The organism is Pantoea sp. BL1 (genome assembly GCF_000963985.1).
Lineage (GTDB): Bacteria > Pseudomonadota > Gammaproteobacteria > Enterobacterales > Enterobacteriaceae > Pantoea > Pantoea rwandensis_B.
Genome location: NZ_JZRH01000036.1, coordinates 57,672 through 115,342 on the forward strand (window position 1 = coordinate 57,672; position 57,671 = coordinate 115,342).

At 52.2% G+C, this 57,671-nt stretch carries 54 protein-coding genes (2 of these 54 cut by a window edge); 36 read left to right on the plus strand and 18 right to left on the minus strand.

Annotation, left to right across the window (positions count from 1 at the left end; translation table 11 throughout):
* The 11 genes from rfaF to coaD all read left to right on the plus strand — a co-directional run.
* Window positions 1–571, plus strand: partial view of an ADP-heptose--LPS heptosyltransferase RfaF gene (gene rfaF / locus VH86_RS17320; RefSeq protein ID WP_038644061.1) — the 3' portion only. It extends 473 nt beyond the left edge of the window; only the last 571 of its 1,044 coding nucleotides appear in the window; its start codon lies off the left edge, out of view; its stop codon occupies window positions 569–571.
* Window positions 572–573: 2 nt separating this feature from the next.
* Complete coding sequence (gene rfaC, locus VH86_RS17325) at window positions 574–1,551, plus strand: lipopolysaccharide heptosyltransferase RfaC (RefSeq protein ID WP_045833636.1); 978 nt, start codon at window positions 574–576, stop codon at window positions 1,549–1,551.
* Window positions 1,548–2,630: a glycosyltransferase family 9 protein gene (locus VH86_RS17330; RefSeq protein ID WP_045833637.1), complete on the plus strand. Its 1,083-nt coding sequence runs from the start codon at window positions 1,548–1,550 to the stop codon at window positions 2,628–2,630. Before rfaC ends, VH86_RS17330 begins: the two co-directional genes overlap by 4 nt.
* Window position 2,631: 1 nt before the next feature.
* The gene (locus VH86_RS17335) at window positions 2,632–3,624 is read left to right on the plus strand and encodes a glycosyltransferase family 8 protein (RefSeq protein ID WP_045833638.1); all 993 of its coding nucleotides are present in this window, start codon (window positions 2,632–2,634) and stop codon (window positions 3,622–3,624) included.
* A 7-nt stretch (window positions 3,625–3,631) separates the two neighbouring features.
* The gene (locus VH86_RS17340; RefSeq protein ID WP_045833639.1) at window positions 3,632–4,921 is read left to right on the plus strand and encodes an O-antigen ligase; all 1,290 of its coding nucleotides are present in this window, start codon (window positions 3,632–3,634) and stop codon (window positions 4,919–4,921) included.
* Window positions 4,922–4,924: 3 nt separating this feature from the next.
* On the plus strand, window positions 4,925–5,917 hold the full coding sequence (locus VH86_RS17345; protein WP_045833640.1) for a glycosyltransferase: 993 nt from the start codon (window positions 4,925–4,927) through the stop codon (window positions 5,915–5,917).
* A 73-nt stretch (window positions 5,918–5,990) separates the two neighbouring features.
* Complete coding sequence (gene rfaQ, locus VH86_RS17350; protein ID WP_045833641.1) at window positions 5,991–7,067, plus strand: putative lipopolysaccharide heptosyltransferase III; 1,077 nt, start codon at window positions 5,991–5,993, stop codon at window positions 7,065–7,067.
* The gene (locus VH86_RS17355; protein ID WP_045833642.1) at window positions 7,060–8,193 is read left to right on the plus strand and encodes a glycosyltransferase family 4 protein; all 1,134 of its coding nucleotides are present in this window, start codon (window positions 7,060–7,062) and stop codon (window positions 8,191–8,193) included. Before rfaQ ends, VH86_RS17355 begins: the two co-directional genes overlap by 8 nt.
* A gap of 85 nt (window positions 8,194–8,278) precedes the next feature.
* Complete coding sequence (waaA, locus tag VH86_RS17360) at window positions 8,279–9,553, plus strand: lipid IV(A) 3-deoxy-D-manno-octulosonic acid transferase (protein ID WP_034823818.1); 1,275 nt, start codon at window positions 8,279–8,281, stop codon at window positions 9,551–9,553.
* 3 nt (window positions 9,554–9,556) lie between these two features.
* Window positions 9,557–10,333, plus strand: coding sequence for a glycosyltransferase family 2 protein (locus tag VH86_RS17365; RefSeq protein ID WP_045833643.1), 777 nt, complete (start codon window positions 9,557–9,559; stop codon window positions 10,331–10,333).
* Entirely contained in the window at window positions 10,330–10,815 is a 486-nt protein-coding gene (gene coaD, locus VH86_RS17370) for a pantetheine-phosphate adenylyltransferase (protein ID WP_045833644.1), read from the plus strand. Before VH86_RS17365 ends, coaD begins: the two co-directional genes overlap by 4 nt.
* Here the strand turns inward: coaD and mutM are convergent, their stop codons facing one another.
* The 4 genes from mutM to radC form a co-directional block, all read right to left on the minus strand.
* Window positions 10,816–11,625: a bifunctional DNA-formamidopyrimidine glycosylase/DNA-(apurinic or apyrimidinic site) lyase gene (gene mutM / locus VH86_RS17375; protein WP_045833645.1), complete on the minus strand. Its 810-nt coding sequence runs from the start codon at window positions 11,623–11,625 to the stop codon at window positions 10,816–10,818.
* Between the two features lie 70 nt (window positions 11,626–11,695).
* Window positions 11,696–11,863, minus strand: coding sequence for a 50S ribosomal protein L33 (gene rpmG, locus VH86_RS17380; RefSeq protein ID WP_001051798.1), 168 nt, complete (start codon window positions 11,861–11,863; stop codon window positions 11,696–11,698).
* Window positions 11,864–11,881: 18 nt separating this feature from the next.
* The gene (gene rpmB / locus VH86_RS17385; RefSeq protein ID WP_007885297.1) at window positions 11,882–12,118 is read right to left on the minus strand and encodes a 50S ribosomal protein L28; all 237 of its coding nucleotides are present in this window, start codon (window positions 12,116–12,118) and stop codon (window positions 11,882–11,884) included.
* A gap of 243 nt (window positions 12,119–12,361) precedes the next feature.
* On the minus strand, window positions 12,362–13,018 hold the full coding sequence (radC, locus tag VH86_RS17390; protein WP_045833646.1) for a DNA repair protein RadC: 657 nt from the start codon (window positions 13,016–13,018) through the stop codon (window positions 12,362–12,364).
* A 189-nt stretch (window positions 13,019–13,207) separates the two neighbouring features.
* Between radC and coaBC the strand changes: the two genes are divergently transcribed.
* From coaBC to slmA, 3 genes are all read left to right on the plus strand, one after another.
* Window positions 13,208–14,428: a bifunctional phosphopantothenoylcysteine decarboxylase/phosphopantothenate--cysteine ligase CoaBC gene (gene coaBC / locus VH86_RS17395; RefSeq protein WP_045833647.1), complete on the plus strand. Its 1,221-nt coding sequence runs from the start codon at window positions 13,208–13,210 to the stop codon at window positions 14,426–14,428.
* Window positions 14,406–14,864, plus strand: a complete 459-nt coding sequence (gene dut / locus VH86_RS17400; RefSeq protein WP_034823835.1) for a dUTP diphosphatase — start codon at window positions 14,406–14,408, stop codon at window positions 14,862–14,864. Before coaBC ends, dut begins: the two co-directional genes overlap by 23 nt.
* Before the next feature lie 115 nt (window positions 14,865–14,979).
* Window positions 14,980–15,576 (plus strand): nucleoid occlusion factor SlmA, encoded by a 597-nt coding sequence (slmA, locus tag VH86_RS17405; RefSeq protein WP_045833648.1) that lies wholly within the window; start codon window positions 14,980–14,982, stop codon window positions 15,574–15,576.
* 95 nt (window positions 15,577–15,671) lie between these two features.
* Here the strand turns inward: slmA and pyrE are convergent, their stop codons facing one another.
* Both pyrE and rph read right to left on the minus strand, forming a co-directional pair.
* Window positions 15,672–16,313: an orotate phosphoribosyltransferase gene (pyrE, locus tag VH86_RS17410; RefSeq protein WP_034823839.1), complete on the minus strand. Its 642-nt coding sequence runs from the start codon at window positions 16,311–16,313 to the stop codon at window positions 15,672–15,674.
* 49 nt (window positions 16,314–16,362) lie between these two features.
* Window positions 16,363–17,079 (minus strand): ribonuclease PH, encoded by a 717-nt coding sequence (rph, locus tag VH86_RS17415; RefSeq protein ID WP_034823841.1) that lies wholly within the window; start codon window positions 17,077–17,079, stop codon window positions 16,363–16,365.
* A gap of 146 nt (window positions 17,080–17,225) precedes the next feature.
* Between rph and VH86_RS17420 the strand changes: the two genes are divergently transcribed.
* Window positions 17,226–18,410 carry a NupC/NupG family nucleoside CNT transporter gene (locus VH86_RS17420; RefSeq protein WP_045833666.1) on the plus strand — a complete coding sequence of 395 codons (1,185 nt, stop codon included), beginning with the start codon at window positions 17,226–17,228 and terminating at the stop codon, window positions 18,408–18,410.
* A 67-nt stretch (window positions 18,411–18,477) separates the two neighbouring features.
* On the opposite strand, the gene VH86_RS17425 is transcribed toward VH86_RS17420, so the two are convergent.
* Window positions 18,478–18,921, minus strand: a complete 444-nt coding sequence (locus VH86_RS17425) for a DUF3574 domain-containing protein (protein WP_038649786.1) — start codon at window positions 18,919–18,921, stop codon at window positions 18,478–18,480.
* 174 nt (window positions 18,922–19,095) lie between these two features.
* On the opposite strand from VH86_RS17425, the gene VH86_RS17430 reads away from it, so the two are divergent.
* Window positions 19,096–19,959, plus strand: coding sequence for a YicC/YloC family endoribonuclease (locus VH86_RS17430; RefSeq protein WP_045815725.1), 864 nt, complete (start codon window positions 19,096–19,098; stop codon window positions 19,957–19,959).
* 606 nt (window positions 19,960–20,565) lie between these two features.
* On the plus strand, window positions 20,566–21,048 hold the full coding sequence (locus VH86_RS17435; RefSeq protein ID WP_045833649.1) for a type VI secretion system tube protein TssD: 483 nt from the start codon (window positions 20,566–20,568) through the stop codon (window positions 21,046–21,048).
* Between the two features lie 394 nt (window positions 21,049–21,442).
* On the opposite strand, the gene VH86_RS17445 is transcribed toward VH86_RS17435, so the two are convergent.
* On the minus strand, window positions 21,443–21,955 hold the full coding sequence (locus VH86_RS17445; RefSeq protein WP_045833651.1) for a DUF2778 domain-containing protein: 513 nt from the start codon (window positions 21,953–21,955) through the stop codon (window positions 21,443–21,445).
* A 499-nt stretch (window positions 21,956–22,454) separates the two neighbouring features.
* On the opposite strand from VH86_RS17445, the gene lpxP reads away from it, so the two are divergent.
* The 7 genes from lpxP to VH86_RS17480 all read left to right on the plus strand — a co-directional run bounded on the left by lpxP (window position 22,455) and on the right by VH86_RS17480 (window position 29,162).
* Window positions 22,455–23,378: a kdo(2)-lipid IV(A) palmitoleoyltransferase gene (gene lpxP / locus VH86_RS17450; protein ID WP_045833652.1), complete on the plus strand. Its 924-nt coding sequence runs from the start codon at window positions 22,455–22,457 to the stop codon at window positions 23,376–23,378.
* A 139-nt stretch (window positions 23,379–23,517) separates the two neighbouring features.
* The gene (locus VH86_RS17455; RefSeq protein WP_045833653.1) at window positions 23,518–24,972 is read left to right on the plus strand and encodes an efflux transporter outer membrane subunit; all 1,455 of its coding nucleotides are present in this window, start codon (window positions 23,518–23,520) and stop codon (window positions 24,970–24,972) included.
* A gap of 72 nt (window positions 24,973–25,044) precedes the next feature.
* Window positions 25,045–26,187: an alanine racemase gene (locus tag VH86_RS17460; RefSeq protein WP_369800359.1), complete on the plus strand. Its 1,143-nt coding sequence runs from the start codon at window positions 25,045–25,047 to the stop codon at window positions 26,185–26,187.
* A 218-nt stretch (window positions 26,188–26,405) separates the two neighbouring features.
* Window positions 26,406–26,801: a hypothetical protein gene (locus VH86_RS17465; protein WP_034823851.1), complete on the plus strand. Its 396-nt coding sequence runs from the start codon at window positions 26,406–26,408 to the stop codon at window positions 26,799–26,801.
* A 436-nt stretch (window positions 26,802–27,237) separates the two neighbouring features.
* A complete protein-coding gene (locus tag VH86_RS17470; RefSeq protein ID WP_034823852.1) occupies window positions 27,238–27,504 on the plus strand; it encodes a hypothetical protein in 267 nt (88 codons plus the stop codon).
* Window positions 27,505–27,578: 74 nt separating this feature from the next.
* A complete protein-coding gene (locus VH86_RS17475; protein ID WP_038649777.1) occupies window positions 27,579–28,223 on the plus strand; it encodes an oligosaccharide flippase family protein in 645 nt (214 codons plus the stop codon).
* 321 nt (window positions 28,224–28,544) lie between these two features.
* Window positions 28,545–29,162, plus strand: coding sequence for a trimeric intracellular cation channel family protein (locus VH86_RS17480; RefSeq protein WP_038644022.1), 618 nt, complete (start codon window positions 28,545–28,547; stop codon window positions 29,160–29,162).
* Here VH86_RS17480 and ligB read toward each other — a convergent pair.
* Complete coding sequence (gene ligB / locus VH86_RS17485; RefSeq protein ID WP_045833655.1) at window positions 29,103–30,845, minus strand: NAD-dependent DNA ligase LigB; 1,743 nt, start codon at window positions 30,843–30,845, stop codon at window positions 29,103–29,105. The two genes, VH86_RS17480 and ligB, sit on opposite strands and share 60 nt — an antisense overlap.
* A 239-nt stretch (window positions 30,846–31,084) precedes the next feature.
* On the opposite strand from ligB, the gene gmk reads away from it, so the two are divergent.
* From gmk to recG, 5 genes are read left to right on the plus strand one after another with little or no spacing between them, the layout of a single operon-like run.
* Window positions 31,085–31,708 carry a guanylate kinase gene (gene gmk / locus VH86_RS17490; RefSeq protein ID WP_034823854.1) on the plus strand — a complete coding sequence of 208 codons (624 nt, stop codon included), beginning with the start codon at window positions 31,085–31,087 and terminating at the stop codon, window positions 31,706–31,708.
* A 57-nt stretch (window positions 31,709–31,765) separates the two neighbouring features.
* Window positions 31,766–32,041 (plus strand): DNA-directed RNA polymerase subunit omega, encoded by a 276-nt coding sequence (gene rpoZ, locus VH86_RS17495; RefSeq protein WP_034823855.1) that lies wholly within the window; start codon window positions 31,766–31,768, stop codon window positions 32,039–32,041.
* Between the two features lie 20 nt (window positions 32,042–32,061).
* Window positions 32,062–34,170, plus strand: a complete 2,109-nt coding sequence (spoT, locus tag VH86_RS17500; protein WP_045815730.1) for a bifunctional GTP diphosphokinase/guanosine-3',5'-bis pyrophosphate 3'-pyrophosphohydrolase — start codon at window positions 32,062–32,064, stop codon at window positions 34,168–34,170.
* Between the two features lie 3 nt (window positions 34,171–34,173).
* Window positions 34,174–34,869: a tRNA (guanosine(18)-2'-O)-methyltransferase TrmH gene (trmH, locus tag VH86_RS17505; RefSeq protein WP_034823857.1), complete on the plus strand. Its 696-nt coding sequence runs from the start codon at window positions 34,174–34,176 to the stop codon at window positions 34,867–34,869.
* Window positions 34,866–36,944, plus strand: a complete 2,079-nt coding sequence (gene recG / locus VH86_RS17510; protein ID WP_045815731.1) for an ATP-dependent DNA helicase RecG — start codon at window positions 34,866–34,868, stop codon at window positions 36,942–36,944. The genes trmH and recG overlap by 4 nt, the downstream gene beginning before the upstream one ends.
* 52 nt (window positions 36,945–36,996) lie before the next feature.
* Here recG and VH86_RS17515 read toward each other — a convergent pair whose 3' ends face one another.
* Window positions 36,997–37,473 (minus strand): MarR family winged helix-turn-helix transcriptional regulator, encoded by a 477-nt coding sequence (locus VH86_RS17515; RefSeq protein WP_045815732.1) that lies wholly within the window; start codon window positions 37,471–37,473, stop codon window positions 36,997–36,999.
* Between the two features lie 70 nt (window positions 37,474–37,543).
* On the opposite strand from VH86_RS17515, the gene VH86_RS17520 reads away from it, so the two are divergent.
* From VH86_RS17520 to VH86_RS17530, 3 genes are all read left to right on the plus strand, one after another.
* Window positions 37,544–38,479 carry a zinc-binding alcohol dehydrogenase family protein gene (locus tag VH86_RS17520; protein WP_045833656.1) on the plus strand — a complete coding sequence of 312 codons (936 nt, stop codon included), beginning with the start codon at window positions 37,544–37,546 and terminating at the stop codon, window positions 38,477–38,479.
* Window positions 38,480–38,571: 92 nt separating this feature from the next.
* Window positions 38,572–39,948, plus strand: coding sequence for an NCS2 family protein (locus VH86_RS17525; protein WP_045815734.1), 1,377 nt, complete (start codon window positions 38,572–38,574; stop codon window positions 39,946–39,948).
* Window positions 39,949–40,070: 122 nt separating this feature from the next.
* Window positions 40,071–41,750: an AsmA family protein gene (locus tag VH86_RS17530; protein ID WP_045833667.1), complete on the plus strand. Its 1,680-nt coding sequence runs from the start codon at window positions 40,071–40,073 to the stop codon at window positions 41,748–41,750.
* Window positions 41,751–41,879: 129 nt separating this feature from the next.
* On the opposite strand, the gene fabY is transcribed toward VH86_RS17530, so the two are convergent.
* The 5 genes from fabY to typA all read right to left on the minus strand — a co-directional run bounded on the left by fabY (window position 41,880) and on the right by typA (window position 46,794).
* Complete coding sequence (gene fabY, locus VH86_RS17535; protein WP_038644013.1) at window positions 41,880–42,827, minus strand: fatty acid biosynthesis protein FabY; 948 nt, start codon at window positions 42,825–42,827, stop codon at window positions 41,880–41,882.
* Window positions 42,828–42,886: 59 nt separating this feature from the next.
* Complete coding sequence (gene dtd, locus VH86_RS17540; protein ID WP_045833657.1) at window positions 42,887–43,324, minus strand: D-aminoacyl-tRNA deacylase; 438 nt, start codon at window positions 43,322–43,324, stop codon at window positions 42,887–42,889.
* Entirely contained in the window at window positions 43,321–44,193 is an 873-nt protein-coding gene (locus VH86_RS17545; RefSeq protein WP_045815735.1) for a virulence factor BrkB family protein, read from the minus strand. The genes dtd and VH86_RS17545 overlap by 4 nt, the downstream gene beginning before the upstream one ends.
* Entirely contained in the window at window positions 44,194–44,790 is a 597-nt protein-coding gene (yihX, locus tag VH86_RS17550) for a glucose-1-phosphatase (protein WP_045833658.1), read from the minus strand.
* A 183-nt stretch (window positions 44,791–44,973) separates the two neighbouring features.
* Window positions 44,974–46,794, minus strand: a complete 1,821-nt coding sequence (gene typA / locus VH86_RS17555) for a ribosome-dependent GTPase TypA (protein WP_034823899.1) — start codon at window positions 46,792–46,794, stop codon at window positions 44,974–44,976.
* A gap of 440 nt (window positions 46,795–47,234) precedes the next feature.
* Here typA and glnA point away from each other — a divergent pair, with 440 nt between their 5' ends.
* The 3 genes from glnA to glnG all read left to right on the plus strand — a co-directional run bounded on the left by glnA (window position 47,235) and on the right by glnG (window position 51,297).
* A complete protein-coding gene (gene glnA, locus VH86_RS17560) occupies window positions 47,235–48,644 on the plus strand; it encodes a glutamate--ammonia ligase (protein WP_034823901.1) in 1,410 nt (469 codons plus the stop codon).
* A gap of 186 nt (window positions 48,645–48,830) precedes the next feature.
* A complete protein-coding gene (gene glnL, locus VH86_RS17565; RefSeq protein WP_045833659.1) occupies window positions 48,831–49,880 on the plus strand; it encodes a nitrogen regulation protein NR(II) in 1,050 nt (349 codons plus the stop codon).
* Between the two features lie 7 nt (window positions 49,881–49,887).
* Complete coding sequence (gene glnG, locus VH86_RS17570) at window positions 49,888–51,297, plus strand: nitrogen regulation protein NR(I) (RefSeq protein ID WP_034823905.1); 1,410 nt, start codon at window positions 49,888–49,890, stop codon at window positions 51,295–51,297.
* Between the two features lie 35 nt (window positions 51,298–51,332).
* Here the strand turns inward: glnG and hemN are convergent, their stop codons facing one another.
* Window positions 51,333–52,706: an oxygen-independent coproporphyrinogen III oxidase gene (gene hemN, locus VH86_RS17575; RefSeq protein WP_045833660.1), complete on the minus strand. Its 1,374-nt coding sequence runs from the start codon at window positions 52,704–52,706 to the stop codon at window positions 51,333–51,335.
* A gap of 235 nt (window positions 52,707–52,941) precedes the next feature.
* The gene (gene yihI, locus VH86_RS17580; protein WP_045815738.1) at window positions 52,942–53,463 is read right to left on the minus strand and encodes a Der GTPase-activating protein YihI; all 522 of its coding nucleotides are present in this window, start codon (window positions 53,461–53,463) and stop codon (window positions 52,942–52,944) included.
* A gap of 550 nt (window positions 53,464–54,013) precedes the next feature.
* Here yihI and yihA point away from each other — a divergent pair.
* Window positions 54,014–54,652: a ribosome biogenesis GTP-binding protein YihA/YsxC gene (gene yihA / locus VH86_RS17585; protein WP_045815739.1), complete on the plus strand. Its 639-nt coding sequence runs from the start codon at window positions 54,014–54,016 to the stop codon at window positions 54,650–54,652.
* 408 nt (window positions 54,653–55,060) lie between these two features.
* On the opposite strand, the gene polA is transcribed toward yihA, so the two are convergent.
* Window positions 55,061–57,671, minus strand: partial view of a DNA polymerase I gene (gene polA / locus VH86_RS17590; RefSeq protein ID WP_045833661.1) — the 3' portion only. 179 nt of this gene lie beyond the right edge of the window; the window shows 2,611 of its 2,790 coding nt (coding positions 180–2,790); its start codon lies beyond the right edge, outside the window; it ends in the stop codon at window positions 55,061–55,063.

Below are 57,671 nucleotides of genomic sequence, written 5' to 3' on the forward strand. Positions count from 1 at the left end.
GTTGCGTGTCGATGAAGACGAGAAGCGCATGACGGCAGCGCAGTTTTCTTTGTCGGCCGATCGTCCTGCTATAGGGTTCTGCCCTGGTGCCGAATTTGGTCCAGCGAAACGCTGGCCGCACTATCATTACGCTGCGCTTGCTGAACAACTGATTGGCGAAGGGTACCAGGTGGTGTTGTTCGGTTCCGCGAAAGATCGCGAAACCGGTGACACTATCGTTCAAACGTTATCGGAATCAGCGCGGGTACACTGCAAAAATCTGGCCGGCGATACGCAATTAGAACAAGCGGTAATCTTAATCGCACATTGTGCGGCTATCGTCAGTAATGATTCCGGGTTGATGCACATTGCCGCCGCACTGAACCGTCCTTTGGTCGCCTTGTATGGCCCAAGTAGCCCGGATTTCACACCACCGCTGTCTCATCAGGCGCGCGTAATTCGTTTAATCTCCGGCTATCACAAAGTACGCAAAGGTGATGCCGAAGAGGGTTATCACCAAAGTCTCATTGATATTCAGCCGGCTCGAGTTCATCAGGAACTCAGCACGCTGCTGCATTTGGTGCAGGAGTAGCCATGCACGTTTTGATTGTAAAAACCTCCTCAATGGGGGACGTGCTGCACACGTTACCGGCGCTCACAGATGCGATGCAGGCTATTCCCGGCATTCGTTTTGATTGGGTTGTCGAAGAGAATTTTGCACAGATCCCCAGTTGGCATCCGGCAGTGGATAAAGTGCTGCCGGTGGCGATTCGTCGCTGGCGTAAACATTGGTTTGGCAGTCAGCAGCGCGAAGAGCGCGTCTTGTTCAAACGTGAGCTGCAATCGCGCCAGTATGATGTGGTGATTGATGCCCAGGGGTTGATCAAAAGCGCTGCGCTGGTGACGCGCCTGGCTAAAGGCGTTAAGCATGGACAAGACAGCCGCAGCGCGCGGGAACCCTTTGCCAGCTGGTGGTATGACAAACGCCATGAAATTAATAAACAGCAACACGCGGTTGAACGCACGCGTGAGCTATTTGCGAAAAGCCTGGATTATGCGAAACCGGAGACCCAGGGTGATTATGCCATTGCGGGACATTTCCTTTCTAAGCTGCCCAACGATGCGCATCAATACCTGGTGTTTTTGCATGCGACCACCCGCGATAACAAACATTGGCCAGAGGCGCACTGGCGCGAACTTATTGAACGGGTACAGCCGACGGGTCTGCGGGTGAAACTGCCGTGGGGTGCTGAACATGAGCATCAGCGTGCATTAAGAATGGCGGAAGGTTTTTGCCACGTTGAGGTGCTACCAAAATTAGCGCTGGAACAAGTGGCACAGCAGTTGGCGGGGGCACGCGCTGTCGTTTCGGTCGACACGGGTTTGAGTCACCTGACCGCCGCGCTGGACCGCCCGAATATTACGCTGTTTGGTCCAACTGATCCGGGGCTGATTGGGGGGTATGGGAAGAATCAGCATGAGTTAAAGGCAGAAAATAATAATTTAGAATACTTAAGCGCTTTAAATGTTTATAAGAAGCTCTCGATATTACTCGTGGACAACACGCTATGAATTACGTCATCATATATATTTTACTACTTCCCTTAAAAGGGATAATGCGTTTATTTTATCGCCCAACGGGGCGGAGCCTGGTAATTCAAACGGCTAAAATTGGCGATTTTATCAATATTACACCTATGCTTCGTGCACTCATAAAATCCGACGTACTGATTAGTAAGACGGTAAAACCATTAGCGGAACATGACGAAACCATATCTAAAATTTTTTTAATTGAAGAAGCCAAACGCAATTTAGTAACGAAAATTAATTTGGCTTTTTCTATAATGAATCGTTACGACAATATTTACTTGGTACAACCAAACAGCACCAACCTCTTTTTTTCCGCATTATGCAACGCGCCAAATAAGCAGTTTTTACGGACTTATGTATTAAAACCATACCATGCTATCTTCTATCGTACTGCCAAAGGGATTGTGGAGCATAGAAAACAAGATTTGACCATCGATAGCTACCTTAAACTCATTAATCGTGAATATAGTCATACTGATTTCCCTAAGCATGCTACCTCTCCGCTTTTTGAGCCTATTTCCCCCCCCGTTGCGCTGATGTCAGTTCATAAAAATTTAAGAATAGGCATCAGCATCTCAGCGGGTAATCGCGCAAAAACGATACCCGCAGCCGTGTGGAATAAGCTCATGGAGGCAATGGCTGATTTACCCTGCACATGGTATGTGTTTGGCCCTCCGTCCGAGCAACCCTATCTGGACGAACTGCTAACTCTAACTGGAAATAATGGAAACATTGTTAATTTAATAGGACATTTAACCCTTGAAGAGGTTCCATGGGCTATTGATAAAATGGATGTTTACATTGCGTCCGACTCAGGTAATGTCTACATCGCGGATGCGCAAAATGTACCAGTTGTAGTACTTTATGGACCCTGTAATGTTCAGGAACAACGTCCGATAAATAAAGTATTACTAATCGGCCCTGATAATATTCCAGCAACCAGCTTTATTTTTTCAGCACCCTATACATTCAAAAACTCTGCAGATGAACTTTTTAAGCTTGATGATGAAAAAATGCAGTCTATTAAGTCATTCATAATTGGAATATGGAATTCAAAATAAAATGACTCCTTCCTACCTGTCCAATCCAATTAATAACAGTGAACTGATAGGCTGTACGCTCATTGAAAAAAATGGTACTCCCTATCATGTCGCCTTTGCTATCAATCAGGCTTACACCCGAGGGATGGGGATTTCCCTTTTTTCACTGCTTAAACATCATCCAGAGCAGTCATTTCACGTACATATTTTTACCACAAGCATATCCGATCAGGACAAAAGTCGACTAAAAGTTCTGGCCAAACGCTATCCAGTCGCTATTTCTGTACACCTTTTTGATGAAACCTGGATGGACGATTTACCCACCATAGGCCGTTATTCTAAGAGTATTTATTTCCGACTCATCATTCCAGCCGTGGTGAAAAATCACAGTGACAGAGTACTTTACATTGACGCAGATACACTGGTCACTGGCGATCTCACAGACCTTCTTACGCTAGATTTTTTAGGTAAGACTGTTGGTGTATGTAACGACACGAAACGGGCACGACAGATACAATGTGCGGCATTAAAGTTGACGAGTGGTAATTATTTCAACTCTGGATTATTGATGATTAATATTCCGCAATGGAATTCCCACCATATTACCGAGCGTGTTTGCGACCTATTGACCAGAGAAGGTCCCTCTTTTCGATTCCCTGATCAGGATGCGCTAAATGTCCTGTTGGAAAATGAGACATATCTTCTACCAAAAAAGTACAACTATATTTATGACATTATATCTCATAAAGTATGGCATGAAATCCAATTACCTGAAGATACTGTAATGGTTCATTTCACCGGAAAATGTAAACCTTGGCATAACTGGGCTGGAGGGGATATATCAGAATTATATGATTATTATAACGCTCAATCCCCTTGGTCATCACAAGCCTATGAACAGCCGGGTAACTATAAAGAAATCAAACGCCTATCTCGTATACATTGGTATAAAGGAAATTACCTTCAATTCCTGGAATGCTCTGCAAAATATATCAAGATGAAGTTTTTCAAGTGAGGATGTTATGCGCTTACCATTAAGTTTTGAAAGCATGGGAAATAAAAAAAACCTTGGGAATGTTATTTTCTTCCTAATGCTTATCTCAATGTCATTTTTTCTCGTTTCAGGGGCGATATCACGAAACGCATTCTACATACTCACTTACATTGCAGTGATTACCTTTATATGGTTAGTCGTAAAACAAGACAAAAAGGTATATTTCTATTTAGTGCCCACTCTCTTTCTAGCCTTAGGGCTTTCAAAGTGGATTTGGGCACTTGTAACAGTGAACCATCATTTGCCTCTAATAGCAGAACATTATGAGATTAGCGGTAAAAGAATGATTTTAGGTTCTTTTTTACTTTATATTATCCACCGAATGAGTGCAGATTGGGAAATATCTCCATTACTGGTTAAGTATGGAACCCTCTTACTCTGCGCAATGCTGATAGTCGTTATCATAATTAATGTTAACATTGCCATAGCAACCCATAATCGTCCGAAAATCAATTCTGACGCAGCCACATCGGGCGCTTATATGTTTACACTTTTAGCATTGGTTACGCTATGGTCAATTCGCCATATTTTTAAGCGTCATTATATTTTACCGATAATAATAATCTCAGCCATCTCATTTATTCTTTTGGCCGTATCTGGCACTCGTTCCGCTATTATTCTCTTTACGATATTTTGTGTCGTCGGCGTTATTTATTATTTCGCCCACTCGAATTGGAAAATGATAGTTTCGGCACTTAGCTTACTCCTTCTGTTAATATTTACTGGATTTTTCTTTGCCGGGAAATATTCAAGTGAACTACTCGCACGCGTAGATTCAGTTAAAACTGAAGTCACGGAATATCAGAATGGTAACCCCAGCACGTCGATTGGGGGGCGAATTGGGATGTGGCAATCGGGTATCTGGGCTTTTGCTCAGCATCCATGGGGACAATCAGCAGATAGCCGCAATGATGAGGCAAAAATTTGGATAGAAAACAACCAACCCAGCAATAAGATTGCTCTTTGGAATATTCAGTTCCACACCCACAATGATTTGGTTGAAAGCTTTTCACTCCAGGGAATTATAGGTGGAGCTATTATGCTTTCCTTGTTTGCAAGCCTGCTTTTTTCCCCCTTTACGGGAAGTGAAAAGCGTTATGAATTGCTGCTATTAGCCATACCCGTCGTCTATTTCAGCATGGGTGATTCACAGTTTTATAATCGGGAATCTCCTTATTTCATTATACTTCTATGGGGATACTTTTTCATAATGAGACATGCTAAAACTTCATTTATTATTAACAAACAAAGCCGTTAGTTTATGACACAGAATATTGCACCTTTGCTATCCGTCATCACACCTATGTATAACGCGGGTGAGATGTTTCATAACTTTATGGAATCTCTTCTGGCGCAAACACTGAAATCACTGGAAATCATTATCGTTGATGATGGCTCGACCGATGGGTCCGGTCAATCTGCTGACGCTTATGAGCAACAGTATCCTCATGTACATGTTATTCATCAAACAAATGGCGGCGTATCTTTAGCACGTAATGCTGGATTGGATATTGCACGTGGTAAATATGTCACGTTCCCGGATTCAGATGACACCATGTCTCCGGAAATGTATCAAATACTAGTTGAAATGGCCGAACAGGAAAACCTGGATGCTGTCCAATGCAATGCTGAGTGGTTTTTTAAAACTAGCAAGACAGTTAAGCCTCTTATCCCATTAAAACGTTTAAGAAGCACTAAAATATTAAACGGTCCTCAATGGCTAAATAAAGCGCTCCAGACTCATCGATACATGCATGTGGTGTGGCTGGGCATTTATCGTCGTGAATTGATTGAGCAAAACAATCTTACTTTCGAACCAGGGCTGCATCATCAGGATATTCCCTGGACCACAGAGTTCATGTTCAACGCCAAACGCGTGCGCTACACCGAGCAAATGCTCTACCGCTACTACCTGCATGATGCCTCCATAAGCAACCGCAAACGCACCGGTCAGCGCAATGTGGAGTATCAACGCCACTACCTGAAAATCGCCAGGATGCTGGAAGAGATCAATACACGCTACCGCGATAAAGTTAAAATCTATCCCGCATTTCATTATCAAATCACACATGAAGCGCTCAGCGTCTGCCATTCCATTCGCCGTGAACCGGAAGAGAGCGCACGGCAGGCGATGATTGCGGATCTGTTTGCAACGCAAACCCATAAAAGGATGCTGCGTAATGCACGCGGCGCGCGGCAGTGGTATCAACTGCTGTTATGGCTGAGTCGCATTTATCGCTGGCGTAACAAATAAGCGTCGCGGCTGGCTTTCGCCCTATAGGGGTTTGCCCTACAATCAGCTCACTGAAATTTGAGATCATTTGAGTATGGCAAGCCCGATTCCAGTCCAATTTGCACCGAAAAACATTCTGCTGATCAAGCTGCGCCATCACGGCGATATGCTGCTGACCACGCCCGTTATCAATGCGCTCCGCCAACGCTATCCCCAGGCCAACATCGACGTCCTGTTGTACAAAGAGACGCGGCCGATGCTGGAAGCGCACCCCGCTATTCGCCAGTTGCACATCATTGACCGCAACTGGAAAAAAGAGGGTGGCTGGCAGAAGTTCCGCCACGAGATGGCTCTGCTTTCAGCTGTACGTGCCTGTCATTATGACCTGGTGATTAACCTCGCCGACCAGTGGCGTAGCGCGATTATCACGCGTTTTTCAGCCGCTCCGGTGCGTATTGGGTTTGCCTACGCCAAACGTGATCACGCCCTGTGGCGTTGGTGCCATAACTATCTGGTTTCGACAAAAACACATAATCAATTGCATACCGTCGAGCAGAATATGGCGGCGCTTGAGCCGCTAGGTATCAGCGCGGAAGGTGCAAAAGCCTCAATGCACTTTAGTGCGGCAGACAAACAGAAAGTGCAGGATGCATTGGCTCAGCAACAGGTCAGCGGGCCGTTTATCGTGTTACAGCCGACATCGCGTTGGGTATTTAAATGCTGGGAAGATGAAAAGGTCGCGCAGCTGATTGATACGCTCGCGGCTGACGGCCATACCCTTGTTCTTACCGCTGCCCCAGACCAGAAAGAGCAAGCGATGATTGCCCACATTCAGTCGCTGTGCCACAGCCAGAATGTGGTTTCACTTGCTGGGCAGTTTTCATTGCCGCAACTGGCGGCATTGATTGATGCCGCGCAGCTATTTATCGGTGTGGATTCTGCCCCCATGCACATGGCCGCCGCACTCGATACACCCTGTCTTGCGCTGTTTGGCCCCACCAAACTGCAACACTGGCGTCCGTGGGGTGAAAACAATCGCGTGATCTGGGCCGGTGATTATGCACCGCTGCCTTCGCCAGACGACATCGATACCAAAACAGAACAGCGCTATCTCTCAGCCATTCCGGTGGATGATGTGGTGGCCGCCGCCAGGAGTTTTTTGCATGACTAAGTTACGCCTGGCGATTGTCCGGCAGAAATATCGTCCGGATGGCGGTGCCGAGCGTTTCATCTCGCGGGCGCTGGAAGCACTGGACAGCGAACAGCTCGATCTGAATATCATCACACGTAGCTGGCAGGGCACACCCAATCCGGCCTGGCATCTGCACATCTGCAATCCCGCCAAATTTGAACGCGTATCGCGCGAACGCGGTTTTGCCCGCGCGGCACGTGCATGCTGGGAACGTGAAAAGTTCGATATCGTGCAGAGCCACGAACGCATTGCGGGCTGCGATATTTTTCGCGCCGGTGATGGCGTCCATCGCGTGTGGCTGGAACAACGTGCGCGTATCGTCTCACCCTGGCAGCGTTTGAGCGCCAGCCTGAGTCCTTACCATCGCTATGTTTTGCAGGCTGAAGCAGAGATGTTCAATGCAGCATCTTTAAAAGCAGTAATCTGTAACTCTGAGATGGTGAAGCAAGATATTTTGCGTCATTTCACGCTAGATGCCAGCAAAATCCATGTCATTCACAACGCCATTGATAGCCAGCGTTTCCAGCCAGCAACAGAAGCTCAGCGCTATGCCATGCGCCAGCAATTGACGCTGCCACAAGATGCCACGGTGATGATCTACGTGGGTTCAGGCTTTGAGCGCAAAGGCTTGAAAGCCGCCATCGAAGCACTCGCCCACAGCGATCGCTATCTGGTTGTGGTTGGCCAGGACAAGCAACTTTCACGCTATCAGCAGTTGGCTAACCAGCTTAATTGCCTCGATCGCTTGCGCTTTGTTGGCGTGCAGCAGGATGTGCAGCCCTATTATCACGCCGCTGACGCCTTACTGTTGCCCACGCTTTATGATCCTTTTCCGAATGTGGTGCTGGAAGCGATGGCCTGCGGTTTGGCCGTGATTACCAGCACCGGCTGTGGCGGCGCAGAATTTATTCAAGCCGGCCAGGAAGGCTTCGTTTGTGATGCATTAGATATCAAGGCATTAAATGACGCCATTGTCGCCACACCTGCACTTTCGCAGAATTCTGCCATGGGTGAAGCCGCACGCCGCAGAATCGAACCTTTTGGTCCGCAGCGGCTGGCGCAGTCGCTGACTTCACTCTATCAGCAGGTGCTGAATGCCAGCTGACGAAGTGGTATGAGCAGGCGGTCAGTTTCTGATAACATGCCGCCTTTCATGTGTTTTTTGACGCGAATCTGTCGTAACGATAACTATGACAACTCTATACACAGCCCTGCTCTATTTAATACAGCCACTGATCTGGCTGCGCCTGTGGCTGCGCGGTCGAAAAGCACCGGCCTATCGTAAACGCTGGGCGGAACGTTACGGCTACTGCGCGGGCAAAGTTGAACCGCACGGTATCGTGCTGCATTCCGTTTCTGTGGGTGAGACGCTCGCTGCCGTGCCGCTGGTGCGCGCATTGCGCCATCGCTATCCCACACTGCCCATCACCGTGACCACCATGACGCCCACGGGTTCCGAACGCGCTCAGTCCGCGTTTGGTAAAGATGTGCATCATGTCTATCTGCCCTATGATTTGCCCGGTTCGATTAACCGTTTCCTCGATACCGTTGATCCTCGTCTGGTGATCATCATGGAGACCGAGTTGTGGCCGAACATCATCCGTATTCTGCACCAGCGCCAAATTCCGCTGGTCATTGCCAATGCCCGTCTGTCAGAGCGTTCGGCCAAAGGTTATAAAAAACTCGGTGGCTTTATGCGTGATTTGCTGCAGCGCATCACGCTGATAGCAGCGCAGAACAACGAGGATGCTGAGCGATTCCTCAGCCTCGGCCTTAAACGAACGCATCTCGCCGTCACCGGTAGCCTGAAGTTTGATATCTCTGTAACGCCAGAACTGGCGGCCCGTGCGGTCACCCTGCGCCGTCAATGGGCATCGCGCCGCCCGGTGTGGATCGCAACCAGCACGCACGAAGGCGAAGAGACCATCATCCTCGATGCGCATCGTCGTCTGCTGCAGCAGTTCCCCGATCTGATGCTGATTCTGGTGCCACGCCATCCTGAACGTTTCAAAGATGCCTGTGAACTGACGCAAAAGCGCGGTTTCAGTTTCACTCTGCGCAGCAGCGGTGAAATTCCGTCTGGCGCAACGCAGGTTGTGATTGGCGACACCATGGGTGAATTAATGCTGCTTTACGGCATCGCCGATATCGCCTTTGTTGGTGGCAGTCTGGTAGAACGCGGCGGTCATAATCCGCTGGAACCGGCCGCCCATGCTATTCCGGTGCTGATGGGTCCGCATATCTGGAACTTCAAAGATATCTGCGCCAAATTGCAGCAGGCAGAAGGCCTGATCACCGTCACCGACGTGGTTTCGCTGGAGAAACAGGTGGCCAACCTGTTGCAGGATGATGATTACCGCCGCTATTACGGTCGCCACGCTGTCGAAGTGCTGCATCAAAATCAGGGCGCATTGCAGCGTCTGCTACAGTTACTCGAACCACATTTGCCGCCACGAGCTCATTAACGCATGCCACAACGCCAACGTCTTTCCGTGGTGATGATCGCCAAAAACGAAGCTGAATTGCTGCCGGAGGCGCTGGCCTCAGTGAGCTGGGCAGATGAGATTGTGCTGCTGGATTCAGGCAGCCAGGATAACACCGTAGCAGTGGCCCGCGCGCACGGCGCGCAGGTGCATCAGGCTGAAGGCTGGGCGGGTTTCGGCAAGCAGCGCCAGCGTGCACAAGCTCATGCAAGCGGCGATATGATTCTGATGCTGGATGCCGATGAACGTGTCACACCCGAGTTGCGCCGCGCGATTGAAAACGTACTTGAGCAGCCACCCTCCGCTACCGTTTATAGCCTGGGACGCAGCAATTTGTTTCTTGGCCGCTTTATGCGCCATAGTGGCTGGTATCCGGATCGCGTGATGCGCCTCTATCCTCGCGCACTCAATTACAATGACAATCTGGTGCACGAATCGCTGGAAACCCAGGGCGCATCGGTGGTGGCGTTACCAGGCGATCTCCAGCATCTCACCTGCCGCGATTTGATCGCTTTCCAACGCAAACAGATGAATTATGCCGAAGCCTGGGCGCAAGAACGTTTTCAGCGAGGCAAGCGTTGTGGCATCTTCTCGATTTTCAGCCACACGTTGGGCGCATTCCTTAAGACGTTGCTGCTGCGTGCCGGATTCCTTGACGGCAAGCAGGGCTGGATTCTGGCCGTCGTGAACGCACAATACACCTTTAACAAATACTCAGCGCTCTGGGCGCTGCATCACACCTCAACTCAAGGTCGCGTATGAGCACCAAAGCGATTTATCCCGGCACGTTCGATCCCATCACGTTGGGCCATGTGGATATTGTGACGCGCGCGGCGCAGATGTTTGATCGCATCGTGGTTGCCATTGCCGCCAGTCCCAGCAAAAGGCCGCTGTTTACACTCGATGAGCGCGTAGATTTGGCACGGCAGGCTACTCAGCACTTAGCCAATGTTGAGGTTTTGGGTTTTAGCGATTTGATGGCGAACTTCGCCAAAGCGCAAAATGCCAATGTGCTGGTGCGAGGACTGCGTGCAGTGTCAGATTTCGAATATGAGCTGCAGCTGGCACAGATGAACCGTCATCTGCTTCCTTCACTGGAGAGTGTATTTCTGATGCCGTCCGAAGGATTCTCGTTCGTGTCATCGTCGCTGGTGAAGGAAGTGGCGCGTCATAAAGGTGATGTGCAGGCATTTCTGCCTGCCGTGGTGCATCAGGCATTGCTGGCAAAACTGGCGCAGCCCTGATTAATGCTGGCAGCGAGGGCACCAGAAGGTGCTGCGCTGGCCATGTTTGCCGCTGACGATTGGCGTACCGCAGGCTCGGCAGGGTTCGCCCGCTCGGCCATAGACCTGCAATTCCTGAGCAAAGTAGCCAGGCTTCCCATCCGTTTGCAGGAAATCACGTAGCGTGGTACCGCCCTGCTCAATCGAACGCAGCAATACGGCCTTGATTGTCGCCACCATCAACTCCGCTTCATCACGACTCAAACTCATCGCCGGTCGATCGGGTAAGATCCCGGCGGTAAACAGTGATTCGCTGGCGTAAATGTTGCCCACGCCAACCACCACTTTGTTATCCATCAGCCACTGTTTAATGACCGTGCGTTTGCCGCGCGACTTCTCAAACAGATAAGCACCATCGAATTCGCTGCTGAGCGGCTCAGGACCGAGATGTGCCAGTACGCTGCTGCCTTCCAGATCAGGAGTCCACAACCACGCACCAAAGCGGCGTGGATCGGTATAACGCAGCACCTTGCCGTTGCTCATCACCAAATCGACGTGATCGTGTTTTGCGGCGGGTTGCTCACCAGGAAGGACTCGAAGGCTGCCAGACATGCCGAGGTGAATGATAATCCAGCCGTGTGGCAGTTCCAGCAGCAGGTATTTTGCGCGCCGTTGCACGCTCAGCACCGGCTGGTCACTTAGCGCATGGATTTCGTGCGAGACCGGCCAGCGCAGGCGTGAATTACGCACAATCGCATGCAAAATGGTCGCGCCTACCATATGTGGCTCAATACCACGTCGGCTGGTTTCTACCTCTGGTAATTCAGGCATGTCATCTCCTCAACAAACCGCAGAAACAAAAAACCCGGCCGAAGCCGGGTTTTTCGCAAGAACACTAAAATTACTTAATTTTAGCTTCTTTGTAGATCACGTGCTGACGTACAACCGGATCGAACTTTTTCAGTTCCAGTTTCTCTGGTTTAGTACGTTTGTTCTTCGTGGTGGTATAGAAGTGACCTGTACCAGCAGAGGAAACCAGCTTGATCTTCTCACGAATACCTTTAGCCATGATTCAGTTCCTTAGTACTTAGTACTTCTCACCACGGGCGCGGATTTCGGTCAGAACCGTATCAATGCCCTTTTTATCAATAACACGCATACCTTTAGCAGATACACGCAGAGTAACGAAGCGCTTTTCGCTCTCAACCCAGAAACGGTGAGAGTGCAGGTTCGGCAGGAAACGGCGTTTCGTCGCGTTCATTGCGTGGGAACGGTTGTTACCCGTCACCGGACGCTTTCCAGTTACCTGGCAGACTCGTGACATTTCTATTCTCCAAAAATCAAATCAGCTCGAGCTTTAAAAACTAGGTTTTGGCCGCCTCGTCAGGCCTTAGCCCGCCCAGGCGAGTTCCATGTGAACCCGCTAAGCTGGCCCAAACGCCAAACCCGAGATTCTCAAAGGTGGCGTAGTATACGCCGCTCAGCCCGAGTGCTCAAGTCCCGAACAAATAAAGATCCCGATGGATCGCGTGAAAATGCATCATTTCTGCTCAATCGGGCGGATGTTTTACAGCCATCCGCGTTCTGCGAAAGAGGTAAACTCGCCATGACCGATCACCAAATGATCCAGTAAGCGAATATTCAGCAGCGCGCAAGCCTGCCCGACTTTAACGGTGATATCGCGATCGGCACGGCTCGGTTCAGCGACACCAGAGGGATGATTATGCGCCAGAATCACGGCGGCCGCGTTGAGTTTTAACGCTTCACGCACAATTTCACGTGGATGGACTTCAACACTGGCAATACTGCCGCTGAACATTTTTTGCGCCTGCAGAACCCGATGCTGATTATCCAAAAACAGCGCCATAAAAACTTCTCGCTCCTGATGCGCCAGCACACTTTGCAGGTAATGCCTTGTCACCTGTGGATTCTCCATCACATTTTCTCGCGCCAGCTGACTGGCGAAAAAACGTCGTCCCAGTTCAGCAACCGCATGCAGTTGGGTAATTTTGGCCGTGCCTACGCCTTTAATCACGCTCAGTTCTGCTTCATTTGCGGTCATGATGCGATATAGCGAGCCAAACTCGTTAAGCATTTGTCGCGCCAATATCATCACCGGGATACCGTGGCTGCCGGTGCGCAAAAAAATCGCCAGCAGTTCTGCATCGCTCAATGATTCTGCGCCTGTGATGGCCAGTTTTTCTCGTGGGGCCAGTTCCGTCATGACATTCTCCTTCCTGGGTCAGGGCGATTGTGCGTATTTGCCAGGAGGCATACCAGCTAGCCGGTCGCGATTTCAGAGCCATCTCGCAAAGGGCACAGGCCGTGAAAAGGCGGTCGATGGATTTTGTGATAAAGTTGCCTGCATCTGCCGCATCACAGCGGCAATCCGTTTTGAGTTGAGGCAAAGAACATGACGGGATTAGCCGGAAAAAAAATTCTGCTCGGCGTCAGCGGCGGTATTGCTGCTTATAAAACACCCGAGTTGGTTCGTCGTCTGCGCGATCGTGGCGCAGAGGTGCGTGTCATGATGACTGATGCAGCGAAAGCCTTTATCACCCCGCTCAGCTTACAAGCCGTTTCCGGATATCCGGTGCTGGATGATTTACTCGACCCTGCCGCTGAAGCCGCGATGGGCCATATCGAGCTGGCGAAATGGGCTGATCTGATTGTACTGGCCCCCGCGACCGCCGATTTGATCGCACGTATCACGGCAGGGATGGCTAACGATTTGGTCACCACCGCCTGCCTCGCCAGCGCAGCACCTCTGGCGATCGTGCCGGCCATGAACCAACAGATGTACCGCGCGCCGATTACCCAGGAAAATCTTCAGCGTCTCAATCAGCGAGGCGTTCTGATTTGGGGGCCAGACAGCGGCAGCCAGGCCTGCGGCGATGTGGGCCCCGGCCGCATGCTTGATCCGCTGGCAATTGTCGCTCATGCGCTGGAGTGGGCCGCGCCCGTCAACGATCTGCAACATCTCAACATTATGATCACCGCCGGTCCAACCCGTGAGGCGCTGGACCCGGTTCGTTACATTAGCAATCACAGCTCCGGTAAAATGGGGTTCGCCATTGCCGCCGCCGCAGCAAAACGTGGCGCAACGGTGACACTGGTGGCGGGCCCGGTCACACTGCCCACGCCCGCTGGCGTCACGCGCGTTGATGTGGGGAGTGCACTGGAAATGGAAGCGGCGGTGATGGCGCAAATCAGCCAACAACATATTTTCATTGCCAGCGCTGCCGTGGCAGACTACCGGGCGGCAAACATTGCCGCAGAGAAAATCAAAAAACAGGGTGGCGATGATAACGTCACGCTGCAGTTGGTGAAGAACCCGGATATTGTCGCAGGCGTAGCGGCATTGCAGAAACATCGCCCTTATGTGGTGGGATTTGCTGCCGAAACCCAGAATGTGGAAGAATACGCGCGGCAAAAACGGGTGCGAAAAAATCTGGACCTGATCTGCGCGAACGATGTGGCGCAGGCAGGACAGGGATTCAATAGCGACACCAATGCTCTTCACCTTTTTTGGCAGGAAGGAGAGAAAGTCTTACCGCTCAGTGATAAGACGCTCCTTGGCCAACAATTAATAGACGAGATTGTCAGCCGTTATGATGAAAAAAATCGACGTTAAAATTCTGGATGCGCGCGTGGGTAACGAATTCCCACTGCCAACTTATGCCACCTCGGGTTCTGCGGGTCTCGATCTGCGTGCTTGCCTTGATGGTGCACTGGAGATCTCCCCAGGCATGACCACGCTGGTGCCAACCGGTCTGGCAATTCACATTGCTGACCCTGCGCTGGCCGCTGTGATTTTGCCCCGCTCAGGTCTGGGCCATAAGCATGGGATCGTGCTGGGCAACCTGGTGGGCTTAATCGACTCCGATTATCAGGGCCAACTGATGGTCTCCGTCTGGAACCGTGGTCAGGATAGCTTTACGCTGCAGCCTGGCGACCGTTTGGCACAACTTGTCTTTGTGCCTGTGGTACAAGCCGAATTCAACCTGGTGGAAGATTTTGACACCAGCGATCGCGGCGCCGGCGGTTTCGGCCACTCCGGTCGTCAGTAACACGCGACACTTTTCGCAAGCCATCTTTTTATCTCTCGTCGCCACGGGCCAAACCGCTTGTGGCTGACGAGGCAGTATTGCCTGTTTTTGGTGAATTTCAGGGGTCTTGAAGGTCATGGCAGAAAAAAAAGCCGCGAAACGGAATCGTCGCGAAGAGATTTTGCAGGCGCTAGCGCAAATGCTGGAGTCGGGCGATGGCAGTCAGCGAATCACCACCGCCAAGCTGGCAGCCAATGTAGGCGTTTCGGAAGCGGCACTCTACCGTCACTTCCCGAGCAAAACGCGTATGTTCGACAGCCTGATCGAGTTTATTGAAGACAGTCTGATTACCCGCATCAATCTAATCCTGAAAGATGAGAAAGAAACACTCGCACGACTGCGTTTAATCGTGCAGCTGATTCTGGGATTTGGTGAGCGTAATCCGGGGCTGACGCGCATTTTGACCGGCCATGCGCTGATGTTTGAACAGGATCGTCTGCAAGGTCGCATCAACCAGCTGTTCGAACGCATTGAGGTGCAACTGCGTCAGGTGATGCGCGAGAAGAAAATGCGTGACGGTGAAGGTTTCCAGACCGATGAAACACTGCTGGCGAGCCAATTACTGGCGTTCTGCGAAGGATTGCTTTCCCGCTATGTGCGTTCTGAATTCCGCTATCGTCCAACAGCTGATTTTGAGAGCCGCTGGCCACTGATTGCGGCACAGCTAGTGTAACGATTCATCCAGCGCGCCCATGATTGGGTACGCGATAAAGTACCGTGGTTCATCATCCGGTCGCCAGCGATGGCGACCGTGATAAAGCCGCGGTGTTAGATACCGTACTCTTTACGATACGCCCGCACTTTCGCCAGATGGTCTGCCATTTCCGGCTTCTCTTCCAGATAATCAATCAGTTCCGCGAGCGTAATGATCGCCGTGACTTTGCACTGATAGTCACGTTCCACTTCCTGAATGGCGGAGATATCGCCACGGCCGCGCTCCTGGCGATCCAGCGAAATCATGACGCCCGCCAATGTGGCATTGTGCGCGCTGATGATATCCATCGATTCACGAATGGCGGTACCTGCGGTGATCACATCATCCACCAGCATCACCTTACCCTGCAGCGGGCTACCGACCAGCAAGCCGCCTTCACCATGGTCTTTGGCTTCTTTACGATTGAAGCAGTAAGGCACATCGCGATCATGATGATCGGCCAGTGCGACGGCCGTGGTGGTGGCAATCGGAATCCCTTTGTAGGCCGGGCCAAACAGCAGATCAAAATCAACGCCGCCATCCACCAGCGCCTGCGCATAGAAACGTCCCAGCAGCGCTAAGTCACGGCCGGTATTGAATAAACCGGCATTAAAGAAGTACGGGCTTTTACGACCCGATTTCAGGGTGAACTCACCAAACTTCAGCACCCCTTTGTTCAGGGCGAATTCAATAAACTGACGCTGCCAGGCTTTCATTTCTCACTCCTCAAATAAAGAAAAGGCGACTCTATGGTCGCCTGTTATATCAATTTGTTAGCGCTGCTTTTTGCGCCTGAATCAACTGCTCAATGCCGCCTCGCGCCAGCGCCAGCAGCTGCAGTAATTCCTCATGGCTGAACGGCTCGCCTTCGGCGGTGCCCTGCACTTCAATCATGCGGCCATCTTCAGTCATGACGACGTTCATATCGGTTTCAGCCGCAGAATCTTCCACGTACTCCAGATCGCACAGCGCTTCACCACCAACGATACCGACCGAAATCGCCGCCACCATGCCTTTTAACGGGCTGGCTTTTAACTTGCCCGCCGCAACCAGCGCATTCAACGCATCGGCTAACGCGACGCATGCACCGGTAATCGACGCCGTACGCGTGCCACCGTCGGCCTGAATCACGTCGCAGTCCAGTGTGATGGTGAACTCGCCCAGCGCATCCAAATCCACCGCGGCACGCAGCGAGCGAGCAATCAGACGTTGAATCTCCAGCGTACGGCCACCTTGCTTACCTTTGGCCGCTTCGCGCGCCATACGGCTGTGGGTGGAACGCGGCAACATGCCGTATTCCGCAGTGACCCAGCCCTGACCTTTGCCTTTGAGGAAACGTGGCACACCCTCTTCAACGGTGGCGGTGCACAGCACTTTGGTTTCACCGAACTCAACCAGCACGGATCCTTCTGCATGTTTGGTGTAGTGACGAGTGAGGGTGACGGGACGCACTTCAGATGCGTTACGGCCTGCTGGACGCATGGTTTCTCTCCGGCTTACTTAGGTTTGGCTGCGCATTATACGGACTTCGTGCGCGGCTGTCCTGCCTACATGCGGCACTTTTCCCGGATGAAATTTCGCCTCAGCTGTGGCTAAATGCGCCCTTTCCTCTTATAAAAAGACAAATGATGACAGCAATACTCCATTTCCTGCTGGCGCTGGTGGTGATCTTCGCCCTTGCGCTTTTGGTCAGCCATGACCGCAAACTGATTCGCCCACGTTTTATTATTCAATTGCTGGTGGTTGAAGCGGCACTGGGTTGGTTCTTCCTGCATTCTGCGGGCGGCCAGTCTGTGGTGACCGCTGTCGGCGGCTTCTTTGAAACCTTATTGACCTTTGCTGCACAAGGTACCGATTTTGTGTTCGGCAATATGGCGAAACAGGGACTGGCGTTTATTTTCCTCGGCGTGCTCTGTCCAATTGTGTTCATCTCCGCTCTGATCGGCATCTTGCAGCACTGGCGTATTCTGCCGTTGTTGATTCGTCTGGTCGGTACCCTGCTGTCGAAGGTGAACGGGATGGGCAAACTCGAATCATTCAATGCCGTGAGTACGCTGATTCTGGGTCAATCGGAGAACTTCATCGCCTATAAAGGTATCCTCGGCGATATCTCCGCACCGCGCATGTACACCATGGCCGCGACCGCGATGTCGACGGTGTCGCTATCGATTGTCGGTGCTTACATGTCGATGATTGATGCAAAATATGTGGTTGCCGCACTGCTACTGAATATGTTCAGTACCTTTATTATCCTGTCGATCATCAATCCGACACGCCCGGAAAATGAAGAACGCATTGCACTGGATAAGCTGCACGAAGACCAGAGCTTCTTTGAGATGCTGGGCGAATACATCCTGGCAGGTTTTAAAGTGGCGATGATTATTCTGGCGATGCTGATTGGTTTTATCGCCCTGATCGCCGCCATTAACGCTCTGTTTGCCGCGGTATTTGGCTACAGCTTCCAGCAACTGCTTGGCTATGTCTTCTATCCGTTTGCGTGGTTGATTGGCATTCCTTCTGCCGAAGCCCTGCAAGCGGCAAGCATCATGGCGACCAAACTGGTGGCCAATGAATTTGTGGCCATGATTGAGCTGAAGAAAGTCGCTGCGGAAATGTCACCGCGCGGTCTCGGCATTCTGTCCGTGTTTTTAGTGTCGTTTGCTAACTTTGCCTCAATTGGCATCGTGGCGGGAGCGATTAAAGGACTGAATGAGCGCCAGGGCAATGTGGTATCGCGCTTTGGCTGGAAGCTGGTTTATGGTTCCACGCTAGTGAGCCTGCTGTCAGCCGCGTTTGCAGGATTGTTCATTTAATCACAGCGGAGCGGCCAGCTAGCCGCTCTTTACAGGGCCGCGCCCATCAAAGCGGCCCTGTTCTGCTTTAGAACGCGACACACACCAGTGAATCGACACGCATCACCGACTCCTGATCGAAGCGCTTTTTATAAATGTCGCGCAGCGCATTGATGCTGTCAGAACTTGCACGGTCCGGCTGATGTATCAGCATTAGCGCTTTGCTGTTTTCACGCGCCAGCTTTCCACCCTCTCCCAGCCACTGGCCTTTACCGTCATACACTGAAAGCCCGTCTTTGAATCGTGGTGTGACATCATTATCAACAAATTGCTGCCATTCGCTGCTGCTGATGACGCCGCCTTTCGGCTTGTTCATCCCGAACCACAGGGTGGTTTGCATCATGATGTCCCCTGAGCCGCACACAGCAACAGGAGCGGTATTCGGTGGGATCTGTTCAGGAGGTGCAGCGGTTGTCTGGCATCCGGCCAGAAAGAAGACGAACGCCAACGGCATCGCCAATTTATTCAGCATCATAGCCTCAGACTGTTTAGGTATCACACAGGACATCATAGGGTGTGAAAGGTGGATACGTCATCCTTTTCACCGAAAGTTGCGCGCTGCGTTAGCTCATTGCGCTTATGCCTATCATGGTTTGGCTGCCATCACTATAATGCGAGGAACATTCCTGAAAATGAGTACAAGCTTATGATCCGCAGCATGACCGCTTACGCCCGCCGCGAAGCAAAAGGCCACTGGGGCAGCGCAGCCTGGGAAATCCGTTCGGTAAACCAACGCTATCTGGAAACCTACATCCGTCTGCCGGAACAATTTCGTAGCCTGGAGCCGGTGATTCGCGAGCGTATCCGTAATCGCCTGACGCGCGGTAAAATCGAGTGCAACCTGCGCTTTGATGCCGACCCCAGTGCGCAAGGTGAGCTGCAACTGAATGAGGCGTTGGCGAAACAGCTGGTGCGTTCCGCCAACTGGGTGAAGATGCAGACCGATGAAGGCGCGATCAATCCGCTGGATATTCTGCGCTGGCCAGGCGTGATGTCAGCTCAGGAACAGGATCTGGATGCTATCAATACCGAACTGCTGACCGCACTCGACGGCGCACTGGATGACTTCATCATTGCTCGTGAAAGCGAAGGCACTGCGCTCAAAACCCTGATTGAGCAGCGTTTAGAAGGCGTGTCGCTGGAAGTCAGCAAAGTCCGTGCGCAGATGCCGGAAGTGGTGAAGTGGCAGCGTGAGCGTCTGGTCAGTAAACTGGAAGAAGCGGAAGTGCAGCTGGAAAATACGCGCCTTGAGCAAGAACTCGTCATGATGGCGCAGCGCATTGATGTGGCGGAAGAGCTGGATCGTCTGGATGCGCACGTCAAAGAGACCTATAACATCCTGAAGAAGAAAGAAGCGGTTGGCCGCCGTCTCGACTTTATGATGCAAGAGTTCAATCGTGAGTCGAACACACTGGCCTCTAAGTCGATCAATGCCGATATCACGGCGTCAGCTATCGAGCTGAAGGTGTTGATTGAACAGATGCGCGAGCAGATTCAGAATATCGAATAATTTCCACTATTATCCATAAAAATCCATAAGCCCATGTTAAATGGGCTTTTTAATTTTTTCCATTAATGAACATGCCCATTGAAATCAACTTTTGTAGAGAGTGGATTGGTGAGTAGTTTCCGTTTATTAGTCAAAAATCATAAGTAACCATTCGCCACTACCAATGGTAACGCTATATACCAAGGTTTTGGGGGAGGCACTCCAATGATACTGATTAAGTATCCGATTGAAACGGGGGATATTACACTGGTGACCTATGGGACCCATCTATTACGTGGTGAATACTATCTTTGATACCAGCAACATCATTCATCGCTACTCACATCCGATATGAAGAAATGATTAACACTTCAGCTGCTTTCAAAGTGGATATAGTCATTAAATTTCAGGCTGTAGCTAGATAAGATGAACACTTTCTTCAGTCTATTACTCCCCCTTTCATTGCTTGAAGCCTTTAACTACAGCTCGTTAAGCAACAAGGGCGTCAAAATGTGTTTTCTTCATCCGCACGGTTTGAAGCCTCGCGCACATAACCATACAATAACTAAGAGTAACTATTGGTGCGTGCTTGCACCCGATGGATTAACAATAAAAGGACGAGTGAACATGCCAATTCCAGCTCATCTGTGGCTCAAAGACGATGGTGGTACGTTGATCAAAGGCAGTGTTGATGTGCAGCACAGAGAGAACAGCATTGAAGTTATCGGTTTTTCACATGCCATTACTCTTCCTGTTGATTCCCAAACCGGGAAGGCGACTGGCAAACGTAAACACGCTCCCATCTCATTCGAAAAGGATTTTGATGCTTCCAGCCCTTACTTGTTCAAGGCTGTAACAACCGGCCAGAAGCTTGAAGCGGCCGAGTTCAAATGGTACCGCATCAATGATGCTGGTCAGGAGCAGGAGTATTACAATATGCTACTGGAAGGGGTCACGGTTATTTCATTTAGTCCTGGGATGCCAAATACCAAAATTTCCGGCATGAACGGAACAAACCATACCGAGTCGATCGCTTTAATGTATGAGAAAATCACTCATAAGTATTGTGATGGTAATGTACAGCATTCTGATGCCTGGAATGAAAGATGAAATGAGGGGCTTACGCCCCTCTAAATCTTAAATATAATCTATTAATTCAAGGATCAAGTTAAATGAAATCATTGCAACAAGGGCAATCACATTAACCTTTAAATAATAAACAAAAAATCGTCTGGAAATTTCCTTGAACGACTTGCACCTCTCAATTACCGAGTCAAAAAAAACCCTAATAATTGAAAATGGAATCAATGAAATCAGTATAGATATATGAATGAGAACCCAATCTTTGAAATTCATCATGGGCTCGCCGTCTGGGAACACCCCAAATAAATCAGCTAATTTATTTAAAAAATCCGAGTTTATATAGTTATCGCTTACGCTGTAGTAATAATCCAGCTTAGCCATACCTATCAATACGACTATGAATACAATAAGCCATGTAAACTTACGGACAGGTCGTCCCATTATCGATAACCTCTATTTTTCCATAAGATTTAATGTTTGAGCCGGGTATCTCAAATTGAGGCTGGTTTAAAATTGCGGTTTTAATTTTGTAAAAATCTGTTCTGTGTACCAGTGTTATACACCCTTCAGACACTTGGCCCGGATGCAAACGAAAACTGCCACGTAATACACCCTCATAGAAAGTATTGTCGTCTATAACGCCATCATCTCTATAGAGCGCAAACCATTCATAATGATCTACGATTGTGCCGCGCACGATTGATAAGCCAATATCGGCAACTGCTGCACGCACCATATTAGACGCGCTCCCCCAGGGGCGATCTACAATGTAGTAATTGCCTGGCGGCGTCGGCCCCAAGCTTTTTACATGCGCGCATCCACCTTTGTTGACGTAGTTTTGCTGGCCTGAAAAAGCCATGAACGTCCCTACACCGTAAATCGTCAGTGGTGCGATATCTGCACCGTTAAGAATGAACTTCCCTTGTATCGCCATCCTTTGCTACCTCCATATAATAAACCATGGTTATTATATGGATAATATCCCTATTTTAAAGCAGACATTCACTGTTCGCTCTTCTCGTTAGCAACTTAAGACTCCTTGTAGGCGGGCGGAGTAAATCTATAATCACACCCATCACGTTTCGCTTATCCGCTAGACCAATTTACTGGCTTTTCAATGTAAAGATTGTGAAAGCTTTGATGATTATGCATGTCAATTGCTGACCAAACGTGACCTTGAATTGGCCTGATGGACTATCACAAAATGAAACTATGCTGTTGTTTATCATAACTTATTCATTTTCCAATCTCGGTAACCTCTGTCGAATAACCCCCTTCTCAATGAAACCTCTCAATCCTAAAGATTGCAGAGATTGCGTTTCTTTGAAGGCACTATTTGCTAATCTACTGGTCGTAATTAACACAGTCGTACCGCCAGGAATTCATGGACATCCTTCTTTGTGCGATACATCCACTCTTTCCCTGAAGGCGTTATGAAGAAAAACGGGCAGTTCAACACCAAACTTTTGCATCCCCGCTATTGGTTCACCTGGTTTGGGCTAGGTGTGCTGTGGTTGCTGGTGCAGCTCCCCTATCCTGTTTTAATTCGGCTTGGCGCCTCTGCCGGCAAGCTGTCGCGCCACTTCCTGAAGCGTCGTGAGCGCATCACCCGCCGCAATATTGAACTTTGCTTCCCCCATATCAATGAGGAAGATAAAGAGGTATTGATCGCGGGTAACTTTGAATCCCTTGGTATGGCGCTGGCAGAAACCGGCATTGCCTGGTTCTGGTCTGATGCGCGCGTTCGCCGCTATTTCCATGTTGAAGGTTTGCATAACCTGCAACATGCCCAACGAGATCAACGTGGCGTGATGGCGATTGGCGTGCATTTTATGTCGCTTGAGCTGGGGGGGCGCATCACCGGGCTGTGTCAGCCGATGATGGCGATGTATCGTCCGCACAATAATCAGGCAATGGAATGGGCACAGACGAAAGGTCGTATGCGATCAAATAAGGCGATGATTGATCGTCGCGATCTGCGCGGTATGGTGCAGGCGTTGAAACAGGGCGAAGCCGTCTGGTTCGCGCCAGATCAGGATTACGGCCCAAAAGGCAGCGTTTTCGCACCGCTGTTTGCTGTCGAAAAAGCGGCTACCACCAATGGCACCTTCGTTTTATCGCGTCTGGCTAAACCGGCCATGCTAACGATTGTGCTGATCCGCAACAGCGATAAGAGCGGCTATCAGCTCATCATTCAGCCGGAGTTGCAAAACTATCCGTATGAAGATGAAGCGGCTGCCGCGGCATACATGAATAAAGTGATCGAGAAAGAGATCCTGCGCGCACCTGAGCAATACTTATGGCTGCACCGCCGCTTTAAAACTCGCCCACCGGGTGAAGCGTCACTTTACGTCTAATCTGTTGATGCAGCAGGCATTCGCCTGCTGCCCCTTCTGCACTGCTCACATTTACCAACCATTCTTAACGAAAAACAGGTTTGTCAAAAATTGCACAGACTCATGTAATGGTCTGCTCTCTTCTATTCTGACCAAAAACATGAACCTGCAATTTACCACTAAACCACGCGCGCTGCTGGCGCTTGCCGTGGCCAGCGCACTGCTGGCTGGTTGTGCCAATCCGCACGGCTTACATCCTCATAACTCATTGCTCGATGCCAACTCACTGCAAGCCAATGCATCCCTTAGCGGCGCGCATTTCAGCGCAGCAAACTGGCCGAAAACCGAATGGTGGCAGGGATTCAATGATTCACAACTGAATCGGCTCATTGCTGATGCCATGACTTCAAGCCCGGACCTGCAGGTGGTGAATGCGCAGGCAGATAAAGCCAATGCGCAGGTCATTGCCGCCGATGCTGAGCGCTATCCCGATGTAGACCTCAATGCCGGAATCACGCGTTCACGTGTGGCAAAAGTCGACGACCCGCTTCTGCAAGGGAAAAGCTACAGCACGCTGCGCACGGCCAATATCGGCATGAGCTACACCTTTGATCTGTGGGGCGGCAAGAAAGATGCGGCAGAAGCCGCGCTGGGCCAGGCGCGCGCCAGTGAGTTAGATCGTCAGGCCAGCCAGTTGACACTCGCCGTCAACGTGACGCGCGCCTGGAATAACCTCAACCTGGCCTGGTCGAACGCTGAACTGGCAAAGCAGAATGCCGATCGTTCCAGTGGCATCGCCAAAATTCAGCAGCAGTATGTCAGCGCCGGTCTGACGTCCGACTATCAATATAAGCAGGCGCTGTCGCAGCAAAAAACCGCTGAAGCAACTCTGACCGAAGCCAGACAGAATGTCACCGATGCTGGCATTCAACTCTCCACGCTGATCGGCAAAGGGCCCGATTACTGGCACCAACTGAAACCGGCGAAAATGAGTGTCCCAATTGCCGCCACGCTGCCGGGTAATATTCCAGCGGAGCTTTTGGGCCGTCGCCCGGATGTGGTGGCAGCACGCTGGCGCGTAGAAGCGGCATCAAAACAAATTGCCGCAACCAAAACCGAGTTCTATCCCAACATCAACCTGGTGGCGGAAGCCGGTACACGTTCACTGCTCGGCGATGCATTTTTCGGTGCACCCAGCCGATTCTTTAACGTGGGTCCAAGTCTGTCTCTGCCGATCTTCGATGCCGGCAAGCGCCGCGCCGATTTAGCCGAAAGTGACGCTAACTATGATCTGGCCGTGGCGCAGTACAACAAGCTGCTGATTGGCTCCCTGGGTAATATCAGCGATACCATTACGCAACTGCAGTCGATTCAGGATCAGCTGGCGCAACAGCAGAGCGCGAATCAACTCATTCATAGCGCATGGGATGATTTAAACCGTGAATACACCGCAGGATTGCGTCCGTACCTTGATGTGCTAACCATTCAGAACCAACTCATCGAGTCCGATCAGAAACTGGTGGCGTTACAAGCGCAGCAGATCAATCTGGCGGTGGTGCTGATTGAAGACTTGGGGGGCGGATTCCAGAACGCTAGCGCTTCAGCTAAGGGATAAGCTGACGGCTGGCATTCTGCCGCACATTAATGAATGATAGTCCGCACCTGGAATACTTTGCGGATTATCATGATGGAACAGAATGCCAATGCCGGCTGGTTACGGCCGCTTATCGCTGACCGACTGACGCCTTATCTCGAAATTGATGCGACGCGTCTGCAACGTAATCTGCAACACATGCAGCAAAAAGCCGATGCTGCGGGTGTCGCGCTGCGCCCACACATTAAAACCCATAAGAGTGTCTGGATTGCCGAGCAGCAACGTCAATCAGGTGCGCGCGGTATTACCGTGTCAAAACCCAGTGAGGGTATTGCCTTTATCCTCGGCGGGGAGCGCGATGTACTGCTGGCTTATCCCGTTGTTCACGCCGATACACTCTCTGAATTACTGGCTGTCGCCGTGCAACATCAGGCGCGTGTCACCTGTATTGCCGACTGTGCTCTCGGCGTCACGGCCATCGCTCAAGCGCATCGCCAGCAACCCAGCTGTGAACTCTCTATCGCCATTAAAGTCGATGTGGGATTGCATCGCGTGGGAGTTGATCCGCACAGCGGTGACGCCGTGGCATTGGCGCAGCAGATTAAAGCAGCGGGATTGCCTTTTGCCGGACTGGTTTCGCACGCCGGCCATGCTTACGGCGCAGGTCATGCCGAGGCTATTGCTGAAGTTGCACAGCAAGAAATCATATTAATGCACCAGGTTCAGCAGCAATTGATCGCTGCAGGCTTTGCGCGTTGCCCCATTTCTGTTGGCTCTACGCCTACAGCACTGGCCGCGCCGGTGGCTGAAGGCAGCGACGAGATTCGTCCAGGAAATTATGCGCTGCTGGATCTTACCGCCTGGCGCCTGGGGCTGTGCACGCCCGATGCGCTGGCACTCAGCGTGGTAACGCGTGTAGTGGCGGTGAATCCGCATTTCGCGATTATTGATGCCGGCTCCAAGATGCTCAGCTCTGATAAAGGTCCGCACGGCACTAACGCCAGCGGTTTCGGTATCGCCGTTGATGAGCAGGGCAACCAATACGACGTTCTGAAGCTTTCGGAAGAGCATGGTTTTCTGCAATACGGAGATCATGCTCCGGCGCGTGGGGCTCTGCTGCGCATCTTCCCCAATCACAGCTGCGCGGTAGTGGCTCAATCTGACCGCTTTGTTTTACGCCATCAGGACGGCACAGCAGAGACGAAGGATATTCAGGGACGCGGCAAGTTTATCTGATAGCAGGATTTTTACTGGAAACCTCTGTTGCAGCACACTTCCACTATCCTGCCATTTGCAGCGGAATCCCCTTCAGTTAAGGTACTCTTTGCTGTAGGCAGTCTCATCATTCTATAGGGTACGGCCTTAAGACCGCCATTTTACTGTGGCGGTCATCATTCATCTCCAGAAGCCACCCTTACGGATTCCCTGCCTTTCATTCGCCTAACGGAGGTTCCATGCTGCCATCTCAGACAGTCACGCTGACCATTCCTCGCAACTGGTTAGATTTATATGAAACCATCTGGAAACCTGAATGCTTTGCCAAATGGGCCAGTGGGCTAAGTGCCAGTACGCTCACGCAAGAGGGTAACTACTGGAAAGCCAAAGGACCTGAAGGTTCAGTGAAAATCCGCTTCACGCCACATAACCCCTTTGGCGTCATGGATCATTGGATCGATACCGGCAGCGGTAAGGAGATTTATATGCCGATGCGCGTGATTGCTAACGAAAAGGGAGCCGAAGTGGTGATGGTGGTTTATCGCCAACCCCTTATGTCTGATGAAAAATTTTCTCAGGATGTTGCCTGGGTAAAACGCGACCTGGATCAACTTCTTCACCTGTTAACTCATTAGAATCAATGCATTATAAAAATCGTAATGCTTTAACTTTCGCTGGAAGTAATCCATAAAAAAGTCAATTTTTTCCACGTAATAGCGTTTAACTGTTTAACAATAATATCTGCTCCTTTTCGTGCTAATCACCAGTCTGGCTAAAGTCTTCTCACCAGGAAAATTCCTGGTGAGAGCACGCCCCCTAAGTCTTAGTCCCTCTGATTTATCGGTGTTTTTTCTTACTTATTCAAATGACTTGTTTAATCGCCGATCAAAATGTCTGACAGGACTTATTAATCGCTCAGCCGTCCTCTTATCTATTCTGATGCAAAGTCTGAAACCATTTATTCCTGAAGTTCATTTATAGGAGTTTTCTTATGGTGTTAATTTAATTAAAACACGGTATAACTCATTCACACACAGCAATACCCGATAATAACAACAGCAGGGAAATAATATGGATCGCTCAACCTATCCTTTGTTGTCTGAAAAAGAATTTGTTGAGATTGCCAGTAGGATACTGGCCGGGGAATATAATAATTCAAAGGGATTTTATAATGATCTTGCGGATTTCCTCCGAACAGGAGGAGATACCGCTGAGACAATGAAATATTTACGCGCCAGGGGCATCTCTTTAAATTCAGAGCATCATTTAATTGAATGCATCTTTACGTGGCAAACTTTGAAAGGCATTTCAGGGCTGCGTCAGGACACGCTGCATTGATGTGATCTGTACTCTGGGCAGGCGCCCGGGTGAACCCTTAATTGCATTGGTACATGTACCATAACGAGCAGAACATGGCGATAAGAGAAAAAAGTTTGGCCAGCGCCAAATGGTCAATTTTGTCATCCATAAAAATCGTCGGCATTGGTGTTTTACAGCTTTCACTTCTGGCACAAATACTTCAGGCAAACGAGTTAGATTTACTCGCCATTGCCATTGTGATGTTATTGATTATTGATACGCTTGCCGATCGTGGGTTTGGTAATTCAGTTATCAGAAATATAAACCTTAATAACAGCGAACTTTCCATTCTCTACTGGGGAAATGTGTTAAGTGGCATGATGATATTCGCCGTGCTGTTTATTGGTAGTGATTTATATAGCCGAATAATGAATCAACCGGAAATGGCGATTATGCTGGAAATGATTTCGGTGATTTTCATCATTATTCCGCAAGGGCAACATTATCGCGCCATATTACAGCGTGAGAAACAATTCTCGCGTATCGCCTTCACAGAAACCTCATCGGTGCTGGTAGGCCTGGGTGTCACACTGTTTACCGTATGGCTGACCCCTTCAGTGTTGTGCGCTATCTGGGGCTACCTGGCCATGGTATCCATCAGAATGCTGGTCTACTGCTACTACGGTCGTTCCTGGTTCCAGCCAGAATACCGTTTTAGCCTGAAAAGTTTCGCTAACGTGCGAGCAAGAAACGGATAATAAAAACAAGTCTGTATGGTGGGCTCTGGGCATCTGAGAAGATGCGTTCGCGTGCTGGTCGCCAGCACGCTTTTTTCTTTTTTGATACGGTTAACATCTCTTCTTCCCCGTCCTCTTACCTCTCAGACCTGCACGATCACGTGGATCACATCACATTTTTTAATGCGAAAGCATAACGCACTCCTGATTTATCAAGCGGGTTAAGCCTGTTAGCATGTGCGGCATCAAAACAGCTAATCCGATGACGTCTGCTTTAGAAATACTCAGTGGTCGATAGCTGAGGAAATCTTTAGGCTGGCCGCCGATCTTTTGGAGTGCTCTATGTTATTAACCGTTCTCTACATTATTGGTATCACCGCCGAAGCTATGACCGGTGCGCTGGCCGCTGGTCGCCGCAAAATGGATCTGTTTGGCGTCATCATCATTGCGTCCGTCACTGCAATCGGAGGCGGCTCGGTGCGTGACATCTTGCTCGGGCATTATCCGTTGAGTTGGGTTAAAAACCCGGAGTACATCATGATCGTAGCCGCCGCTGCGGTGGTGACCACTTTTGTTGCCCCTTTAATGAATCATCTGCGTAAAGTGTTTCTGGTACTGGATGCGCTTGGCCTGGTGGTGTTCTCCATTATTGGCGCGCAGGTCGCGCTGGATTCTGGTCATGCCTCGATCATTGCCGCTATTGCCGCCGTGATCACGGGGGTTTTTGGTGGCGTGCTGCGTGATATGTTCTGCAATCGCATCCCGCTGGTATTCCAAAAAGAGCTCTATGCCGGTATCGCATTTGCCGCAGGTTGGCTCTACATTCTGCTGCTCAAAACGCCGCTTCCCCATGAAGCCGTGGTGATCATTACGCTGCTGGCCGGCTTCATTGGCCGTTTATTAGCGCTGCGCTTCCGCCTTGGCCTGCCGATCTTCAACTATCCCCACCCCGAGCATTGAAGGTGCAGCAGGAATTTCCTGCTGCTGTAAAAAGCGAATCAGTTGCTGTAACGCCTCATCCTGCAGCATGGTCACAATCCGCTCTGCCAGCGTGCGCCCGATGCCGGGTAACTGCTGCCACTCTTCTGTCGAGCGAGCCAGTAACGCTGTCCAGTCGTTATCCGGTAAGGCCTGCAACGCGGAACGGGGAAGCGGTAGACCTAATGCGCTCACCCAGCGCCGAAAGGGCTGCTGACGTGTCTGTTGGAAACGTTGCCAAATCTCTTGTGCCCGCGCAGAGGACATCCCGCTGTCCTGCGCGATCTCTTCTGGCGTTAACGTCAGCCAGGAGAAAAGATGGGTGATCGCGCCACTGTTCAGTAACCGCTGCCAGCGACTACGTTGCACGCCAGGGATGTTCAGCACCGATTTCTGACTGAGCCAGCTCAGGCGTGATAAAAACTGCAGCCGGCAATCCTGGTTGAAGTGCAAACAAGACAGCGGATTAAATTCGCCCTGCTGCGGTGTTAAAGGATAATCGCGCCCTCTCACCCGCCAAATTACTCGCTCTAAGCGAGGAATACCCTGACCGGCTAACGTGACTATCACTTGATCACCTGCGATGACATCCAGCTCCCGCCATCGCCGCAGCGATCCAAGATTCACTCTGCGCACGGTTTTATCATCCAGCTGAACGGGAATGAGGTTCAGCACCACGGCAATTTTCCCCGTGCGCCCAACGTTGAAATCCACGGACAGCACTTCACTGCTGACTTCAACCGGCTGATATTTCCACGCGGCGGACCAGTGTCCCTGACCAGGCTGCCAGTCCCGCCCGGCACCGACGGGTGATTGATGGATCACGACGCCATCGGTGACGAACGGCAAAGATGCACGGAACCAGCGATCTCGCCACACCTCCGCCTCCTCTTCGTTATCGATTGGGCGGCTCCAGTCCTGCGCCAGACCGAATCCCCAGCGTGATAACTGCGCCAGTCGAGCGGGCATCTGAATTGGACCATCGGGCCATGCCCAGATAAAAATGCCGAGATCTGCCAGCAGCGGGGAAGCTTCATGACGCATCATCGCACCCGCCACCTGCGCTCTGGCGTTTCGCCCTCCGTCACGTGCTTGCTGATGATCGGTCATAAGCAGAAACAGCTCACCTTGCAGCACCACCTCTTCGCGGTCGGTGTCGATGTGCGGTGGAATTGCCGGAATATGATGGGCTTTGCTTACCCACTCTTCCCCACGCAGGCCATCGCCGCGACTCACCAGAGAAACCAATTGCCCGCGTCGATACACCAGCGTTACCGCTACACCATCGACTTTCGGCTGTATCCACAGTGGCGATTTATCCTGCATCCAGTAAGCCACCGCCAACTTGTCACGCAGTTTCCGTACCCCTGTGTGTGCCACCGGATGTCGGGTACTACCGTCCGTTGTGGGCTGCGCTTGATAAGCCTGTTGATCCGGCGTGAAGCAGCGCTGCCAATGCAGTAAGCGTTGCTGCAGGCTGTCATAGTCCCCATCGCTAACCAGACTCGAGCCCTTGCGATAGTAGGCATCATCCCAGTGCCGTAGCTGGCTATGTAATTGAACCATCTCTTGTTCGGCGCGCACCGGTGACCAGTTAGGGCACAGCGCTTCAGCCCCGCAAGCCGCAGTGAAAAACCAGCAACACAGCCACCACCATCCTTTCATCGTTGCTCTCCTTTTTGTCTATTGGAGAGTGCGATGAGGGCAATGACCAGCGCTGAAGGTGATAAAGAGCAAACGTATTCCCGGTTTTTTAAGCCGTTTGCAGCGGCTTACCGCGTTGTCTGGCGCGGGTTCACAGAAAAAGAATTACCTTAGCCCAACGGCAAACGCTGCGTGGCACCGTTAAGCCGTGTATACTGTGCAGGAAATCGACTCCGCTCTTTACTCAATTCAAGATAACCATGGCTCAAGGCACGCTTTATATTGTTTCCGCCCCCAGTGGCGCGGGTAAATCCAGTCTGATTCAGGCTTTATTGAAGACACAGCCGCTGTACGATACGCAGGTGTCTGTTTCCCATACCACTCGCGGCGTGCGTCCCGGTGAAGTTCATGGTGAACACTATTTCTTTGTCTCCAAGCCTGAATTTGAGACCATGATTGCCGCTGAAGACTTCCTCGAACATGCGGAAGTGTTTGGCAATTACTACGGTACCTCGCGCGCCGCGATTGAGCGCGTGCTGGCGACCGGTGTCGATGTATTTCTGGATATCGACTGGCAAGGTGCTCAGCAAATTCGTCAGAAAATGCCTGCCGCACGCAGCATTTTTGTGTTGCCGCCGTCGACTGAAGAGTTAGATCGTCGCCTGCGTGGCCGTGGTCAGGATAGCGAAGAGGTTATCGCCCGCCGTATGGCTCAGGCCGTGGCGGAAATGAGTCACTACGCTGAATACGATTATCTGATCGTGAATGATGATTTCGACCTGGCACTGACCGACCTGAAACACATTATTCGCGCAGAACGTCTGCGTATGAGTCGCCAAAAATCGCGACATGATGCTTTAATCAGCAAACTATTGGCAGTCTGAAGTCACTTTCAGTATTATGCCCAGTCATTTCTTCATCATCTGTGGAGTAGCACACCTATGGCACGCGTAACCGTTCAGGACGCAGTAGAGAAAATTGGTAACCGTTTTGACCTGGTGTTGGTCGCTGCACGTCGTGCACGTCAGATGCAGGTAGGCGGTAAAGATCCGCTGGTTCCGGAAGAGAACGATAAAGCCACCGTTATCGCCCTGCGCGAAATCGAAGAAGGCCTGATCACTACCCAGATTCTGGATGTGCGTGATCGTCAGGAGCAGCAAGAGCAGGAAGCCGCTGAGTTACAAGCCGTTACCGCTATCGCTGAAGGTCGTCGTTAACAGCACTTCGCAGGTCAACCTTGTATCTGTTTGAAAGCCTCAATCAACTGATTGAAAAATACTTGCCTGAGGAGCAAATCAAGCGCCTCAAGCAAGCTTATCTCGTCGCGCGTGATGCCCACGAGGGTCAGACACGCTCCAGCGGTGAACCTTACATCACCCATCCTGTTGCCGTTGCCTGCATTCTGGCCGAGATGAAACTCGACCATGAAACGCTGATGGCAGCGCTGCTGCATGACGTGATCGAAGATACACCCGCCACTTACCAGGATATGGAACAGCTGTTTGGCAAAAGCGTGGCCGAACTGGTGGAAGGCGTGTCGAAACTCGACAAGCTGAAGTTCCGCGACAAGAAAGAAGCGCAGGCTGAAAACTTCCGCAAAATGATCATGGCGATGGTGCAGGATATCCGCGTCATTCTGATCAAGCTGGCTGACCGCACGCACAATATGCGCACGCTCGGTGCGTTACGGCCGGATAAGAAACGTCGTATCGCACTGGAAACGCTGGAGATTTACAGTCCTCTGGCGCACCGCCTTGGTATTCATCACCTGAAAACAGAGTTGGAAGAACTCGGCTTTGAAGCCCTCTATCCAAATCGTTTCCGCGTGATAAAAGAGGTGGTGAAAGCGGCACGCGGTAATCGTAAAGAGATGATTCAGAAGATCCTTTCTGAAATCGATGGGCGCTTACAGGAAGCAGGCATTCCCTGCCGTGTCAGTGGTCGCGAGAAGCATCTCTATTCGATCTACCGTAAAATGCACCTGAAAGAGCAGCGATTCCACTCGATCATGGATATTTATGCCTTTCGCGTTATCGTGAAAGACCTGGATACCTGTTATCGCGTGCTCGGTCAGATGCACAGCCTGTACAAACCGCGTCCTGGACGCGTCAAAGATTACATCGCGATTCCCAAGGCCAACGGCTATCAATCACTGCATACATCAATGATTGGCCCGCACGGCGTGCCCGTTGAAGTGCAAATCCGTACCGAAGATATGGATCAGATGGCGGAGATGGGGGTAGCGGCACACTGGGCTTATAAAGAGGCCGGTGAAAGCGGCACGACCGCACAGATTCGCGCTCAGCGCTGGCTGCAAAGCCTGCTGGAGCTGCAACAAAGCGCCGGTAGCTCGTTTGAATTTATCGAGAGCGTCAAATCTGATCTCTTCCCGGATGAGATCTACGTCTTCACGCCGGAAGGACGCATCGTCGAACTGCCTGCTGGCGCCACGCCGGTAGACTTCGCTTACGCCGTGCACACCGATATTGGCCATGCCTGTGTCGGCGCCCGCGTCGATCGCCAGCCTTATCCGCTGTCGCAATCGCTAACCAGCGGCCAAACCATTGAAATTATCACCGCGCCAGGCGCACGCCCGAATGCGGCGTGGCTTAACTTTGTGGTGAGTTCAAAAGCGCGCGCCAAGATTCGTCAGCTGCTGAAAAACCTGAAACGCGAAGACTCCGTTAACCTTGGCCGTCGCCTATTGAGCCATGCGCTCGGCGGCAGCAAAAAACTGGCGGAAATTCCGGCGGAGAATATCCAGCACGAGCTGGAACGCATGAAACTGACCAGCATTGACGATCTGCTGGCAGAGATCGGCCTCGGCAACGCCATGAGCGTGGTCGTGGCGAAAAACCTGCTGCAGTCGGGTGCTGAGCAGCCGCAAAGCAACAGCAAACGCAAAAAGCTGCCGATCAAAGGTGCTGATGGCGTATTGATTACCTTTGCCAAGTGCTGTCGCCCGATTCCTGGCGATCCGATTGTTGCGCACGTCAGCCCGGGCAAAGGCCTGGTGGTGCACCACGAATCCTGTCGTAACATCCGTGGCTATCAGAAAGAGCCCGAGAAGTTTATGCCGGTTGAGTGGGATAAAGTTATCGATCAGGAGTTCGTTGCGGAAATTAAGGTGGATATGTTCAACCATCAGGGCGCACTGGCGAACCTGACGGCGGCGATCAACACCGCGGGATCCAACATCCAAAGTCTTAACACGGAAGAGCGCGACGGTCGTGTTTACAGCGCCTTTATCCGCCTCACCGCGAACGATCGCGTCCATCTGGCCAACATTATGCGTAAAATCCGCGTGATGCCAGATGTGATTAAAGTTCACCGTAACCGTAATTAGTGCATGAACGCTCAACGTTTTGCTCGTATCCAGGAAATGCTGGCCATGCGCCAGCACGACCTCACCGTCTGCATGGAGCAGGTCCATAAGCCGCACAATGTCTCGGCGGTGATTCGTACTGCTGACGCGGTCGGCATCCATGAAGTGCACGCCGTCTGGCCTAGCGTGCGCATGCGCACCATGGTATCCGCTTCAGCGGGCAGCAACAGTTGGGTGAAAGTGCAGACGCATCGTCATATCGCGGAAGCCGTGCGTCACCTGAAAGATCAAGGCATGCAGGTGCTGGCCACCAATCTGTCGGCGAATGCGGTGGATTTCCGCGAGATTGATTACACCAAACCAACCTGCATTCTAATGGGGCAGGAAAAAACCGGCATCACCGCTGAAGCGCTGGCGCTAGCCGATCAGGACATCATTGTGCCCATGGTCGGCATGGTGCAGTCGCTCAACGTGTCCGTTGCCTCCGCGCTGATTCTGTATGAAGCGCAGCGTCAACGGCAGAACGCGGGCATGTACAAACGTCAGCACAGCCTGCTTGATGCCGATGAACAGCAGCGTTTGCTGTTTGAAGGCGGTTATCCGGTGCTTGCCCGCGTGGCGAAGCAAAAAGGTCTGCCTTATCCGCATATCAACGCCCAGGGCGAGGTGGAAGCCGATGCCGACTGGTGGGCCACCATGCAATCCACAGGTAAAAAATGAAAGGCCGTCTGCTGGATGCCATACCGCTCAGTACCCTGACCGGCGTCGGCGCCAGTCAGGCGGGAAAACTGGCTAAACTCAGCCTGTTCACCATTCAGGATTTGCTGCTGCATCTGCCGCTGCGCTACGAAGATCGCACCCAACTCTACAAGATTAATGACCTGCTGCCGGGCGTCTGGTCCACGGTGGAAGGTGAAGTGCTGCACAGTGAGATCACGTTTGGCCGCCGCCGCATGCTGGTGTGCCAGATCAGTGATGGCAGCGGCGTGCTGACCATGCGCTTCTTCAATTTCAATGCCGGGATGAAAAACAGTCTGGCGCCAGGCCGCCGCGTCACCGCTTATGGCGAAATCAAACGTGGCCAGCGCGGTGCTGAAATTATTCATCCCGAGTATCGCGTGCAGGGCGAACAGGGCGGCGTCGAGCTACAGGAAACCCTGACACCGGTCTATCCCACCACTGAAGGCATTCGTCAGGCCACGCTGCGCAATCTCACCGATCAAGCGCTGACGTTGCTGGAAAGTTGCCCGATTGCCGAACTGCTGCCGTCAGAACTGAGCGGTGGCTTGATGAGTTTGCCGGATGCCCTGCGCACGCTGCATCGTCCGCCGCCCGATTTACGTCTGAGCGAACTGGAAACCGGTCGCCATCCCGCACAAAAGCGCTTAATCCTTGAAGAGCTGCTGGCGCACAACCTCAGCATGCTGGCGGTTCGTGCCGGTGCCCAACGTCATCATGCGTTGCCGATGCCTGCTAAGCATAATCTGGTGAATCAATTGCTGGCCGCGCTGCCCTTCTCACCCACCGGCGCGCAAAAACGCGTGGTTGAGGAGATCGAACGCGATTTAGCCAACGACTTCCCGATGATGCGTCTGGTGCAGGGTGATGTCGGATCGGGCAAAACGCTGGTCGCTGCGCTGGCGGCGCTTGTTGTCATCGCGCATGGCAAACAGGTGGCGCTGATGGCGCCGACTGAACTGCTGGCCGAGCAGCATGCCAACAATTTCCGCCAGTGGTTTGCGCCGCTGGGCATTGAAGTGGGTTGGCTGGCTGGTAAGCAAAAAGGCAAAGCACGTGAAGCCCAGCAGGAGGCGATTGCCAGCGGACAGGTAGCGATGGTGGTCGGCACGCATGCACTGTTCCAGGAACAGGTGAAATTCAACGGCATGGCGCTGGTGATCATTGATGAGCAACACCGCTTCGGCGTTCATCAACGTCTTGCGCTGTGGGAAAAAGGCGAAGAGCAGGGTTTCCATCCGCATCAGCTGATTATGACCGCCACGCCGATTCCGCGTACCCTGGCGATGACCGCCTATGCCGATCTCGACACCTCCACCATCGACGAATTACCGCCTGGCCGCACACCGGTCACCACGGTGGCCATTCCTGACAGTCGCCGCGGCGATATTATTGAGCGGGTGAAAAACGCCTGCCATGAGGGTCGCCAGGCTTACTGGGTCTGTACGCTGATTGAAGAGTCAGATGTACTGGAAGCACAAGCGGCGGAAGCCACCTGGGAAGAGTTGAAACTTGCGCTGCCTGGCTTGCAGGTTGGGCTGGTGCACGGCCGCATGAAACCGGCAGAGAAACAGGCGGTGATGGCGGCCTTCAAAGCCAACGAGATTCAGTTACTGGTCGCAACGACGGTGATTGAAGTCGGGGTAGACGTGCCCAACGCCAGCCTGATGATCATCGAAAACCCGGAACGTTTGGGCCTGGCTCAGCTGCATCAGCTGCGTGGCCGCGTGGGCCGTGGCGCAGTCGCCTCGCATTGTGTGCTGCTGTACAAAGCGCCGCTCAGCAAAACCGCGCAGAAGCGTTTGCAGGTACTGCGCGACAGCAACGATGGCTTCGTCATCGCTCAGCACGACCTGGAAATTCGCGGTCCCGGTGAATTACTGGGTACGCGCCAGACCGGTAATGCAGAGTTTAAGGTCGCAGACTTACTGCGCGATCAGGGCATGATCCCGGAAGTGCAACGCGTGGCGCGCCATATCCACCAGCACTATCCAGAACAGGCGCAGGCGTTGATTGAACGCTGGCTGCCAGAGACCGAGCGCTACAGCAACGCTTAAAAGTGGGCAAAAGACGGCGTGCTGAAGAGCCAACACGACACGATGCCCACCCTTACTCGCTACGATCGATCGCCATAAAATCCCCGACAAATTTCTGCAACAGACGCGTCAGCTCGGTGCGCTCGCTATCCTGCCAGTTCTCAAACAGATGCTGATAAATCTGCGCCCGTGCGGCATCGATTTTATCCGTCATCGCTTTGCCAGTGGCGGTAATGACTGCTTCGTTGACGCGTTTGTCTTTGGCATTTTTCTGTCGTTGCGCTAGCCCCAGCTCTTCCAGTTTCGCCACCTGACGGCTCACCGTGGTGTAATCGCGTCCGGCGCGCTCTGCCAGTTCCACCACGCCAATCGGTCCAAAGCGGCCAATCTGGATTAGCAGCGGAAATAACGCACGATCGAGTTGAATATTGGACTCTTTTATTAGTAATTCATCACGTTGCGGGCGATTAAAAGTACCCACAATCATCAGCAGCGCATTATGCAGATCGTCGAACTCTGCATTATTATGTGTATTTTGCACACTTTTCATTGACGTTATCCCGAGGCAGAACTAATGTGTGCATATTACACATAATTTCCGATAATCTGAAGGAGAAAGCATGAAAGCAGCTATCGTTTCCACAGCGGGCGAACAGCCGGTTTACGGTGATTTTCCCGAACCGCAAGCCGATGAACAGCATGTGGTTGTCAGCGTTGAAGCGGCTGCCGTCAGTCAACTGGCGAAGGCACGCGCTTCTGGCAAACACTACAGCGCCACCACACATTATCCTTTTATCACCGGCATTGACGGTACCGGTACGCTCAGCAATGGCGATCCAGTCTATTTTCTCGCCTTTAATGCGCCCTGGGGCAGCATGGCGGAAAGAACGCAGGTTCCCGCCGCAGCAATTGTGCCATTGCCCGCTTCGCTCGATCCGGTGCTGGCTGCCGCCATCGCCAATCCGGGCATGTCTTCCTGGGCAGCGTTGACGCGCCGGGCGCAGTTGCAGCCGGGTGAAACCGTTTTGATCAATGGCGCCACCGGCACCTCAGGTGGATTAGCAGTGCGAATAGCTCGCCATCTTGGCGCAGGAAAAATCATCGCCACCGGACGCAATCGTGAAGTACTGGATCAATTGCGTGCCCAAGGCGCGGACATCACCCTGACGCTGGATGAGTTGCCCGGCGCACTGCCCGCACTGATGAAAGAAGGCATCGATATTGTGCTGGATTACCTGTGGGGCCAGAGTGCACTTGATATCATGCAGGCGGCTGTCGTGGGGGGAGAGAAAGCGGTGCGCTTCGTGCAAATCGGCTCGCTGAGTGGCCAGGAGATCACCCTGCACAGCAAGCTGTTGCGCTCATCTGGTCTGACATTAATGGGCAGCGGGCTGGGTAGCGTATCCGATGCGGAGCTGATTGCCTGTATCAGCGAAATGTTGAATGCCGCGGCAGAGAGTGATTTTTCGGTCGCTTTCCAGATGCGTCCGTTGAGTGAAGTGGCTCAGGCCTGGCAGGAAGATGATAGCCGTAGTCGTACCGTGTTTACGCTTTAAATCAATGCAAGTGAAAAGGGGCATTGCAAACGATTGCTTTCACACCGCAACCGTTTAAAATCGCCCCTTTGTTGTCATTGAGAACGCGCACCATGTCCGTTAATACTGCTGAATCTCATCAGTCAGCCCGTCCACAGAGTGAACTGATTTACCGCCTCGAAGACCGTCCACCGCTACCGCAAACCCTCTTTGCGGCCTGTCAGCATCTGCTGGCGATGTTTGTCGCGGTCATCACTCCTGCGCTGTTGATTTGCCAGGCGCTGGGTTTACCGGCTCAGGATACGCAACACATTATCAGCATGTCGCTGTTTGCATCGGGTGTGGCTTCAATCCTGCAAATCAAAACCTGGGGACCAGTTGGTTCTGGTTTACTGTCGATTCAGGGCACCAGCTTTAACTTTGTGACACCGCTGATTATGGGCGGCATGGCGCTGAAAAATGGCGGTGCCGATGTCCCGACCATGATGGCCGCGCTGTTCGGTACGTTGATGGTGGCCTCCTGTACCGAAATGGTGCTGTCACGCGTCCTGCATCTGGCTCGTCGTATTATTACACCGCTGGTTTCCGGCATTGTGGTGATGATTATTGGCCTGTCACTGATTCAGGTTGGCCTGACCTCGATTGGCGGCGGCTTCGCGGCAATGAGCGATCACTCTTTCGGCGCGCCAAAAAATCTGCTGCTGGCTGGCGCGGTATTAGTGGTGATTATCCTGCTTAACCGTCAGCGCAATCCCTACCTGCGTGTGGCCTCACTGGTGATCGCCATGGCGGTCGGTTACGGATTGGCATGGGCGCTGGATATGTTACCTGCTACCAGCGCGCCCACCGATCAACCACTGGTGGCGGTGCCAACACCGCTATATTACGGCCTCGGTTTTGACTGGAACCTGTTGATCCCGCTGATGCTGGTGTTTATGGTGACCTCACTGGAAACCATTGGCGATATTACTGCCACCTCGGATGTGTCAGAACAACCGGTGAGTGGTCCGCTGTATATGAAGCGCTTGAAAGGCGGCGTGCTGGCTAACGGCCTCAACTCATTTGTATCCGCATTGTTCAATACGTTTCCGAACTCCTGCTTTGGGCAGAACAACGGCGTGATTCAGCTGACCGGCGTTGCCAGCCGTTATGTGGGTTTTGTCGTGGCGCTGATGCTGATTGTGCTCGGCCTGTTCCCGGCGGTGAGTGGTTTTGTGCAGCACATTCCTGAGCCAGTGCTGGGTGGTGCCACCATCGTGATGTTTGGCACGATTGCGGCATCGGGTGTACGCATCGTTTCGCGCGAGCCGCTGAACCGTCGCGCCATTATGATCATCGCACTGTCGCTGGCCGTTGGCCTGGGTGTTTCACAGCAACCGCTGATTCTGCAATTCGCCCCGGACTGGCTGAAAACCCTGCTCTCCTCAGGCATTGCTGCCGGTGGTATCACCGCAATCGTGCTTAACCTCGTCTTTCCACAGGAAAAGTAACCCTTAAGGCAGGCTACGGCCTGCCTGTTATTTATCCGCTTTTACATCCAGGCTGTTGAGCTGTAACGGTAATTCAGGCATAACAACCTCTTACCGGATAAATATCGGGATGGATGGATGCGATGAAATTTTTAGGCAAGTTTTTCCTTACCTTACTGCTGCTGATTCTGCTGGGGCTGGTTGTCCTGTATGTCTTGCTGCAGACACAGTGGGGCGCAGGTTGGTTTAGCCGTTGGGTAAGTGACAAGACCGCCTGGCATCTCTCCCTCAGCAAGATTGAGCATAACTTCTCTTCTCCCTCGCACATCATGCTGGATGATTTCAGTTTTGGGCACGATGGTCAGCCAGCGGTGTTGGTGGCCAAGCGCGTCGACCTCGGACTGGCACTGGTGCAATTCAGTGACTGGCTGCATTTTGATAGCATCGACGTGCGTGATGGCGAGATTAACCTCGCGAATCAGACGCCCGATACCACGCTGCCTATCCAGGCCAATCGCCTGCAACTGAATAACGTGCGCATTGATAGCCCGCACAGCATGCTGCCGATGATCGCTGAACGGGTTAATGGCGGAATTATCCCGTGGAAACCGACCCCGACGGATATGCTGGGCAGCGATGCACAGTTCCAGATGAGTGCGGGCAAGCTGACGCTGAATGGTGTTCCGGGCAACAATGTGCTGCTGCAGGGAAGTGTGAAGCAGCACCGCATGATATTCAGCAATATTGGGGCCGATCTCGCGCGTGGTTCGATGACCGGCAACGCCGAGCGCGACACGCAGGGTAACTGGAAGATTGATCAGCTACGTCTTAACGATATCCGCCTGCAGACCCATCAAAATCTGAGTGATTTCCTCAATCCGCTGCGCGACGTGCCGTCAGTGAGCATCAATCGCCTGGATATGACCGATGCGCGACTGCAAGGGCCGGATTGGGCTGTCACCGACCTCGATTTAACCCTGAAGAACATCACGCTGCGTGGAGATGACTGGCAAAGCGATGATGGCTCTCTGTCGATGAATGCCGGTAATTTCATTAATGGTGGCTTTGAGCTTAACGATCCGATTGTGAATGCCAACTTCTCGGCGCAGGGCATTGAGTTGGCCCAGTTCAGTTCACGTTGGGCCAATGGCGTGATCCGTGCCAGCGGCAACTGGACGCGCAGCGATAAACGCCTGACGCTGAATGATTTAGCCATTGCCGGGCTGGAATATACCTTACCGCAGAACTGGCGCGATCGCTGGCAGCAAGCATTGCCATCATGGCTGGATAGCGTGCTGGTGACACACGCTACGGCCAATCGAAATCTGGTGATCGACATCAACCCTGCTTTCCCATTCCAGATGACCGCGCTGGATGGTAACGCCGATAACCTGCGACTGGCACGCCAGCATCAGTGGGGAATCTGGGGCGGTAAAGCGAGCTTTAACGCGGCGGAAGCAACGTTTAATCGCACCGATCTGCGCCATCCTTCCATTGCCTTTAGTGCTAACGATCAGCAAATTCAGGTTACAGAAATGAGCGCCTTTAACGGCAATGGTTTGCTGGAGGGCACCGCGAGCGTTGGGCAGGATGCACAGCGCCCATTGACACTGAATCTCAAAGGTCAGGCGGTGCCAGCCAATGTGTTGCAAAACTGGGGCTGGCCTGCATTGCCTCTTAGCGGCAACAGTAATCTTTTGCTGCAGGTGAAAGGTTCATTGAGTGCTGCCGCGCCATTGCGCCAAAGCGTTGAGGGTAATGTGTCAGTGACCACCGATACGCAATCGGTGCAGCAGACGATGCATGCGGGTCAGGTTCAATAGGTTTTCAGAAAAGGCAGCGGTGCGAGGAATGCCGCGTATCAGTAGCGACACCCTGTCGCTCACCGATGCGCCATTCTTCACGCTGCTACCGATTTAGGTTGAAGATGGCTACAACGTAATCTGCACGCATTAATTAATGCGTGCACCCGAGCCACCCTCTTCTAATGCACCATCTGCATCGGCTGGCAGTACGATATATACCCCTTCAAACACCGCACCCAGCTCATCATCACCAAATAGTTCCACTTCCATCTGCACGCGCGCTTTACGACCACGCGCCAGACGGTCAAGGTCGCCACTCAGTGAACCCAGGTCGGCAATCGCACCCGGACGTCCACTAATGGGCTTACTGTAACGAATATGAGCATCGGCAAGGATGATAGTGCCGCCGAGATGCCGCTCGCGCAGTAATAGCCAAATCAGCCCCCAGCCTGTGAGCGTAGCCAGTGAGAACAAGCTGCCAGCGAATAACGTGTGGTGCGGGTTCTGGTTGCCGGTTTCTGGCATGGTAGTAACGAACTTCTGCCCGGTATATTGCAGAATGCGCACGCCCATTTTCTCACTGAGCGGAATATGCTCGTACCAGGCCTGCTGCAACTGACCACACCAGTCAGCGCGGTGCAGGATATCATCCAGTGTCACCACCGGTTTGATCATCAGGAAATGGCGCACCGGCGTGGTTTGTGGCGCGGTGATTTCACCCTGATTGACATAGCCCAGCTTGGCGAAGAACTCCACGGCGTCTTCGCGCGCGCTACAGGTCACACGCTTCGCCCCCTCCTGACGCGCAACGGATTCCAGCGTCATCGCCACCAGCGTCCCTAATCCTTTGCCCTGCACCGAAGGGTGTACGGCCAGGAAGCGGATGGCCGCTTCGTTTTCCGCATTGATATAGAGACGGCCAACCGCAACAGGATCGCCCTGCTCATCGACCACCATCTGATGATGCGCCAGCGCATCCCAGGCATCACGCTCAGAGCCCTGCGGCTGACGCAGCGGCTTACGTAACATTTCCCAGCGGAACTGATAATAAGTATCCAGTTCTTCCGCCGTTTGCGGCACACGAAGATGATACATAAAGTGATTCTCTCGTTCGGAGCTTGCGTGGCTGATCCCTGGCCGCTCGGCTGAAAACCTCACACCTGCAACCAGAAGGTCACTGGACCATCATTCACCAGTGAAACCTGCATGTTGGCAGCAAAACGACCGTTCGCCGTGGTCACACCCTGTGCCCGGCAACAATCGCTGAAATGGTAATAGAGACATTCGGCTTCCGCCGGTTCGGCACCACCTGAAAATGAGGGACGCATGCCTTTGTTGGTGTCGGCGGCAAGAGTGAATTGCGAAACCACCAGCACGCTGCCACCGGCCTGCTGTACGTTCAGGTTCATTTTGTCGTTCTCATCACCGAAGATGCGATAACCCAGCACACGTTCAGACAACCGCTGGGCCTTTTGTTCGTCATCGCCCTTCTCCACCCCTAACAACACCAGCAAACCGGCGCCAATCTCACCCACCGTCGCGTCATCCACCACGACGCTGGCGCGACTGACGCGCTGAATCAAAGCAATCATGTTTCCTCTCGTTCTTTTTCGCGTTCCTGCTGTTTTAGCTGGCGATAGTCATCAAGGGTGACGGTGATTTCCGCGCCTAACAACACAATACACCAGGTCCAGTAAACCCATAAAAACAGAATCGGGATGACTGCCAGTACGCCGTAAATTAATTGATACGAAGGGAACATCGTAACATAGAGCGCAAACCCTTTTTTGCCCAGCTCAAACAGCAGCCCGGCGACAATCGCACCGACCAGTGCATCACGCGTTGGCACACGGCGCGTCGGGACGATGCTGTAGAGCAACCAGAACGCGAGGATAGCGAGCACCAGAGGGAAGATTCGTAATACCTGATCGATAAGGCTGGTCACACCAGTGACATTGACCCAGCGCAGCGATAACAAGTAAGAGCTGATGGCCAGACTGGCACCGGCCAGTATCGGGCCCAGCGTCAGGATCATCCAGTAGACAGCAAAGGAGTAAACCATTGGCCGTGGTTTAGTACTGCGCCAAATCGCATTGAGTGCGCTGTCCACCGAGTGCATTAGCAACAGCGCGGTCACGATCAATCCGACAATCCCCACCGCTGTCATTTTATTGACGTTGGCCACAAACTGATCGAGGTAGCGCTGGATAACGTCACCGGCTGCCGGCATAAAATTGCTGAAGATGAAGTGTTTAAGCTGGACGCTGATCTCCGAAAACATCGGGAAAGCGGCAAAAAGCGCAAACACCACGGCGATCAGCGGCACCAAAGCCAGCAATGAGACGTAGGCCAGATTCCCGGCCTGCGTCGTCATGTTGTCTTCATCAACGCGGCGCCACAGCAGTTTGACCCACAGGAAAAACGCGTGCGCCGAATGGCGCAAATGGTTACGTGTTACCACTCAGCGACGGCTCGCGAACCAGTCCGGCACAGTTTTCGCGTCTTCCACCAGCACGCTCTCAATCCCCAGAGCGCGGGCCGCATCAATGTTGGCGCGATTATCATCAAAGAACACCGCCTGATCGGCGGTATAGCCTTCGTGCTCAAGCACATATTGATAGATACGCGTCTCAGGCTTGCGCATGCCTATGTCTTGCGACATATAGACGTGATCGGCTGCCTGTTGCACTTCCGGATATTGCGTTGGCCAGAACTCAAAGTGCAACTGATTGGTGTTGGACAGGATCACCACACGCTCGCCATTAGCGCGCAGTGTGTTCATGATCGCCAGTGTTTCCGGACGCACTCCGACAAACACCGCCTGCCAGCCCGCGGTGAATTGCGGATAGCTCAAGGCAATATCCAGTTGATCACAGATACGTGCCGCAAACTCGGGATCGCTGATCTCACCACGTTCGTGTTTCTCGAATGCTTCATCCATCTGGAAGCGACTTTGTAATGTCGCCAGCGGCACACGTCCCAGGTCACTCCAGACGCCGAGCACGCGATTAAAATCGATATCAACAATCACATTGCCTAAATCAAAGATGTACAGCATGACGCCTCTCCTTCTATTCCCTGGATCATTCACTCTAGCGGCAAAAAGCATTACTGAACAGGTACGATGAGGAGGAAATAAGCGTTCTGGAATCGGGGACAACTTTCACAAAGCGAGCGTTGCAGCGGGTTGCAGGCACAAAAAAGCCCCGCGATGCGGGGCTTAAATATCAGACTGTTTCGCTTACTCTTTACCGCCGCGAGACGCACGCTTACGGTCGTTCTCGGTCAGGTGACGTTTACGAATACGGACTGACTGCGGAGTCACTTCTACCAGTTCGTCATCATCGATGAACTCGATAGCCTGCTCCAGCGTCATTTTCTGCGGTGGAACCAGAGTGGTCGCTTCGTCAGTACCTGACGCACGCATGTTGGTCAGTTTCTTACCGGTCAGGCAGTTAACTGTCAGGTCGTTAGAACGGCTGTGAATACCGATGATCTGGCCTTCATAAACCTCAGCACCGTGACCCAGGAACAGCTTACCGCGATCCTGCAGGCTGAACAGTGCGAATGCGACTGCTTTACCCTGGCCGTTAGAGATCAGTACACCGTTCTGACGCTGGCCCACTTCGCCTGGACGCACATCGTCGTAGTGGCTGAAGGTGGAGTACAGCAGACCGGTACCTGAAGTCATGGTCATGAATTCGTTACGGAAGCCGATCAGGCCACGGCTTGGGATCATGTAGTCGAGACGTACACGGCCTTTGCCATCTGGATCCATATTTTTCAGATCGCCTTTACGCTCACCCATCGCCTGCATCACTGAACCCTGGTGGGTTTCTTCGATGTCGAGGGTCACGTTTTCGAATGGCTCTTGTTTACGGCCTTCGAATTCGCGGAAGATTACTTTCGGACGGGATACCGCCAGCTCGAAACCTTCACGACGCATGTTCTCGATCAGAACAGACAAGTGCAGCTCACCACGACCAGACACACGGAATGCGTCTGAATCTTCGGTTTCTTCAACGCGCAGTGCCACGTTGTGTACCAGCTCTTTGTTCAGACGCTCCAGGATCTGGCGCGAAGTCACATACTTACCTTCTTTACCGCAGAAAGGTGAAGTGTTGACGTTAAAGAACATGGTTACGGTTGGCTCATCAACGCTCAGGGCTGGCAGCGCTTCAACCTTCTGCGTGTCGCAGATGGTGTCAGAGATGTTCAGCTCGCCCAGACCGGTCACAGCGATGATATCGCCTGCTTCAGCCTCGGCGCTCTCGATACGTTCCAGACCCAGATGGCCCAGTACTTTACCGACTTTACCGTTACGGGTTTTGCCTTCGCTATCAATGATAGTGACTTGCTGGTTCGGCTTGATTTTACCGCGCTTGATGCGGCCAATGCCGATAACGCCCAGGTAGTTGTTGTAGTCCAGCTGCGAGATCTGCATCTGCAGTGGGGCTTCAACCTCAACCTGTGGTGGAGAAACACGATCCACAATCGCCTGGTACAGCGGGGTCATGTCGTCTGCCATGTCGTTGTGATCCAGACCGGCGATACCATTCAGCGCTGACGCATAAATGATAGGGAAGTCCAGCTGCTCGTCAGTCGCGTCGAGGTTAACGAACAGGTCAAACACCTGATCAACAACCCAATCAGGACGCGCGCCCGGACGGTCAACTTTGTTGATGACTACAATCGGCTTCAAACCATGAGCAAAGGCTTTTTTGGTTACGAAGCGGGTTTGCGGCATAGGGCCATCCATCGCATCTACAACCAGCAGCACCGAGTCCACCATGGACATAACACGTTCCACTTCACCACCGAAGTCGGCGTGTCCTGGGGTATCAACGATGTTGATACGGTAGTCGTTCCATTTGATGGCGGTGTTTTTTGCGAGGATGGTAATCCCACGCTCTTTCTCCAAATCGTTGGAGTCCATTACGCGCTCAGTCGCTTCGGTACGAGCATCAAAAGTACCGGACTGTTGTAACAGCTTGTCAACCAGGGTGGTCTTACCATGGTCAACGTGCGCGATGATGGCGATGTTACGCAAATTTTCGATCACAGCTTTGCCTCAGGCATTATAGAAATAACGCGGTATTGTACACGGATTAAGCGAAAGACTGAACATGATCACAGTATTCCCTTAAAGTTTCTCTTAGTGCTGTTTTTTAGCACCAATAACGGTGCATTAATCTGCACTGCGATGGGATTTTGCACCTTTTTGGTGCGATAATTGATCTGTGAAGCACCAAATTAGTGCGCATCATCCATACTGGTGCAGTCACCGACTCACGAAAGAGCGCGTCACAGCGCCATTTTTACCATTGTAATAAAGTTGGCACAGAATTCGCTTTATATTTTTCAAGCGAAAACGACAGTTATACAACGGTTGAAAAGAGCTTGCCGAGATCTTGGTTAGGGGTGGTCAGTAAGCGTGACACATTCCAGGCAACGAAGTTCTCTCACCATGACGATTATGACCATTTCCAGGAGAGTTTAAGTATGTCCGCTGAACACGTCCTCTCGATGATGAACGAGCACGAAGTTAAGTTTGTTGACCTGCGTTTTACCGATACCAAAGGTAAAGAACAGCACGTTACTATCCCTGCTCACCAGGTTAACGCTGACTTCTTCGAAGAAGGCAAAATGTTCGATGGCTCATCCATCGGTGGCTGGAAAGGCATTAACGAATCAGACATGGTGCTGATGCCGGATGCGACCACTGCGGTTATGGATCCGTTCTTCGAAGATCCAACGCTGATCATCCGTTGTGACATCCTCGAGCCAGGCACGCTGCAGGGCTACGACCGTGACCCACGCTCCATTGCTAAACGTGCAGAAGAGTTCCTGCGTTCTTCAGGCATCGCGGATACCGTGCTGTTTGGACCTGAGCCAGAGTTCTTCCTGTTCGATGACATCCGTTTCGGTTCTTCTACTTCAGGTTCACACGTCGCTATCGATGATATCGAAGCCGCATGGAACACCGGTAAAGAATACGAAGGCGGAAACAAAGGTCACCGTCCAGGTCTGAAAGGCGGTTACTTCCCGGTTCCACCTGTCGACTCAGCTCAGGACATCCGTTCTGCTATGTGTCTGACCATGGAGCAGATGGGTCTGGTGGTTGAAGCTCACCACCACGAAGTTGCAACAGCAGGTCAGAACGAAGTGGCTACCCGCTTCAACACCATGACCAAAAAAGCTGACGAAATTCAGATCTACAAATACGTGGTGCACAACGTTGCTCACGCGTACGGCAAAACAGCAACCTTCATGCCTAAGCCAATGTTCGGCGATAACGGTTCTGGTATGCACTGCCACATGTCCCTGTCAAAAGGCGGCGTGAACCTGTTCTCTGGCGACAAGTACGGCGGCCTGTCTGAAACTGCTCTGTTCTACATCGGCGGTATCATCAAGCACGCTAAAGCGATCAACGCCCTGGCTAACCCAACCACCAACTCGTACAAGCGTCTGGTCCCGGGTTACGAAGCACCTGTTATGCTGGCTTACTCAGCACGTAACCGTTCTGCTTCAATCCGTATCCCAGTGGTTGCGAGCCCGAAAGCACGTCGTATCGAAGCACGCTTCCCGGATCCAGCGGCTAACCCGTACCTGGCCTTCACCGCGCTGCTGATGGCGGGTCTTGATGGTGTTATCAACAAGATCCACCCTGGCGATGCGATGGACAAAAACCTGTATGACCTGCCTCCGGAAGAAGAAGCTGAGATTCCAAAAGTTGCAGGCTCTCTGGAAGAAGCACTGAACGCACTGAACGAAGACCGCGAGTTCCTGACCCGTGGCGGCGTGTTCACTGATGACGCAATCGACGCGTACATCGAACTGCGTAAGCCAGAAGTTGACCGCGTGCGCATGACTCCGCACCCAGTTGAGTTCGAACTGTACTACAGCGTTTAATTTAAAAAATTTCAGCGCATTTCACGCCGCTTATTGGCGGCGTAAATAACCTGAACGTTTTTTTGTTGCCGTGGAAACTTTAGCCCATCTCCGGATGGGCTTTTTTCACCGCGAATTCATCGTTCGAATGATAGTTTTCAGTCCCAAAAGGCTATAATGCACTAATTTAGTGCAGAGGAACGCTGTATGGCAACTGGCACATTGCCCGACGCGGGGCAGATTCTTAACTCTCTAATCAACAGTATTTTGCTGGTCGATAACGATTTGGTTATCCATTATGCCAACCCGGCTGCGCAGCAATTACTGGCACAAAGCTCACGTAAATTGTTCGGCACGCCATTACCGGAATTAACCGGCTATTTTTCGCTGAATATTGAGGTGATGAGCGAGAGTCTTGGAGCAGGCCAGGGCTTTACCGACAGCGAAGTGACGTTAGTGGTCGATGGCCGCGCGCACATTATGTCGCTGACCGCGCAGCGTCTACCCGATGGCCTTATCCTGCTGGAAATGGCGCCGATGGATAATCAACGCCGTCTCAGCCAGGAACAGCTGCAACATGCTCAGCAGGTCGCCGCACGTGATTTAGTGCGCGGACTGGCGCATGAAATTAAAAACCCGCTCGGAGGTTTACGCGGCGCCGCGCAGTTATTAACGCGTGCTCTGCCCGATCCTTCGCTGCATGAATACACCCGGATTATTATCGAACAGGCGGACCGCCTGCGTAATCTGGTTGATCGTTTACTGGGGCCCCAACAGCCCGGTATGCACGTCACACAAAGCATTCATCAGGTGGCGGAGCGCGTGGTGAATCTGGTCTCGATGGAGCTGCCGGACAATGTCTCGCTGGTGCGTGATTACGACCCGAGCCTGCCCGAACTGCCACACGATCCCGATCAGATTGAACAGGTGCTGCTCAACGTGGTGCGTAATGCGCTGCAGGCGCTGGGTGACGATGGCGGCACTATCGTGATCCGTACCCGTACCGCGTTTCAGCTGACGCTGCACGGCACCCGTTATCGTCTGGTGGCGCGTATCGATATTGAAGATGATGGCCCTGGGATTCCTGCTCAGCTACAGGACACGCTGTTCTATCCGATGGTGAGTGGTCGTGAAGGAGGAACCGGTTTAGGTCTCTCCATCGCCCGCAGCCTGATCGATCAGCATTCAGGAAAAATAGAATTTAACAGTTGGCCAGGACACACCGAATTCTCGGTTTACCTGCCTATTCGCCAGTGAGGTTTCTATGCAACGAGGGATAGTCTGGATCGTCGATGACGATAGCTCCATCCGCTGGGTGCTTGAACGTGCGCTCACTGGAGCCGGTTTGAGCTGCGCGACATTTGACAGCGGCAATGAAGTGCTGGATGCACTCTCAAGTAAAACCCCAGATGTATTGTTATCGGATATTCGCATGCCGGGCATGGATGGGCTGGCGCTGCTGAAACAGATTAAACAGCGTCACCCGATGCTGCCGGTCATCATTATGACGGCGCATTCGGATCTCGATGCCGCCGTCAGCGCTTATCAACAAGGCGCGTTCGATTACCTGCCAAAGCCGTTTGATATTGATGAAGCGGTCGCACTGGTTGAACGTGCGATCAGCCATTATCAGGAGCAGCAGCAGCCGCGTAATCAACCGGTGAGCGGCCCGACTACGGACATCATCGGCGAAGCGCCGGCGATGCAGGATGTGTTTCGCATCATTGGCCGTTTGTCGCGATCTTCCATCAGCGTGCTGATTAATGGTGAATCGGGTACCGGTAAAGAGTTAGTGGCGCATGCACTGCATCGCCACAGCCCGCGTGCCAAATCACCGTTTATCGCGCTGAATATGGCGGCGATCCCGAAAGACCTGATCGAATCCGAATTGTTCGGGCATGAGAAAGGGGCCTTTACCGGGGCGAATCAGATCCGTCAGGGCCGTTTTGAACAGGCCGATGGGGGCACGCTGTTTCTTGATGAAATAGGTGATATGCCGCTCGACGTGCAAACCCGATTGCTGCGCGTGTTGGCCGATGGCCAGTTCTACCGCGTGGGCGGCTATGCACCGGTGAAAGTGGATGTGCGTATCATCGCGGCAACCCACCAAAACCTCGAACTGCGCGTGCAGGAAGGCAAATTCCGTGAGGATTTATTCCATCGTCTGAACGTGATTCGCGTGCATCTGCCGCCATTGCGCGAACGTCGCGAGGATATCCCACGTCTGGCGCGTTATTTCCTGCAAGTCGCCGCGCGTGAGTTGGGTGTTGAGGCGAAGATTCTGCATCCGGAGACGGAAACAGCGCTGACGCGTCTGCATTGGTCCGGTAACGTGCGCCAGCTGGAGAATACCTGCCGCTGGCTAACCGTGATGGCTGCAGGCCAGGAAGTGTTGATTCAGGATCTGCCACCAGAGCTGTTTGAGTCAAGCACGCCGGACAATCCGGTGCAGTCGCTGCCGGACAGCTGGGCCACCCTGCTGGCACAATGGGCGGACCGCGCACTGCGTTCCGGTCATCAAAACCTGCTCTCTGAAGCGCAGCCGGAGATGGAGCGCACTCTGCTCACCACCGCTCTGCGTCACACTCAGGGTCACAAGCAGGAAGCCGCACGTTTACTGGGTTGGGGTCGTAATACTCTGACGCGTAAACTGAAAGAGCTGGGAATGGAATAAGTGAGAACCAGGGGAGCGCGATGCTCCCCTGATTTTTATATCACCCGCGAGAACTGCTGCATGCGAGCCTTTTGACGCAGATAGCGATCAAAGCACATGCAAATATTGCGAATCAGTAAACGCCCAATTCCTGTGACCTGCAGGCGACGACCACGCTGTTCCAGCAAGCCGTCCGCCATCAATGGCGCCAGTAACGCTAAATCTTCCGCAAAATAGGCTTCAAAAGTGATGGGCCATTGCGCTTCAATTGCCGCAAAATCTAATGAGAAATTGCAGATCAACGTCTTGATGACATCACGGCGCAGGCAGTCATCGTCACTCAGTGTCAAACCACGCCATAGCGCGTTCCCACTCTGCTCTACGCTGGCATAGTAAGCCTTTAGCTCTTTTTGGTTCTGCGCATAACTGTCTCCCAGCATACTGATCGCCGAGACACCGAATCCCACCAGCTCGGTTTCGCCTTGCGTGGTGTACCCCTGAAAATTGCGGTGCAGTTCACCCGCACGCTGCGCGATGGCCAGCTCATCATTCGGTTTAGCAAAGTGGTCCATCCCGATGAACTGATAGCCTGCATCGGTCAAGGTGCCAATGGTTTGCTGCAGGATTTGCAGCTTCTGTTCCGCACCAGGTAGCTCTTCATCTTTGATTTTGCGTTGTGCAGCAAACAGCGTCGGCATGTGCGCGTAATTGAATACGCTGAGTCGATCGGGATTAAGCGCGATGACTCGCTGTAAGGTGAAGGCAAAACTTTCGGGCGTCTGCAGCGGCAGGCCGTAAATCAGATCCAGGCTCACTGAGCGGAACCCTCGCGCACGCGCACGTTCAACCAGCCCAAAGATAGTCTCTTCATCCTGCACGCGGTTGACGCGCTCCTGCACCGCTTTATTAAAGTCCTGCACACCCATACTCAGGCGATTGAAACCTTCAGCACGCAGATGATCGATCATCTCCAGCTCAATTTCGCGTGGATCGACTTCGAGAGACATCTCAACATCATCAGCAATGTCAAAATGGACACGCAGCAGCGCCACCAGCCGGCTGACCTGAACTTGATTGAGAAAGGTTGGTGTACCACCGCCCCAGTGCAACTGCGTGACGCGGCGTCCGGCAAACAGCGGCGCACGCTGGCGAATTTCCTGCTCCAGCACATCCAGATAGCGATCGGCCTTGTGCAGCTGGCGCGTCACAATCTTATTGCAGCCGCAGAAGTAGCAGAGGCGATGGCAGAACGGAATATGGACATACAGCGACAGGGAACGTTGAGGATAGCGTTCAACCGCAGACTGGAAGCTGGCCTCGCCAAAGTTCTCATTGAACTCCAGCGCAGTGGGGTATGAGGTGTAACGCGGACCCGCGTAATTGTATTTTTCAATCAGCCGCTGGTCCCATTCAATCTGCTGCGATGACATGCTCACTCCTTACTGTGACGTCGTTTGAGAGAGGGTCGCGTTGCAGAAGAGGAGAGATAGCGGTGAGCCGTACGCCGGCGTAAACGCGACTTCAGACGCGACAGGCGACGAAGTTTAAACAATAACCACAGGAGATAACATGTCAGCAGCAGCGCTAAAATTGATCCAGGCCAAAGCATCAGCGAATACCTGTTTAGCGCGGCATGCGCAAAAGCGCATGCCGATCAAAAATGACTTAGTTGCCTTTTAACAAGCGCATCATATCGACTTCGGCTTGTTCATCTTCAGCACCGTCATCCAACGCGATACCGAGGGTTTCCATCAGTTCGTCAATGCGATCCAGCGTCTGATCGAGCCATGCCTGATCTTCAGCGCTGAGTGTCTCACCACTTTCCAGACGATCCAGTAAGGTGTCCAGACGTTCATCGTTTTCCAGCTTCGCCAGCTCTTCTTCCGGCGTCAGACGAACTTTTTCCGCTTTCGGTTTGGCTTTCGCTACCGGCTTTTTCTCCGGTACAGTTTTACCATCGGCCACCAGCGCAACCGGTTTTTTACTGCCGGTACGTGGATCGGCATTTTTCTGACCCTGGCCTTTGCCAGCGCCTTTGGTTTCCGGGTTCGCACGGCTGCCCGCTTTATGGCCGCTGTGCTTTTTATCGCGTTTACGATCGCGTGCTTCCTGGTTCAGTTCTTCACGCGATTTGCGTTTGGCTTTAGCAGCAGGTTTGCCACGCTGGGCTGGTGCAGGTTGCTTCATGGTGTCCGGTCTCGGCGATTTTTCTTCAGTATAGAATTGCGGCGAAATCTAGCAGAAAGATGACAAAGAAAAAAGGCGATAGCCTATGCTATCGCCTTATTTCGCACCTTCTACTGAAGGAATAACGGTATAAATCCTTTACAGCTCTCAACGTCCCGGTTGCTCCTTCGCCTCATCGCTCCTGCGAGTAATCCTTTTCCTTGTCCGACTCATACCTGAATCACATCCTGCCATGCTCCTGGTCATCCCCGACACTCCTGAGCGCATCATCCTGATGGGTGCTGCCGTGCACTGACACCAAATGTAGACCAATCAGTAAAATGAACAAGTGAGACATGTCTTTAATTTAGAGCGGTAATTTTCAACATCTATTTATCTTATTGAAAATATTACACTATCCAACATATGAACATTCTATTAATCGGTAATGACTGGCAGTAAATATCGTCGATCTCTTACAAAGTGGCGCGTTAAGACGCTATCGGGCACTTTTGCGCCATAACAGGTATAATCAGCCCAATTGACCGAATCACTTTGCTGGAGCTTTACTTTGTCTGCTTTGAATTATCACATGACCCACTTCGTGCTCAGCGCCCCGGATATTCGCCATTTACCGGCAGATGTGGGCATTGAGGTCGCGTTTGCCGGACGCTCTAACGCAGGCAAATCCAGCGCGCTGAATACCATCACCAACCAGAAAAGCCTTGCGCGTACCAGTAAAACGCCAGGTCGTACTCAGCTCATCAACCTGTTTCAGGTCGTCGAGGGGAAAACCCTGGTCGACTTACCCGGTTATGGCTACGCCGAAGTCCCGGAAGAGATGAAACGTAAATGGCAGCGTGCGCTGTCTGAATATTTGCAGAAGCGCCAGGCACTGAAAGGCCTGGTGGTGCTGATGGATATTCGCCATCCGCTGAAAGATCTCGACCAGAATATGATTGAGTGGGCAGTCCAGAGCGGCATCCCTGTACTGGTGCTGTTAACCAAGGCAGATAAGCTGGCATCAGGTGCACGTAAAGCGCAGCTCAAACTGGTGCGTGAGGCAGCATTAGGCTTTATGGGTGATGTGCAGGTAGAGATGTTCTCATCACTCAAGAAGATCGGCGTTGATATCGTTCGTCAGAAACTGGATAGCTGGTTCAGTGAACTGGAACCGGCGCAAGAAGATGAAGAAGCCCCTTCTGCGTAATGTGAAGCGCGGGTTTACGACCCGCTTTTCAGAAAAAGCCCAATAAAAAACGCCCCAGTCATAAATGACTGGGGCGGCTAAATATTCAGCCAAATCCGATTACGTGAAGTAAAAGGTCTGAAAGATAGAACATCTTACCTCTGTACCCTACGCGATGAACTTTACCTGATTTTTCCTGACCAACAAAGGGTTTTTTGTTGTTAAGTTTCAGGATTCCACATCTTTTTTACCGGGTTCGTCACACTTTAGCTTAAGGCGTGTAGTTTAATTACTAAAAAAATGCTTAGCCGATAGGCAGTTACAAAATGCGCATTTAACAAGCGGCTTTGCATCGTTGCTGAACCGATTAAGTAAACTTTTTTCTTATGACGATGTCAGCGGCATGGATATACCGCCGACAATGTTTTCTTAGTGCGCCTGATCCCAATTATCGCCCGTTCCGACTTCAACCTGCAGTGGAACATCCAGCTTCATGCTGCCCTCCATCAGCTGACGGATCGTCGCACTGGCACTCTCTACCGCATCCTTATGGATCTCAAACACCAGTTCATCGTGTACCTGCATGATCATTTTCACGGCATCATCCTGCTGTTGCAGTAACCAGCCATCCACGGCAATCATCGCGCGTTTGATAATGTCCGCTGCGGTGCCCTGCATCGGGGCGTTAATCGCCGCGCGCTCTGCTGCCTTACGGCGAATAGCGTTGCTGGAGCTGATATCCGGTAACCACAGGCGGCGACCATCCAGTGTCTCCACATAACCCTTCTCTGCCGCCTGAGTGCGCGTCTCTTCCATGTAACGCAGTACGCCCGGATAACGCTCAAAATAGAGATCCATATACTTTTTCGCTTCGCCTGCGCCGATGTTGAGCTGGCGCGACAGACCGAAGGCGCTCATGCCGTAAATCAAGCCAAAGTTAATTGCCTTGGCACTTCGGCGTTGCTCACCTGATACCTTGCTCAGCGAGACTCCAAAGACTTCTGACGCCGTTGCGCGGTGAATGTCTTCACCCTGCGCAAACGCATCCAGCAGGCCTTTATCCTGCGACAGATGTGCCATGATGCGCAGCTCAATTTGCGAGTAGTCAGCCGCGACGATGCGATTATCTTTACCCGCAATAAAGGCCTGACGAATACGACGACCTTCATCGTTACGCACTGGGATGTTTTGCAGGTTGGGATCGGTAGATGAGAGACGCCCGGTAGCCGTGACCGCCTGATGATAGGAGGTATGCACGCGGCCAGTCATCGGATTGATCATCAAAGGCAGTTTGTCGGTATAGGTCGACTTCAGCTTAGACAGGCCACGATGTTCCAGAATCACTTTGGGCAGCGGATAGTCGAGCGCCAGTTCAGCCAGCACTTCTTCGCTGGTAGACGGTGCGCCGCCAGGGGTTTTCTTGGTAGGCTTGATGCCCTGCTTTTCAAACAGAATGGTCTGCAGCTGCTTGGTGGAGGAGAGATTAAACGGCTCACCTGCCAGCTCATGCGCTTTCAACTCCAGTTCCGCCAGACGCGTGGTCAGCTCCTGCGAGTGTTTGGCCAGAATGTTTTGATCGATCAACACGCCGTTGCGCTCAATGCGTGAAATCACAGTCACCAGCGGCATTTCGATATCAGTAAAGACCTGCTTGGGACCCGCTTCCTGCTCCAGCTTCGGCCACATTTTAAGATGCAGCTGCAGCGTGACGTCTGCGTCTTCTGCTGCGTAATGAGCGGCCTGCTCAATAGCAATCTGGTTGAAGGTCAGCTGATTTTTTCCTTTACCGGCAATCTCTTCGAAGGTGACGGTTTTATGGTTCAGCCAGCGCGAAGCCAGGCTATCCATATCATGTTTACCGCCGACGCTGCTCAGGCAATAGGATTCCAGCATGGTGTCGAATTTAATGCCGTTCAGCTCAATATCGTAGTTCTTCAGCACGCCACGATCGTATTTGAGGTTCTGGCCGACTTTTGCAGATTTAGCGTCTTCCAGTAACGGTTTTAGCTGCTTCAACACGTCATTGCGATCCAGTTGGGCTGGCGCATCAAGATAATCATGAGCCACCGGAAGATAAGCCGCTTCACCCGGCGCAACCGCAAAGGAGAGGCCGACAATGTTGGCACTCCAGCTATCCAGAGAATCGGTTTCCAGATCGAAGGCAAAGAGTTCTGCTTTTTTCAATTTTTGCAGCCACTCGTCGAGGGTTGCCTCATCGAGAATAGTGACGTAGCCGTCAGATGACAGCACGCTGGCTGTTTCAACAGCCTCAACCGCAGATTCAGTAGCCAGTGATTTCTGTGCCTGCACATTGCTCTTTTTGCCTTGCAGCCAGCTACCGTCCTGTAAATCGCTGATCCAACGTTTAAATTCATAGCGGCCGAAGAGATTCTGCAGTTTTTCAACGTCCGGCTCGTTGACGGTGAGTTGCTCGCAACCCAGTTCCAGTTCTACGTCAGTCTTAATGGTCGCCAGCTGATAGGACAGGAATGCGACCTCGCGGTTCTGCTCCAGCTTCGCTGCCATGGTCTTCGCGCCACGGAACGAGAGGTCCGCCACTTTGTCCAGATTGTCATAAATTGACTGCATACCGCCTAAGCCTTGCAGCAGCGCCTGTGCAGTCTTCTCACCTACGCCAGGCACACCCGGAATGTTATCCGAGCTGTCACCCATCATGGCGAGGAAATCGATAATCAGTGAAGGTGGCACACCATATTTCTGCTCGACCTCTTCCGGGCCCAATACGGTATTAGTCATGGTGTTAATCAGCGTAATGCCCGGCGTGACCAGCTGCGCCATATCTTTATCGCCAGTGCTGATCAGCACCGCACGGCCCTGCTTTTCTGCTTCCAGTGCCAGAGTACCAATCACATCATCAGCCTCAACGCCAGTCACCGCCAACAGCGGTAATCCCATCGCTTTGACCATCTCGTGCAGCGGCTCGATCTGTGCACGCAGATCGTCGGGCATTGGCGGACGATGCGATTTGTAGTGCTCGAATAATTCATCGCGGAAAGTTTTACCTTTCGCATCGAAGACC

Bases quoted from the DNA above. Each gene is read 5' to 3' on its own strand.
- rfaC (WP_045833636.1), top strand. From the start codon at position 574: ATGCACGTTTTGATTGTAAAAACCTCCTCAATGGGGGACGTGCTGCAC.
- VH86_RS17330 (WP_045833637.1), top strand. From the start codon at position 1,548: ATGAATTACGTCATCATATATATTTTACTACTTCCCTTAAAAGGGATA.
- VH86_RS17335 (WP_045833638.1), top strand. From the start codon at position 2,632: ATGACTCCTTCCTACCTGTCCAATCCAATTAATAACAGTGAACTGATA.
- VH86_RS17340 (WP_045833639.1), top strand. From the start codon at position 3,632: ATGCGCTTACCATTAAGTTTTGAAAGCATGGGAAATAAAAAAAACCTT.
- VH86_RS17345 (WP_045833640.1), top strand. From the start codon at position 4,925: ATGACACAGAATATTGCACCTTTGCTATCCGTCATCACACCTATGTAT.
- rfaQ (WP_045833641.1), top strand. From the start codon at position 5,991: ATGGCAAGCCCGATTCCAGTCCAATTTGCACCGAAAAACATTCTGCTG.
- VH86_RS17355 (WP_045833642.1), top strand. From the start codon at position 7,060: ATGACTAAGTTACGCCTGGCGATTGTCCGGCAGAAATATCGTCCGGAT.
- waaA (WP_034823818.1), top strand. From the start codon at position 8,279: ATGACAACTCTATACACAGCCCTGCTCTATTTAATACAGCCACTGATC.
- VH86_RS17365 (WP_045833643.1), top strand. From the start codon at position 9,557: ATGCCACAACGCCAACGTCTTTCCGTGGTGATGATCGCCAAAAACGAA.
- coaD (WP_045833644.1), top strand. From the start codon at position 10,330: ATGAGCACCAAAGCGATTTATCCCGGCACGTTCGATCCCATCACGTTG.
- mutM (WP_045833645.1), bottom strand. From the start codon at position 11,625: ATGCCTGAATTACCAGAGGTAGAAACCAGCCGACGTGGTATTGAGCCA.
- rpmG (WP_001051798.1), bottom strand. From the start codon at position 11,863: ATGGCTAAAGGTATTCGTGAGAAGATCAAGCTGGTTTCCTCTGCTGGT.
- rpmB (WP_007885297.1), bottom strand. From the start codon at position 12,118: ATGTCACGAGTCTGCCAGGTAACTGGAAAGCGTCCGGTGACGGGTAAC.
- radC (WP_045833646.1), bottom strand. From the start codon at position 13,018: ATGACGGAACTGGCCCCACGAGAAAAACTGGCCATCACAGGCGCAGAA.
- coaBC (WP_045833647.1), top strand. From the start codon at position 13,208: ATGACGGGATTAGCCGGAAAAAAAATTCTGCTCGGCGTCAGCGGCGGT.
- dut (WP_034823835.1), top strand. From the start codon at position 14,406: ATGATGAAAAAAATCGACGTTAAAATTCTGGATGCGCGCGTGGGTAAC.
- slmA (WP_045833648.1), top strand. From the start codon at position 14,980: ATGGCAGAAAAAAAAGCCGCGAAACGGAATCGTCGCGAAGAGATTTTG.
- pyrE (WP_034823839.1), bottom strand. From the start codon at position 16,313: ATGAAAGCCTGGCAGCGTCAGTTTATTGAATTCGCCCTGAACAAAGGG.
- rph (WP_034823841.1), bottom strand. From the start codon at position 17,079: ATGCGTCCAGCAGGCCGTAACGCATCTGAAGTGCGTCCCGTCACCCTC.
- VH86_RS17420 (WP_045833666.1), top strand. From the start codon at position 17,226: ATGACAGCAATACTCCATTTCCTGCTGGCGCTGGTGGTGATCTTCGCC.
- VH86_RS17425 (WP_038649786.1), bottom strand. From the start codon at position 18,921: ATGCTGAATAAATTGGCGATGCCGTTGGCGTTCGTCTTCTTTCTGGCC.
- VH86_RS17430 (WP_045815725.1), top strand. From the start codon at position 19,096: ATGATCCGCAGCATGACCGCTTACGCCCGCCGCGAAGCAAAAGGCCAC.
- VH86_RS17435 (WP_045833649.1), top strand. From the start codon at position 20,566: ATGCCAATTCCAGCTCATCTGTGGCTCAAAGACGATGGTGGTACGTTG.
- VH86_RS17445 (WP_045833651.1), bottom strand. From the start codon at position 21,955: ATGGCGATACAAGGGAAGTTCATTCTTAACGGTGCAGATATCGCACCA.
- lpxP (WP_045833652.1), top strand. From the start codon at position 22,455: ATGAAGAAAAACGGGCAGTTCAACACCAAACTTTTGCATCCCCGCTAT.
- VH86_RS17455 (WP_045833653.1), top strand. From the start codon at position 23,518: ATGAACCTGCAATTTACCACTAAACCACGCGCGCTGCTGGCGCTTGCC.
- VH86_RS17460 (WP_369800359.1), top strand. From the start codon at position 25,045: ATGGAACAGAATGCCAATGCCGGCTGGTTACGGCCGCTTATCGCTGAC.
- VH86_RS17465 (WP_034823851.1), top strand. From the start codon at position 26,406: ATGCTGCCATCTCAGACAGTCACGCTGACCATTCCTCGCAACTGGTTA.
- VH86_RS17470 (WP_034823852.1), top strand. From the start codon at position 27,238: ATGGATCGCTCAACCTATCCTTTGTTGTCTGAAAAAGAATTTGTTGAG.
- VH86_RS17475 (WP_038649777.1), top strand. From the start codon at position 27,579: ATGGCGATAAGAGAAAAAAGTTTGGCCAGCGCCAAATGGTCAATTTTG.
- VH86_RS17480 (WP_038644022.1), top strand. From the start codon at position 28,545: ATGTTATTAACCGTTCTCTACATTATTGGTATCACCGCCGAAGCTATG.
- ligB (WP_045833655.1), bottom strand. From the start codon at position 30,845: ATGAAAGGATGGTGGTGGCTGTGTTGCTGGTTTTTCACTGCGGCTTGC.
- gmk (WP_034823854.1), top strand. From the start codon at position 31,085: ATGGCTCAAGGCACGCTTTATATTGTTTCCGCCCCCAGTGGCGCGGGT.
- rpoZ (WP_034823855.1), top strand. From the start codon at position 31,766: ATGGCACGCGTAACCGTTCAGGACGCAGTAGAGAAAATTGGTAACCGT.
- trmH (WP_034823857.1), top strand. From the start codon at position 34,174: ATGAACGCTCAACGTTTTGCTCGTATCCAGGAAATGCTGGCCATGCGC.
- recG (WP_045815731.1), top strand. From the start codon at position 34,866: ATGAAAGGCCGTCTGCTGGATGCCATACCGCTCAGTACCCTGACCGGC.
- VH86_RS17515 (WP_045815732.1), bottom strand. From the start codon at position 37,473: ATGAAAAGTGTGCAAAATACACATAATAATGCAGAGTTCGACGATCTG.
- VH86_RS17520 (WP_045833656.1), top strand. From the start codon at position 37,544: ATGAAAGCAGCTATCGTTTCCACAGCGGGCGAACAGCCGGTTTACGGT.
- VH86_RS17525 (WP_045815734.1), top strand. From the start codon at position 38,572: ATGTCCGTTAATACTGCTGAATCTCATCAGTCAGCCCGTCCACAGAGT.
- VH86_RS17530 (WP_045833667.1), top strand. From the start codon at position 40,071: ATGAAATTTTTAGGCAAGTTTTTCCTTACCTTACTGCTGCTGATTCTG.
- fabY (WP_038644013.1), bottom strand. From the start codon at position 42,827: ATGTATCATCTTCGTGTGCCGCAAACGGCGGAAGAACTGGATACTTAT.
- dtd (WP_045833657.1), bottom strand. From the start codon at position 43,324: ATGATTGCTTTGATTCAGCGCGTCAGTCGCGCCAGCGTCGTGGTGGAT.
- yihX (WP_045833658.1), bottom strand. From the start codon at position 44,790: ATGCTGTACATCTTTGATTTAGGCAATGTGATTGTTGATATCGATTTT.
- glnA (WP_034823901.1), top strand. From the start codon at position 47,235: ATGTCCGCTGAACACGTCCTCTCGATGATGAACGAGCACGAAGTTAAG.
- glnL (WP_045833659.1), top strand. From the start codon at position 48,831: ATGGCAACTGGCACATTGCCCGACGCGGGGCAGATTCTTAACTCTCTA.
- glnG (WP_034823905.1), top strand. From the start codon at position 49,888: ATGCAACGAGGGATAGTCTGGATCGTCGATGACGATAGCTCCATCCGC.
- hemN (WP_045833660.1), bottom strand. From the start codon at position 52,706: ATGTCATCGCAGCAGATTGAATGGGACCAGCGGCTGATTGAAAAATAC.
- yihI (WP_045815738.1), bottom strand. From the start codon at position 53,463: ATGAAGCAACCTGCACCAGCCCAGCGTGGCAAACCTGCTGCTAAAGCC.